Origin of the sequence: Gilliamella sp. Fer1-1 (assembly GCF_001690825.1) — a bacterium.
In the GTDB taxonomy this organism is placed as follows: domain Bacteria; phylum Pseudomonadota; class Gammaproteobacteria; order Enterobacterales; family Orbaceae; genus Gilliamella; species Gilliamella apicola_C.
In genome coordinates this window covers 1-42,302 of the sequence record NZ_LZGX01000045.1, presented here as the reverse complement: position 1 = coordinate 42,302, position 42,302 = coordinate 1, and the positions used below count along the sequence as shown (strand labels likewise).

Here is a 42,302-nt window from a genome sequence, read left to right as displayed (position 1 = left end):
AACTTTTTACTGAAATGCATAGATTATCTGAAACTGTTTGACAAACTATTTCTCGCCAAATTTTATCATCACCGTTATTTTTAATAATATATGTTATAATGACGCTTTATTTTTTAATAAGAGAGATTATTTTGCAACAGTCGTTACAAGATTTTATTATTGATAAAATTGATGATTTAAAAGGTAAAGATATTGTTACCCTTGATGTCCGTGGTAAATCAAGCATTACTGATTATATGATTATTTGTACGGGGACGTCTAACCGTCATGTTTCGTCTATCGCCAACCATTTGCTTGATGAAGCAAAAAAACAAGGCCATTTGGTATTAGGCAGTGAAGGAAAAAGTGATGCAGATTGGGTTGTAGTTGATATGGATTCAGTGATTGTACATATCATGCAAGAAGAAAGCCGCCAGCTTTACGAACTTGAGAAACTTTGGAGTTAATTACGTGAAAATACAGCTTATTGCTGTTGGCAATAAAATGCCAAACTGGGTTACCACTGCTTTTGGTGATTATCAGTCACGATTCCCTAAAGATATGCCTTTAGAACTTATTGAAATCCCCGCTGGCAAACGCACCAAAAATGCAGATATTGTCCGAATTTTAGATAAAGAAGGCGAGGCAATGCTAGGTGCTTGCGGTAAAAGCAATCGTATTGTAACGCTTGATATTCCAGGTAAGCCTTATACCACGCACCATTTAGCCGATCAGTTAGAACGCTGGAAAGTCGATGGGCGTGATGTGAGTTTATTAATTGGTGGGCCAGAAGGCTTGTCCCCAGCTTGCAAAGCAGTGGCAGAACAGAGTTGGTCACTGTCGCCCTTGACACTTCCCCACCCTTTAGTGCGTGTTATTGTGGCTGAAAGCCTCTACCGCGCTTGGAGCTTAACCGCTAATCATCCTTATCACCGTGAATAATAACGTAAGGTCAACAAAATAAGATGAGCGCCATTATTTTAGATTTACAAATTGCTACAAAAGAGCAACAGAATTTACCCAGCGAAGCACAAATTTTGCAATGGTTAGACGTTATTTTACCTCAGTTTATGGATAATGCCGAGCTGACTATCCGTATTGTTGATGAACAAGAAAGCCAGCAGTTAAATTATACTTATCGCCATAAAGATAAACCAACTAATGTTTTATCTTTTCCGTTTGAATCTCCTGTTGAGATTGAGGTTCCTTTATTGGGCGACCTCATTATTTGTAAGCAAGTTGTGGAAACTGAAGCTGTACAACAACATAAATCACTAACCTCACACTGGGCGCATATGATTGTGCATGGTTGTTTACATTTGCTGGGTTATGATCATATTCTTGACGAAGAAGCCGAAGAAATGGAAAATATCGAAATTGATATCATGCAGCAGCTAGGATTTAAAGATCCTTATCAGCCTATTGACGAATAAAAGCACACAATTAACCGTTTAACTCAATAGCAATTGAATGAGTTAAACACAAATATAAAATAAGCAACATTAATAACAAAGCAAGAAAGGAAAAGAGCAAATGAGTGATGATAATCACCGGAGACCTAAAAAAGGGTTTACATTATGGTTAAGTCAGTTGTTTAATTCGGAGCCCAAAGATAAAGAAGAACTGATTGAAGTGATTCGTGAAGCGGAAGAAAACGAACTTATCGATCCCGATACGCTCGATATGATTGAAGGTGTTATGGATATAGCCGAACAGCGCATTCGTGATATTATGATACCCCGTTCACAAATTATCACAATTAAAGACAATTATACCCTCGATGAATGTTTAGATATTATTTCTGAACATGGGCACTCCCGTTATCCTGTTATTAGTGAAGATAGAGATCACATAGAAGGCATTTTATTAGCTAAAGATCTTTTGATTTTTATTCGCCAAGGTGTTGATAATTTTGATCTCAAAAAAATCCTTAGACCAACCGTTGTTGTACCAGAAAGCAAACGCGTTGATCATATGTTAAAAGAATTTCGGATGCAACGCTATCATATGGCGATGGCAATAGATGAGTTTGGTGGTGTTTCTGGCCTTGTGACAATTGAAGATATTTTAGAGCTTATCGTAGGCGATATTGAAGATGAATATGATGAGGTTGAAGATCGTGATATTCGCCGTTTAACAACCTCAGTCTACACAGTGCGAGCACTAACTCCCGTTGAAGATTTTAATGATATTTTTGCAACTCATTTTAGTGATGAAGAAATGGACACCATTGGAGGGCTGGTCATGCAACATTTTGGTCGATTACCTTTACGTGGTGAAAGCATTACCATTGATGGTTATCAATTTAAAGTCGCCATTGCAGACAGACGGCGAATCATTCAATTACATGTCACCATTCCTGATGGTGCAACCGTGCCCAATTTAGAGTTACCTGAAAATGCTTAAACAGATATTATTAAGTATATTTCTTGGTGCAATAGCCGTTTTTAGTTATGCACCTTTTCATATTTGGCCGTTAGCTTTTGTCTCGTTTGCGGGTTTTTTATGGCTTATTGCTGATAAATCTAAAAAACAAGCCATGCTATTGGGATTAACTTGGGGTATCGGCTATTTTACATCTGGCGTGCATTGGGTTTATATCAGCATAAAACAATATGGAGAATTACCTCTACCCGTTGCCATTATTATTTTAGGCTTTTTAATCCTGTATTTATCGCTTTATCCTATGCTTTTTGCTTTTCTATTAAGAATGGTAAATCGTTTTGCTGGACAATTTTCATTTAAGCAACTAGTACTTGCAGCACCAATGCTTTGGCAAATAACTGAGTTTTTACGTGGTTATATATTGACTGGATTTGCTTGGTTACAGCTCGGTTATAGTCAACTTGATAGCCCACTGCGAGCCTATTTCCCTATAGGGGGAATAGATTGTGTTACTTTATTGCTTACTATTTTGTGTGGGTTATTTATTTATAGTATTAAGTCAATAACCATCAGAACATCCCGAAAGCACGCAATTGGTTCGATTATTGCACTGTTTACGCTCTTTATTGCACCAATTTCATTCAGCAATATTAATTGGACTACTGTAGACAAAACGCGCTCGGCTCATTTTGCGTTAATTCAAGGAAATATTTCGCAGTCAATCCGCTGGACAAAAGAACAGCTCAATAACACGTTACAAACCTATACTAAACTTACCTTAGACAATCTAAATAAAAATGAAATTATCATCTGGTCAGAAGCCAGTATCACCGATTACGAAATCAATCAGCAAACTTTTTTGCAATATTTAGATAACCAAGCTAGAGCTCATGATGCTGAAATTGCCGTGGGCATTCTTGATTATCGTTTTGGTGAAGAAGGATATCAATCCAATGGAGATATCTATAATACCCTGTTAGTGCTTGGTGAAAAAGAACCTTATCAATACCCAACAACCAATCGTTATAGAAAACATCATTTAGTGCCTTTTGGTGAGTTTACACCGCTAGAGTCAATACTTGAACCGATTGCTGCCATTCTCGATATTCCAATGTCATCAATGAAGCCTGGCGAAACAATACAACCTCAATTACACATAAAAGGCTTTAAATTTACCCCCGCTATTTGTTATGAAGTGATTTTATCGAATTTAATCCATCAAAACTTTGCCTCTGATACCGATTTTTTACTTACTGTTTCAAATGATGCTTGGTTTGGCGATAGCATTGGTCCTAAACAACATTTACAGATGGCACAAGCTAGGGCGCTGGAATTTGGCAGACCTTTAATTCGCAGTACCAATACGGGAATTACTGCAATTATTGATGAGCATGGTAATATCGTTAAACAATTACCACAATTTGAAACAGGTGTTTTATCAGCATCTGTATCGCCCACAATAGGTTTAACACCTTATGCAAAATGGGGCACTCTACCCTATTTTGTAATTATGATATTAATGTTTATCTCACTTTTTATAAAACGACGTTCATAATTTACAATACTGGCATAATTATTGCTTATTATATAATTGGATTTAAATAAGTATTGGTGTAATTCGTAGCCATAATATTATGCGAATTATTGATTGCACCTAGTTTCAATGATAAACAAATAAACAGTAAAAAGTACTTTTATGATAAAAAATAAGTTATAATATACCCCCTTTGTAAAAATATTAAAATTATTTAATATGATACAAACTAAACAGTAGGAGATGAGTATGAACAGAAAGACAAAATTAACCAAACTAGTGTTATCATTTGCAATGTTAGGCCTAGTGAATAGTGCCGCATTTGCCGATGAATTAACTGGTACACTAGCTAAAGTAAAAGAAAATGGTGTGATTGTCGTAGGACATAGAGAATCATCAGTCCCGTTCTCATATTATGGTGATAACCAAACAGTTGTTGGTTATTCTCAAGATTACTCAGATCTTATTATTAATGCAGTAAAAAAAGAGTTAAACATGCCTAACTTGCAAGTTAAATACTTACCGCTGACTTCTCAAAACCGTATTCCACTGTTACAAAACGGTTCTTACGATTTTGAATGTGGTTCAACAACCAATAATCTTTCTCGTCAACAACAAGTTGATTTTTCAAATACGATCTTTATTGTTGGCACTCGCTTTTTAGTTAAAACTAGTAGCAAGATTAAAGATATTGACGATCTGAAAGGTAAAAATGTGGTCGTAACTTCAGGTACAACATCCGAAGTTATGCTCAACAAAATCAATACTGAAAAAGGGTTAAATATTCGTATTATTGCGACCAAAGATCATGGTGATGCATTTCGCACACTTGAAAGTGGACGAGCAGCAGCATTTCTTATTGATGATGCATTATTAGCTGGTGAGCGCTCAAAAGCAAAAAAACCTGAACAATGGGAAATTGTAGGTACACCATTATCTTATGAAGCCTATGGTTGTATGTTGCGTAAACAAGACCCACAATTTAAAGCTTTAGTCGATAAAACTATTTCAGAAGCGCAAACATCAGGTGTCGCCGAAAAGTCATACAACCGCTGGTTTAAACAACCTATTCCACCAAAAGGGTTAAATATGAACTTTGATATGTCTCCTGAGATGAAAGAGCTTTTCGCTCATCCTAATGATAAAGCATTAGATTAATACGCAGATATTTTCCCATAAGGACGTAGGCAACTGCGTCCATCATCTTATTTAGTACTATTTACAATTTTTTTACATGTTGGAGTATTTATGACAACAAGTTGGAATTGGGGAATTTTTCTTCAACCAGCACCATTTGGGGATACAACGTATCTAGGCTGGTTGTGGTTAGGTTTCCAAATGACCATATTGCTAGTTATTACATCAGGAACGGTTGCCTTTTTGGTTGGTTCGCTATTTGGTGTGCTGAGAACATTACCTAACCGCTTTTTATCTGGCTTAGGTACATGTTATGTTGAGGTTTTTAGGAATATCCCGTTAATCATTCACTTATTCTTTTGGATTGAAGTTGTACCAGCACTGGTACCAGAATCTATCCGTGACTGGTTATATAGTCTTGACCCTATGATATTTACTTTATTAATGTCAACCATAGGATTAGGATTATTCACAGGTGCACGTATTTGTGAACAAGTGAGAGCTGCTATTCAATCAATCCCTGCTGGTCAGAAAAGCGCAGGAATTGCATTAGGATTAACTCTGAAACAAACCTATTTATATATTTTATTGCCAAACGCTTATCGACGTGTGTTACCACCGTTAACATCTGAAATATTAAATATGGTTAAAAACTCGGCTGTTGCCTCAACTGTTGGTTATGTCGAATTAACCAAACAAGCAAACCAATTGCTTGAACATGCAGGCCAACCTTATGAATCATTCATTGCTATTACATTTGGATATGTAATTATCAATGTCGCTATCATGTTTGCCATGCAATATATTGAGAAAAAAGTGCGACTTCCTGGCGTATTAGGAGGTAAATCATGATCGATTTAGAATGGGGTCAAATCCTGCCTAATTTACCTTATATCATGCGTGGTATGCTATTAACCTTAGAGATAACCATTACCGCTGTAATTTTTGGTATCGTTTGGGGAACGCTACTTGCCATTATGCGACTTTCATCAATTAAAGTACTACATTGGTTTGCTTCATGCTATGTAAATATATTCCGTTCAATTCCATTAATGATGGTTTTGCTCTGGTTTTATTTGCTAGTGCCTCAACTATTAGAAAAGATTTTAAATCTTCCACCCACAACAGATATACGTTTTGTGTCGGCATTAATCGCTTTTGCTTTGTTTGAAGCGGCTTACTATTCGGAAATTATTCGAGCTGGTATTCAAAGTGTATCTAAAGGTCAAATCAGTGCATCACTAGCACTCGGTATGACTAAAGGTCAGGCATTACGAATGGTGGTTTTACCACAAGCATTTCGTATTATGACACCATTATTATTAACACAAGGTATTATCTTATTCCAAGATACGACGCTTATTTACACCTTAAATTTAGCTGATTTCTTCTATCGTGCGGTTAATATTGTGGGTAATAGAGATGGTTTAATCGTTGAGATGGTATTATTTACAGGAGCAATTTATTTTGTTATTTGCTTCACCGTTTCACGTCTAGTTAATTATTTTAAGAAAAGGATTACTCGATGATCTCCTTAGAAAATATATCAAAATGGTATGGACAATTTCAGGTATTAAAAAACTGCACAACAAGAGTCGGTAAAGGCGAGGTTGTGGTTGTTTGTGGTCCTTCGGGTTCAGGAAAATCAACCCTAATAAAAACCGTAAACGCTTTAGAGCCTATTCAACAGGGTAAAATTATTATTAATGGGACAGAAATAACTAGCAAATCAACCAATTTAGCCAAATTACGTTCTAAAGTAGGCATGGTGTTTCAACATTTTGAGTTATTCCCACACTTAACTATTTTAAAAAATCTAACACTTGCACAAATTAAAGTGTTAGGTCGAACAGACGAAGAAGCTCAAGAAAAAGCACTTAACCTTCTAGAACGTGTTGGGTTACTGGCTCATGCCAATAAATACCCTGCTCAGCTTTCTGGTGGTCAACAGCAACGCGTGGCTATTGCTCGCGCGTTATGTATGGATCCGATTGTGATGCTGTTTGACGAACCAACCTCAGCACTAGATCCCGAAATGGTAAACGAAGTATTAGATGTTATGGTTGAGCTCGCTTATGAAGGTATGACCATGATGGTCGTTACTCATGAAATGGGCTTTGCCCGTAAAGTGGCGCACCGAGTTATCTTTATGGATGCTGGCGAAATTATTGAAGATACCTCAAAAGAACAGTTCTTTACTAATCCACAATCAGATCGTGCTAAAGACTTTTTAGCTAAAATTATCCATTAATTCAATTATTACAGGGCTTATTGCCCTGTTTTATTACTCCACCCGAAACTTTTACCAACAAACCCGATAAATAACAATTCATTTAACAGTGCTTAAAATACTCAAACTTATGAGTTATTTTGTAATAAATCCACTAAACCACTATGCCTTTGTGTCTGTGATTTAATCGCTTGTATTAAAATTGATTCAACTGCATAAATTGCAACGGTTTTTTTAGCACGGGTAATTGCGGTATAAAGCAAAGAACGATTGAGCAACGGCGAATAATCAATTGGCAGAATCACATTAACATAATCAAACTCTGATCCTTGCGATTTATGGATGGTCATGGCATAAGCAGTCTCATGTTCAGGTAATCGAAATGGTGAAAACCCTTTAATTGAACCATCTGCGAAGGGAAAATACACTCGTAACTTTGAGCTATCATTTTCTGCCATTAATGTAATGCCAATATCGCCATTATACAGCCCTAATGAAGCACTATTACGTAAAATCATAATTGGTCTGCCAACATACCATGTTTCTTTATTTTTTAAATGAATCAATTTATTTTTAGCTAATAATAACTCAATTTGTTTGTTTAAACCTTCTACACCAAAATGACCTTCTCTTACGGCACAAAGTAAACGATATTCGGCGAATTTAGCTAAAACTGCCGCAATATCATGCGTTCCGCTTTGCTTAATCATATTTAAATAATGTTGATAATGATTAATACTATCTTGTAAAACATCATGATAAGCTTGCTGAGATGAAAGTGCGTGATATTGGATATCACTTAACGACTCATCAAATAGTAATTTCTTAACAACCGTTGAACGTCCCTCTTTTACTGCATTAGCCAATAACCCAATACCAGATGATTCATTGAAGCGATAACTCTTTTGTAATAAGCAGATACTGTCAGTGATTGCAACTGTTTGCTTGCAAGCCGGTACAATATAGCCAGTTAATTGGCTAAGTTCTTTGGCTCGTGGCTCACTATAACCATTTGTAATAAAAGTACAAAGGTCACCAAATACGGCACCTGCTTCAACTGATGATAATTGATCTTTATCGCCTAATAAAATTAAACGAGCAGCATTTGGTAGTGCCTCAATCACCCTTGCCATCATATTTAAGTCCACCATTGACGCTTCATCAATCACTAATACATCGACATGCAATCGGTTGTTCTTATCATGCTTGAATGAACGATTATCTGCTTTTGCACCTAATAAGCGGTGTAAAGTGATCGCTTCAGCTTTTATATTTAGTGCTGTCACAGAGAGTTGTTCTATTGCTCGGCTCAATGATTCGGTTAGCCTTGATGCGGCTTTACCCGTTGGCGCTGCGGTAATCAAGCGAGCTTTTGGGTTGGTTTGCATAATTGCGGCTAAAATTTTGGCAACAGTGGTTGTTTTGCCAGTACCAGGCCCCCCCGAAATAATAGCAACTTTACGTGTTAATGCCAAAGCGACGGCTACTTTTTGCCAATCAATTTCAGATTCATTGTAGACAAAAAGCTGATTAAGTATCGCGCTTAAATCAGCATCACCGCTTAACTCTTTATCCAGCGTTGTGTGATTAAAATATTGAGCGACATTTTTTTCATCCAACCACATACGTTGAAAATAGAGTTTATTTTCAATAAAGATAAGCGGAGATAAACTTGCTCCATCGCTCACAACCTGATGATTACCTGCTTGTTCTAGTGTGAGTTTCCAATCATGCTCGCTCGGTGATCCTAAATCTAACCAAAGTTGCGGCTCAATAGTAGATTGAGTTAAGTAAGTAAGATCCAGACAAACATGACCAGATCTTACCTCTTTACTTAACGATAGCACCAAAAAACTAAAACGTTTAGCCGTAATATCATCATTTAACTTCGCTTTATTGGTTAGAAAATATGCCAAATGAATATCCAGCAAACTAATTTGGCTGTCTTGTTTAAATTGGCTGAGCCACTGATTTAACATATTTTACGTCTATTATTAACTTATCTACAATCCAATTATATCGTTAACTTTATCTTTTGGATAAGTAAGTTTAAAGCTTAAATTAAGATTTTTATTTTCGTTTGGATTTAATTTAAATTGCCACATTAATGTGCCAGTCTTTTTATCATAATTTGCATCATCATATTTAGCATCATCAAGCACTACTGTCTTGTTTATAATATTCGGTAGCTGATCATAAACAATAATATCAATTGGTAGCGATTTGGCATTTTTTACATCAATGGTATAAGCATATTTTTGTGAAATATCATTACCAAATAACGAAGGTTTTGATGTTTCATTAATATTACGATTACGCGATATAAAAATGTTTTTATCTTTTCCTAAAGAGATATCCAATGTTTCTTTTAAATCTTTAGTAGTAATAAAACTCTCACCAATATAATTGCCATCAAAAAATACTGTCGATTTTCCAGGCAAAAGGTCTAATTTATCCCAATCAGTAATTTGTGCTTGTAAGTACACGCTACTATCTAATTTAGGAATGGCAATGTAATGATATTTTGCTTCAACTTCTTTGTTCTGTAACGTAAGGATATTACTTTGGGTATTCGATTTAATGGTATAGGGCAATTTAACCTCAAAGCGCGTGTTAATGCCTAAAGTATTGGTTAATGCATTATCATCAGGGCCAACGGATCTTGATACTTTTGCACTTATATCATCATGTTTAGAAAAAAAGAAGCCACCTTTTTCAGAATAGATATCAATATGCCAAGGCAATAAATCAGGCGCCGTTATTCCGTCACTTGGATTAGAAGTCGATAAACTAAAATCGATATTCTGCCAATTCAAGCCACTATTTTGATAAATATCTGCTTTATAAGTTAATTGTAACGGGGAGTTGATATCAGCAACACGCACATCATAAACTGGAACCCAACCAGCTTTATTGGTGACATAAGATAAAGTAACTGGTAATGTCATATCTTTGTCAGAATAAACCTTGACGATAATTGCACTGTTAGGACTGTTTGTTAATGCTTTGCGTTTATCAATTTTATCTTGACATTGCCTTATTTGGGCATCTATCTGATCGACCTCTTTTTGTCGTTTATTTTGTTCATTTAGTGTTGCGATTAAATTGGTTTTAATGAAATCTAAGGTATTTTTCATTCCACTTAAACTATCATTGTCACTTTTTACTAATAAATCTAAACGATTTCCTTGTAAAAGAGTAACTTGTTCAGATATGGCTTTTAATTGAATATCAGCCGTATCACGTTTTTCATGTAATTGCTGTAACTCTTCAAGTAAAGGCTTAATTTCGTCATTTTGTTTATCATTGTTAGAATAATCTTCATTTAATGACGTTGAGAGTACTTTCACATTAGCATTTTTACCAAATCCCACATTAATTGAATTAGCTCTAACACCATCAGCAATTCCAGTTAATGCAATTTCGCTTTCACCTTTAGTTAACGACACCGTTGACTGCCCTTGCAATTCAGCTCCTTGCAAAAACAGGGTTACTTTATTGAGTGTTACATTATTGCTGGCAAAAACGCTACCAGAAGCGAATGCGATTAAAAAAGCAATTTGTTGAATTTTCATTTTCATTTTTCTCTTTTATAAAAAATTAATTTCACCTATTTTAATATCTCATGTTATCAGTTAATTAAGTTATAGCACAATTATTAATACTCAAAAGAGTATTTATTCTTTTTAATTTAATTGTTATAAATTGCCAATAACCTATATCAAAATAAATTATTTTTGTTTAATATATTGAACAAAGTGCAGAATTGATTTATATTATGTTTAAGATAAAAAACAAAATATAAGGAGATCTTATGTGTGACTTCAGTTATTTAAAAACAGTAATAAAGAGAAAAAACATATCATTACAAACAGTTGCCGATGCCTGCCACATGACTAAAGGCTACCTAAGCCAGCTAATTAATAATAAAATTAAAAATCCAAGTGCACAAAAATTACAATCACTTCATCAATATTTACAAATTGAAGAATCAACCCAAAACAAAAAAGTGGGGGTTATTTTTGGTAAGTTTTATCCTTTACATACAGGACATATCTATCTCATTCAGCGCGCAATCAGCCAAGTGGATGAACTCTATGTCGTACTTTGTTCTGATACAACTCGTGATATGACACTATTTGAACAAAGTGCTATGTCCCGCCAACCAACAATTAACGATCGTATTCGCTGGTTACTGCAAACTTTTAAATATCAAAAAAATATCCACATTGAATTACTCGAAGAAGACGGTATTCCAGCTTATCCTAATGGTTGGCATGAATGGAGTGAGCGGGTAAAAAAATTATTTAAAACCAAAGGAATTAACCCTGATCTTGTGTATTCAAGCGAACCACAAGATGTTGCTATGTATAAAGATTTGTTTGATCTAGAAACCGTCTTAATTGATCCAAAACGACAATTTATGCAAATAAGTGGTACTCAAATCCGTCAAGCACCGCTAAAAAACTGGCAATACATACCAACCGAAGTTAGACCATTTTTTGTTAGAACCGTTGCCATTTTAGGAGGTGAATCTAGTGGTAAATCGACTTTAGTGAATAAACTAGCAAACGTATTTAACACAACCAGTGCATGGGAATATGGTCGGGATTATGTATTTTCTCAACTTGGCGGGGACGAACGCGCATTACAGTATGCTGACTACGATAAAATCGCATTAGGGCATGCACAATATATCGATTTTGCCATAAAACATGCCAATAAAATTTCGTTTATTGATACCGATTTTGTGACAACTCAAGCTTTTTGTAAAAAATATGAAGGTAAAGAACATCCATTTTTACAAGCTATGATCAATAACTATCGTTTTGATTTAGTGATTTTACTTGGCAATAACACGCCATGGGTGGCTGACGGTTTACGTCATTTAGGCAGTCCAAAACAACGTAAAGATTTTCAAAAACTATTAATAACGTTATTAGAAAAAAATAATATCAAATATATAGAAATAGAATCGCCCGATTACGAAGAACGTTATTTACGTTGCATTGAACTAGTTAATCAACTTATTAATGATGAAGAGTAATGAATTATGAATAAATTAAGCAATCTTGCCATTTTAATTGGACGCAGTAAATTCTATCCATTTTTTTGTATATTATGTGTAACGCTAGCATTCTTATACACTGACCCATTTACTGAATTTGATTTACGCTATGCTACTTCTTACATAGGCGCTTTTTGCGGTCTGCTATGTGTTATCTTATTAGCAAAACGTAAAAACATGGGGAATGTATTAGGTATGTTTGCCGTAGTTGCAGAATGTTGTGCTAATGTTCTTGGCGGCAATATTGGTGCAGGACTACCGCCAGTCTACTATTTTTGTTCACACATCTATGGTTTATTCACTTGGAAAAAGAACCTTGATAATAATAAAAACGTTAAAGTTCGCTCACTCAATGAAACCACATTTTTATATACAATCATATTTCTTATTATTGCCGCTTTTATTAATATTTATTTAACGGATAAAATTGGTGCAACTAATACAACCTACCAACTAATAACTAACTGTTTTATATTTGGTCTAGGTATTGTTGCTCAATTATTATTGATGATGCGCTATGCGTTTAACTGGTATTTATGGGTTATATTAAATGTACTGGTAATTGGTTTAAATATCTATACCGACAATATCGTTATTGCAACACAATACTTAATTTACTTGTTTAATGCTATTTATGGAATCTGTGAATGGGAACGTTCTAAACTGAAACAATAAATATATTAGATATTGTCAAAAGATTTTAGGACCAAATGTGTTTCAAATAGAAAATAAATATTTTATTTCCTATTTGAAATGCAGACCTATTATTCTATATCACCTTTAATTAAAGGAACAAATATTACCTCACCCATATCTTTCACGATAAAATTATGTCCATCACGCTCAATTAATTGGAGAGTCTGTTTATTTTCACCAACAGGAATAACTAGCCGGCCTTTATCTGCTAATTGTTCTAATAAACATTGTGGTACTTCGGATGCGGCGGCAGTAACGATAATACCGTCAAATGGCCCTCGCTCTGGCCAACCTAACCAACCATCACCATGGCGTGTCGAAATATTATGAATATCAAGTTGTTTTAAACGGCGTTTAGTATTCCATTGCAAACTCTTGATACGTTCCAGCGAACAAACATGTTCAACTAATTTTGCCAAAACCGCAGTTTGATATCCCGATCCTGTACCAATTTCGAGCACTTTTGAGTGAGGCTCTAACCTTAATAATTCGGTCATCTTTGCTACAATATAGGGCTGAGAAATAGTTTGCCCATTACCTATTGGTAAGGGACAATTATCATAAGCTTGATGGGACAACGCCTCATCAACAAAATGTTCTCGAGGAATTGAAGCGATAGCATCTAAAACTCGCTCATCTTTTATTGCTTGTTGACGCAAAAATTTAATTAGGGACTGCATTTTTGGGCTTTGCATTTTGGCTACTCATTTTCTATTATTAATTCACGTATCACACTTGTTGCATAACAACCTGATGGCAAATAAAAATCAAGTTCAAGACTATGACAATCTAACCATTGCCAATTGAGTTGATCTGCTCGTAACAATAGTGAGCGCCTTGCTGTCTCAACGCGCTCTTTTTTAAATAGATCATAAAATTCAGACCAATTTTCTAAACATTCTTGTTCAAACTCCAACGCTTTAAATTGTGTACCAAGTGGTGAATCCCCCATCATTGGTGCTGTAACATTAATCTCACCGTTTTCTAAACGTGCTTGTAACAATGCTAACTCATCTGTTTGTGCAACAAACCAACTACTGCGTTGTGCTAGTTGTAATATATCGCCATCAATAACAGTTTTATGAAGCTGTTGTTCAATTCGTTTACTCACAATGTCGTTAAAAATAGCACTTCTCGCTGCAGAGAGATAAAAACTTCTTTTTTTTCTATCTTTAACCGTAATAGCCCCTTTTGCCCAGTTTATAGCTTGGGTAATATTATTTTCACCACGGCCAAAGCGTTGCTCACCAAAATAATTAGGCACACCATGTTGTTTGATCAATGCTAATTTAGATTCGATTTCAGATTGAGCGGTTAAATCTCTTAAAATAATTTTAAAATAGTTACCTTTTAACGCCCCTATTTTTAATTTTTTATTATGCCGGGTAACTTTTAATATCTGACAATTTGCTAAATCAAATCCTGAGAAGTCTGGCGTTTGTTGACCTGGCATATGTAAGCTAAACCATTGCGTTGTTATCGCTTGACGATCTTTTAATCCTGCATAACTCACTAACTTAGTTGAAATACCAACATATTTAGCTAACTGTTCAGCCACAAAAATAGTGTTACAATCACGTTTTTGCAAATAAACTAAAACATGCTCACCCTCACCAGTCAACTCAAAACCAAGATGTTCTGTAACGACAAAATCTTCGTATTGTTGCTTATATTGCCCTGTGGCTGTCGGTTTTCCATATAAATAATTAAGTTGTGTTAACACTTGTATTGCCTACTTTTAAATTTAATCTGTTTTAGTTTTTCGAGCTAATAATACTACTGCTTGGCAAGCAATGCCCTCTTTACGTCCCGTAAAGCCTAACTGCTCGGTTGTTGTTGCTTTTACACTAATTTGCTCAAAATGAACTTTTAAATCTTCAGCTATATTAACTCTCATTTGATCAACATGCGGTCTCATCTTGGGTTCTTGCGCAATGATAGTGGCATCTAAATTCACTAATTCATAACCTTTAACTTGAACAATACTGTACACATCTTTCAATAAGATCCGACTATCTATGCCTTTATATTTTGGATCTGTATCGGGAAATAGCTTACCAATATCGCCTAATGCTAATGCACCAATCAGCGCATCTGTTATTGCATGTAATAAAACATCGCCATCAGAATGAGCAATAAGTCCATATTGATAAGGAATTTTTACACCAGCAAGCGTAATTGGACCTTCACCACCAAACTTATGGACATCAAATCCATGACCTATTCTCATATTTTTACCTATTTAAAATTTGCTTAGTTAAATAAAAATTAGCCAACGCTAAATCTTCAGGGCGCGTTATTTTTATATTGTCTCGACGACATTCAATTAATAAAGGATGCCCCCCACAATACTCAATAGCTGAAGCTTCATCAGTAATTGCGATATGGTTATTTAAAGCATGTTGTAAGCAAGATTTTAACTCACCAGCATTGAATAATTGAGGTGTTGCTGCGCCCCATAAATAAGTTCGATCTTCAGAGTAATCAATAATAGTGTCATTATCTTGGCATGCTCGTTTTATCGTATCGCTAATACGCATAGCCAAAATACCACCTTGCTTTTTATTAATCACCGTTTCTATCAAGCGAGATATGTCATCATGATCCACACAAGGTCTTGCGGCATCATGAACTAATGCCCATTGCTTATCATTTAATAATTGTAATCCAGCTAACACAGAATCAGCACGAGTTTTACCGCCTAAAGTGATACTAATGTTATCGTGCGAAGCTATTGAGAGCGAGCTAAAGATGTTATCCTCAGGGCTAATAACAACAATAACTTTCGCTATTTGAGGGTGTGTTAATAATTTATTTAGTGTGTGCTCTAAGATTGTTTTTGAATCGATTTTTAAATACTGTTTAGGGATTTGGCTATTCATGCGACAACCAATTCCTGCAGCTGGCACAATAGCGATAATATTATTAAGATTATTCATGTTATGCATTATCGTTTTTTTGAATCTGAATCAATAATAATTCGATAAAAATATTCATTAGCTTTTACCATACCTAAATGACTGCGAGCCCTCTCCTCTATCGCTTCAGAACCACGTTGTAGATCGTTAATTTCAGCAAACATTTGCTCATTACGAGCCTTCAATTTCTCATTATCAGCCCGCAAACTGGCTAACATCTCTACATTATCTCGATAATCGTACACATTATTTTTGCCATACCATAAAGAATATTGGAGATAACCAAACACAACTAATAGTAATAAAGGGAGCTTCCATCTTATCATGAATGTAACGTTATCCTTTATCTATATACATTTAACGGGCTTTGGTAAGCCTGCAAGTTTAGTCGCTTGTTTAGCTGGGCCATCAGGAAATAACTTATACAAATAGCGACTATTACCCTTTTGTGCACCGAACTTCTTTTCCATCGCTTTAACTAACGCACGTATAGCTGGTGATGTTTTATATTCTAAGTAAAAATCACGGACAAATAAGATAACCTCCCAATGCGCATCAGTTAACTCAATACACTCATTAGCAGCCAGTTCAGGAACCAAATCAATAGTCCAATCCTGCCAGTTTTTTAAATAGCCTTTATCATCGGTTTCTATTTGCTCTAACATTTTTAACATACGCTAATTCATTTGCGTTTTATTATACTCAATTAATCAAAATCCAACACTAATTTTGAAAAAGAAAGCGCTATTATTGTATATTTTCTATATAATTTGATTGAATTTAAAGCAAACGATAAAAAATATTAAAATAGCTATTTACAAATAAGCAAGTCTACTTTAATATTCACAGCCATTGCGGAAGTGTGGCTGAGCGGTTGAAAGCACCGGTCTTGAAAACCGGCGAGGGGCGACCCTCCCAGAGTTCGAATCTCTGCGCTTCCGCCATCTTCTCTCAAGGCATAGAAGAAATCAATATCTAAAAAATCATATCAAATAAAACACCATGTTTTAATATTTTGTTAGGGACTGTCAAGTTAACTTTTAATGGTAAATTGTAATTTGATAGCTATCTTCTAATTCAAACCCATGTTAGAAAATTAATTTGACAATATCCATACAAGGGATGGGTTAAATTGATAGCACCAAATCGTGTTAAAAAACTTCACTAAACTCTAAATAGAATTATTATCTAAGCACATTTGTACTATAATTGAGCTAATTTGTGCAGAATTTTTATTATTTTCTATCTAAAATAATTTCACTCTAATTTATGATAAGAGAAATAAAGTGAAAAAGATAATAATTTTTATTTTGTATTTAGTCAGTTTTAATACTTTCGCACAAAGCTTTAGCATACAAAGTAGTGATCTGTCCAAGAATGGTTTTACTAGTCAATATATTGCTAATGAATTTGGCTGTAAAGGTGAGAACATTTCACCTAGTCTTAGTTGGAACGATCCACCTCAAGGTACAAAAAGCTTCGTCATTACTATGTATGACCAAGATGCGCCAACTGGCTCTGGTTGGTGGCACTGGGTAGTCGCCAATATACCTGCGAATGTAAATTATATTGTAAAAAATGCAGGTAATAATACCTTGCTATTACCAAAAGGAAGCAAAGCTGTGCGCAATGATTTTGGTAATGTTTATTATGGGGGGCCATGCCCACCCAAAGGCACAAGTCATCGCTATATTTTTACTATTTATGCTTTGAGTATTGAACATATTAATGTTAGTGATTCAACATCACCCGCATTAATAGGATTTATTGCAAATACGAATCTATTAGGTAAAGCGACAATAATGTACAATTATCAGCAATAAAATATTGCTAATAGGATATTTTTTGAATCAGGTAATAAAAAAATCACAGCAACTTACTACATTAGGTCAGTACTCACGAGTTTCACAAAGTTGTAATTATAAATTATCGCAGGTGAGAATAGTTGATCCAATGTTAATTCGTATAGTTCAAGGATCAAAGGTTATCAGCTATAAAGGTGAAATTTATGAGATATTAGCAGGAGAATTATTAGTTGTTCCTGCTAACAGTCTTTTAGATATTACTAATCAAAATATTCAAAATAAAATTTATTTGGCCGACTGTTTTACTTGGCCACAAGAAATACTAAAACAGTATGAGTCTTTAAAAACCACACAGTCAACAGACTTTACCCATCAGATAAAAATCGTGCGATCTGTTCCCAATATTTTTAATGCATCAATAAATTATACAATCAGTATTATTCAAGATCCTCTCTCAAATTATGATTTGCTTTTACATCAATTTATACAATTATTACGATGCTTAGAAATAGTAAATATTAATTTTCCTATCTCAGTAAATGAAGGTCTTAAGCAGAAGCTGGAACGATTAATTTTAGGTGCTCCTACAAAAAAATGGCAATCAAAAGCAATTGCAAAACATTTTGCCATGAGTGAGTCAACATTAAGGCGACGCCTATCTGATGAAGGAACAAGTTTGTCTAATATACTGTTTGAGGCAAGAATGAGTTATGGATTAAAGCTACTACAAACCACTCATTTAAATATTACACAAATCGCACAAGAAGTTGGATATGATTCAGGATCTAGATTTGCAATTTATTTCCGTAAGCGGTTCGGTTTTTCACCAAAGCACATGAGAGATAGATAATTTTGAACCAGAGTGTTTTGTAATTCTTTGGTTGGCACCGTCAAATTAACTTTTTTCATAAAGCTAAATTTGATGATCATCACTCAGAACTTCGGTTTGACTTTGATTGAACACCATATTATTTTAGTCCATAGCAATCCAATATAGTCCACTTTTAAAAGGCAGAACAGAGTTATATAGATGAGATGAGGCGATTAATAAATAAATTATATTAAATCAATTAGTTGAAATTAACTGGGATATTTTTATTTTCTCCTGTGCTTCTGTCATCTTCTTTAAGTTTACATTAGAAATAAATATATTAAAATCCAGTATACTATTTCACATTAGTTCTTATTATCTTGAATTGTCAATTACTTCTTTATTTGCCACTTTCTTACATACTAAATCTACCAATATAACCACAAGTAGCAGCCAATAATCAAAAATGTGTTATCAATAGATTATCTGTATTAAGATTATTATACAAAAATAGTTAACTTGACAACATCAAACCGCCAGTTAGAATGAAAATACGTTAGACTAAGGGACATATAGATGCGTATTTTTTCTTGTATTATTCTTTTTATTCAATGGGTTATTATTTCTCATTGACTAGAAAAGGGTAATAACTTCATACTTAGTAAGGATTAAAATCTAGCAACTATAAAGATAGAGCTTGTTCAAAAACAGGTCAGGCAAAAGTAGAATATGAACCTGCTTTTGACTCATCAGAGCTAAGAAAAATGATTGCTGAACAGTATGAAAATGATAATCAATGGCCTTATGATCAGTGCGTGTTTTTTTATTATGAAAGTTTATTAAAAACCAATTTTGGCAATTATTTAAGAGTATCCATTGCCCATGTAAAAAATGAGGCTCTAGTCGCATAATGTGTTGTGGAAGTGACAGATCAAAAGTTTACTGCAATAAAAAAGCAAACTAGGCTGAAAACAGATGGAGCCCTCGTAATACATTGAAAAATTAACTTGATAACATAATAAAAAACCCTAGATAAACTAGGGTTTGATTAATAATTAGATGAATAAATCTAAATAATTAGTTATTTTTTCTTTGCTTTACCTTGATATTCATCATAATATTCTTCCGCCAATTTACGCATTGATAAGCCAATCGCTGCATATTGATATTCATTTAAGTTAGCTAACGATGCTCGAGCAGAAGGATGTTGTACAGCAAATCCTTTACCTGGTAATAGAACGACCCCCGCTTCGTCTGCTATTCTAAATAACATTTCAGACGGATTTTTATTTTTTAATATCCATTGAGCAAATTTATCGTCATATAATTCTCGGCAAATATGCTCAAGATCAACAAGTGTATAATAATCAACACTGTTTTCATCGGTGGTATGTTTAAGCCCCAAATGTTGGTAAAGTGATGCTGCACGGCGTCGGATTAGTGATTTTAAAGCGGTTTTATAACTTTGATCGCTATCTATCATTTCGCATAATGCAAATAAAACCATTTGTACTTGTTGTGGTGTTGAAAGACCCGCAGTATGGTTTAGTGCAACCGCACGGCTATCAGCCACTAATCGATCAATAAATTTTAGATTTTCTGGATCAGTAACAATTGAGCTATAGCGTTTATTTAAGATCTGTTTGGTTTTACTTGGTAACGCTTTAATCGTTTTGTCAATGACATTATCGCGTGCTGTGGCAATAACACCTAAACGCCAACCAGTCGCACCAAAATATTTCGAAAATGAATAAACTAAAATGGTATTTTTTGGACATATCGCAAATAAAGATTGGAAGTCATCGGCAAATGTACCATAAACATCATCGGTCAAAATAATCAATTCAGGACGTTTTTGAACGATATCAGCAATAATTTTTAGACTTTTATCATCAATTTTAACTGATGGCGGGTTAGATGGGTTAACAACGAAAAAGGCTTTAATTGCTGGATCTTCTAATTTACGCAATTCTGACTCAGGGTACTGCCAATTTGCATTAGGATCAGCATTGATTAACACTTCAACTAGTTGATAGTCGTTCAATTCGGGAATTTCTAGATAAGGTGTGAATATCGGCGCACCAATGGCAATTTTGTCGCCTTTTTGGATTAAACCGTTTTCTTTCATTGAATTAAAAATATAAGCCATGGCGGCTGTGCCACCTTCAACGGCAAATAAATCAATATTATCACGATCCAGATATTGAGCGCCCATTTGTTGTAAAATATAGGCTTTAACCACATCTTCACTAAAATGTAACATTCTGTCAGGTACGGGGTAATTGCATCCCAAAATACCTTCTACCATCTCTTGTAAAAAGGCATTTTCGTCCAATCCTAGTTGGTCACGAATATAAGAAAAAGCCTTACCTAAAAAAGCGACTCCCGGAGTGTTATAGTTTTGACAAATAAAATGTTCAAAGCGGCCTGTTAATCCGGCTTTGATTGGCATGCCGCCAACACCTTCATTTAAATATGAAAATGACATTTCGGATTCTTGGGTTGCAAACACACCTAGTTGAAAAAAAGCTTGTCGAGGCCAAGTGGCAAGAAAGTTGGGATTACCTCTTCCTGCATTTAACATTACGCGATCAGTATGACTTTGTGCCAGTTTAATTAAGTTATCTTTTAACTCAAAAGGACTTAAATTAGCATATTGGCTATATTGTGTGTTATTTTTCATACATTTGTATCCTTAATTTGATATATCAATTAAACAAAAGCAACAACCAATGGTCCTAATAAAGTTAGGAACACATTAGCTAAAGCATAAGTAATAGCAAAAGAGTTAGTTGGTGTTGAATTACCAGCTTTATTGAGCACTTCACCAAAGGCGGGATTAGCACTACGCGATCCAGCTAACGCACCGGCAAACACTGCTGCATTTTTATAGCCAAGCACATATTTACCAAAATAGATGGCAAGCAACATGGGTAATAAGGTCACAACAACCCCAATTAAAAATAGGGATAAACCTTGTTCTTTAATAGTATTAATTGCTTGAAGACCAGAACTGAGCCCCACAACCGCTACAAAACCTGCCAAGCCAAAGTCTTTTAACAGTTGCACAGCGCCAATTGGAATATTACCGATAGTTTGATGAAGAGAACGATACCAACCAAATAATAAGCCAGATAAAAGTGCACCACCACCTGCGCCTAATGTAATAGGAATATTGCTAACACGAATCACAATTAAACCAATAATAAGCCCAATAACAAGTCCTAACCCATGAAATATCCAGTCAGTTTTTTCACTTTTAGTAATTGGGGCACCGATTTTATCAACAACTCGACGAAGATCACTGTCAGCACCATAAATGGTAATTACATCGCCCAGTTTTAAATAAATATCATTATTAAGAGACAAAGGTTGACCATCACGATGAATAGCCACAAGATAGATACCATGTTTTAATTTCATGACTTCATCAGAAGCGAGCACTTGTGTAAAATTGTGTCCCACATACTTGTTGTTTCGCATTTCAACATCTAACTTGTTCATCACAACATCCATACCTGATGCTGAATTAACTTCGGTACCAAGTAGATCATGCGCCTCAATCATTGCATCACGGTGACCAACAACCAGAATGATATCTTTCGATTTTAATACTGTTTCAGGCGTTGCTTCAATGATTTTATTGCCACGTTTGATACGCTCAATACTAATGCCATTAATAGTTTGTTCAACTTGCGCCACTGTTTGATTAATTTTATTGGTAATACGATACAACCGGCCACTAATATCAGATAAAGCTAGATTTTGATCAGAGCTTAATGAAAGCGAACCATGAAGTTGCTCAGCCTGTGCTTTTATTGCGTCATCACCAATATCTTTACCCATGATTTTTGGCAGAATATTGACGCAGACAATAATGGCACCTAGTGAACCAAATATATAGGTCACAGCATAACCAATAGTTACATTTGCTTGCATTTTTCTTAATTCATCGGCACTTAAACCTAATTGGCTTAATGCATCAGAGGCTGTGCCCATAATTGCCGATTGTGTCAAACCACCTGCGGCTAATCCAGCAGCAAGACCTTTGTCTAAATGGAATAATTTGGCTAGTACGATAACAGTCACAAAACTTGCAACTGCAATAAATAATGCTAAGAAGATTTCACGTAAGGTTTTTATACCAAGTGAACGGAAAAATTGCGGACCACTTTCATAACCCACTGCATAAATAAATAACGCAAAAAGAATCGCTTTAACACCAGCGTCAATAGTCACACCAAAAACGCTTAAAGCGACAGCAACAAGCAACGAACCAGCAACACCACCGAGTTGGAATTTGCCTATCCTAATGCCACCAATCAAATACCCTAAACTCAACGATAGAAATAATAAAATTTCGGGGGAATGTTTTAGTCCATCTAAAATCCAGTTTGAAAGCCATTGAAACATAATAATTGTCCTCAAGCGTAATGATTTATGAATTAAAAAAAGAAATGTAATAAGGTGGAGCTATATCCATCAAACTATATGAATATAGACTTATATTAAATTGCAATTAGATTAATAGATAGTCAGTTTTAACAATTAATATTATCGTTAGAAGATAATAGATAATGATTGTGGGAATTAAATAAAAAAGATAATGATTTGATTTATAAATAAAAAATAAATAATATGCCAATCAGCATATTATTAATACGAAATTATGAATAATTCAATGCATTATAAAACGGGCTATCACAGCCCGTTTCCTTGCCTTAAAAATAGTCTTTCCACACCTTTTATTACATTTTTAGCTAACTTTTCAGATAGTTTTTGCCGACGTAAATAACTAACAGAGATAATTTTATGTGTATCTAAGTGAGATAAGATAAAGTCATCACTCGTACTGATTTCGTCAACTAAGCCTTTATCTTTAGCTTGAGTTGCAAACCAGTGCTCGCCTGTTGCAACTTGTTCGATATCAACATTTGGGCGGTATTCTTTAACGAAGTCTTTAAATAAAAGATGGGTTTCTTCAAGCTCTTGTTTGAATTTTTGTCGACCTTCATCGGTGTTTTCACCAAACATGGTTAAAGTACGCTTATACGCACCTGCTGTTTGCAATTCAATATCCACATCATGTTTTTTAAGCAAGCGATTAAAGTTAGGAATTTGAGCAACTACCCCAATAGAGCCCACAATAGCAAATGGTGCAGCAATGATTTTTGACGCAGTACATGCCATCATATATCCACCACTGGCTGCAACTTTATCGACGACAGCCGTAAAAGGAATATTACGCTGTCTAAACCGTAACAACTGCGATGCCGCAAGCCCATAACCATGGACTACACCACCTGGGCTTTCAAGTTTTACTACAACTTCATCTTCTGGTTTAATAACAGCTAATACAGCGGTAATTTCTTGGCGTAATTCTTCAACTTCGTGCGCATCCATACTACCATTGAAAGACAATACAAATAATTTAGGTTTGGCTTGTTGATCTATATTGTTTTCTGCCAACTTTGTTGCATTATCTAGCGCCGATTTTTCGTCAGATTTTTCTTGGTTTTTGACTTGTTTCTTTTTTTGCTTAGCCGCTAATTTTGCCTGCTTCTTTTCGCATTTTTTCTGTTTTTTAATATCTTTCATAAACAGTTTAGCTTCTAGCTCGCCCATGCTTGACATTAGCATATCATCTTTGACTTGCTCGTATTCTTGACTAATATCTTTGACAGATAAACGTCCACCAACCGTTGCTGATTTACGACGTTGGCTTAATATAAAAATCAGTATTGCTAAAATGGCAATAACGACTGTCGCCGTCTCTGCTAAGAAAAGCGAATATTCGGAAAACCAATTCATTTAACTATTATCCTTTTATTGAATGTTTTTAATTATTATAACAAGATAATTACCAATTGTGCCGAAAATAAGTAAAGATAAAATTGTCTCTTTATTCGGCAATTCAAATTCTTTATACTGACATTCCAATTTATTGTTAGATGAGAACTTATATGCCATTACGCCCAATTACCGAAATAGCAAAACAATGCAATATCCCTGAAGAATTTGTCCTACCTTATGGCAAACATGTGGCAAAAATCGATTTGTCTATTCTAAAAGCGAATCAAAACAAGCCTAGTGGCAAATTGGTATTAGTTACCGCTATCACACCAACCCCACTCGGTGAAGGGAAAACGGTTAACACAATTGGATTAAGTGAAGGACTAAATTATATTGGTAAAACAGCAATTGCTTGTATTCGTCAACCCAGCTTAGGACCTGTATTTGGTGTCAAAGGCGGAGCTGCTGGTGGCGGTCAAGCTGAAGTATTACCGATGGAAACGTTAAATTTGCATTTAACGGGTGATATTCATGCAATTACTGCGGCTCACGACTTGGCGTCGGCAGCATTGGATTCGCGCCTTTATCATGAAGCGCGTTTAGGCGATGAATTTACTGCGCAGACTGGTTTACCTCGTCTAAATATTGATGAAAACCGCATTGTTTGGAAACGAGTAATTGATCATAATGATCGCTCGCTTCGCAAGATTACTGTTGGTGTTGGCGGTGGTGTTAATGGAATCACGCGGCAAGATGGATTTGAAATTACCGCAGCATCAGAGCTTATGGCAATTTTAGCATTAGCCTCAGATTTACACGATATGCGTAAGCGCATTGGCCGCATAATTCTCGCTTATAATACTCAAGGCGAAGCGATTACCGCAGAGCAACTTGAAGTTGCTGGTGCAATGACAGTCTTACTTAAGAACGCAATTAACCCAAATTTGATGCAAACCGTTGAACATACTCCTGTGCTTATTCATGCAGGACCTTTTGCGAATATTGCCCATGGTAACTCATCGGTCATTGCTGATCGCATTGCTTTACAACTTGCTGATTATGTTGTAACCGAAGCTGGATTTGGCTCAGATATGGGCATGGAAAAATTCTTCAATATTAAATATCGCCAAGCGGGTATTAAAGCTTCGTGTGTGGTGTTAGTTGCTACCGTACGTAGCTTAAAATCAAACAGTGGTAAATATAATATCAAACCAGGACAAGCAATCCCGAAAGAAATTTCAGAATCAAATATTGAATTACTTGAAATTGGTGCAGCTAATTTAGCGTGGCACATCAACAATGCTAAAAGTTATGGGCTACAAGTGATTGTTGCCATTAACCGTTTTCCACATGATAGCGAAGAAGAGTTGGCATTTTTACAAAAATATGCAATTGAGCATGGTGCATTTGCCTGTGAAGTAAGTGAAGTTTTCACTCAAGGTGGTAAAGGCGCAGAAAAACTAGCTAAGCACGTGATTAAAGCATGTGATACACCAAACGAAATCAAACTACCTTATCCTGACAACATGCCTCTAGTAGATAAAATTCAAACTATGGTGAAAAAGTATGGTGCCAACAAAGCTAATTTATCGGCTACTGCACTTGAAAATATCAAAGAGATCGAAGCACTAAAACTGGACCAGTTGCCTCTTTGTATTGCTAAAACACCAATGTCAATTAGTGCGGATGCAAATCTAAAAAATGTACCTACCGATTTTGATGTCGATATTAGTCACTTAGCGATTTCAGCTGGAGCTGGTTTTATTCGTGTTTATGCTGGAAACGTGATGACCATGCCGGGATTAGGCATTAACCCTGCTTATCGGCAAATCGATATTGACAAAGATGGTAATATAGTAGGTTTAAGTTAATGCAAGAAATGATTATGCAAACTAAACAAGAATATAAAGCGTTTATTGATGAAGAAAACTGTATTGGTTGTGGCAAATGCATTCGTGTTTGCCCAACCGATGCCATTGTCGGCAGCAAGCAAGTATTGCACACCATTTTGCCACAATTATGTACCTCGTGCAGTAATTGTATTAATACCTGTCCAACAGACTGTATTACATTAAGCACACTAGGTACTGCATTGACTGAATCAGAAGAGTTAGTACTAACTCAGAAAAAACAACAACGTTTAAGCCATAACCAACTCGTACCGCCCACAATATTATTTCCTCGCACAATGCCAGTTAATAATATCAATACAATTGCGCCAAAGGATCGCAAACAATCCATTGCTGATGCTATTGCCAGAGTTAAAGCAAAAAAAAACCTCGCTAAATAGCGAGGTTTTCATATTACGGTAAAACTACAACAATTAGTCTTTATTACCACTTCTAAACGCACGTTTGCGATCATTTTCAGTTAAATGACGTTTACGTAGACGAATAGATAATGGCGTTACTTCGACTAATTCATCATCATCAATAAACTCTAATGCTTGTTCTAATGACATTTTAATTGGTGGTGACAATGTAGTTGCTTCATCTGTACCTGATGCTCGCATGTTGGTTAATTTTTTACCGGTTAGACAGTTAACAGTTAAATCGTTTGAGCGAGTATGAATACCAATAATTTGACCTTCATAAACTTCAGCACCATGACCTAGGAATAACTTACCACGGTCTTGCAAACCATAAAGCGCATAAGCCAAAGCTTTACCTGTACCGTTTGAAATCATTACACCGTTATTACGTTGACCTATTTCACCTGGGCGCACATCATCATAATGACTAAAGGTAGAATAAAGCAAGCCAGTACCTGATGTCATGGTCATAAATTCCGTTCTAAATCCAATAAGCCCACGGCTTGGAATAACGTAATCTAAACGTACACGACCTTTACCATCTGGTAACATGTTTGTTAGGTCACCTTTACGTAAGCCAAGCGCTTCCATCACGGATCCTTGATGTTGTTCTTCAATATCAAGTGTAACTTGTTCAAATGGCTCTTGTTTTTTACCATCAATTTCTCTAAAGATAACTTTAGGACGAGAAACCCCTAATTCATAACCTTCGCGACGCATATTTTCAATTAACACTGACAAATGTAATTCACCACGACCAGACACTCTAAATGCATCAGGATCAGGGGTTTCTTCAACTCGCAACGCAACATTATGTACCAGTTCTTTATTTAAACGCTCAAGAATTTGGCGAGAAGTCACATACTTACCTTCTTTACCAGCAAATGGTGAGCTATTAACATTAAAGAACATAGTCACTGTTGGCTCATCAACAGTTAACGCTGGCAGAGCTTCAACGCAACTATTGTCACAAATTGTATCAGAGATACCGAGCTCACCAAGACCTGTTAATGCTATAATATCACCAGCCTCGGCAACTTCAGCTTCATAGCGTTGCAGACCTAAATGACCAAGCACTTGCCCCACTTTACCAGTGCGTTTATTGCCTTCACTATCGACGATAGTCACTTGTTGATTTGGTTTAACACGACCACGTTTAATACGACCAATACCAATAACACCAACATAGTTGTTATAATCAAGTTGAGAAATTTGCATTTGGAATGGACCGTCTAAATCAACTTTTGGCGGTTCAACATGTTTAACGATCGCTTCAAATAACGGTGTCATATCTTCCGCCATATTTTCATGATCTAAACCGGCTATACCCATTAAAGCTGAAGCATAAACAATAGGGAAATCTAACTGTTCATCAGTCGCCCCCAAGTTAACAAACAGATCAAACACTTGGTCAACAACCCAATCAGGGCGTGCACCAGGACGATCGACTTTATTGATAACCACAATCGGTTTTAAACCATAAGCAAATGCTTTTTGCGTTACAAAGCGTGTTTGTGGCATCGGGCCATCCATTGCGTCAACAAGCAACAATACAGAGTCAACCATTGACATAACACGTTCAACTTCACCACCAAAATCAGCATGCCCAGGGGTGTCAACGATATTAATTCGGTAACCATTCCAATCAATAGCGGTGTTTTTCGCTAAAATGGTAATACCACGCTCTTTTTCAAGAGCATTAGAATCCATAATACGTTCGTTATCGTCACCGCGCAGATTATCTAGCGTACCCGACTGTTTTAATAATTTGTCAACCAAAGTTGTTTTACCATGGTCAACGTGAGCAATAATGGCAATATTTCTTAAATTTTCAATCACAATTAAAATTCCAATTAGGAGACATATTCTATAGGCGCGATATTGTACACCTTTTTAACCGAAATGTTGATCTATATCACAAAGTTTATTGAAAAGAGCTTGATAATTTGGTAAACCCAACAAAATATCAATTTCCATGTAAAAAATTTTAGCAAATGGCTACGTTTGAATGTAAAAATTGCTCAGCAAATTTATCTACCTTTTTCCAATCAGTATATTCAATAACTGGTTTTGTTACATCTGTATCACCTTTTCCTAACCACATAATAAAGCGGATCATATTACGATCAAACCAATTATATTGAGGATAATAAAGTGCACCAGCAAAAACTGCGGTAATAGTTGGCTTCCATGCTATTTTTGCCAGAAATTTTTTGGTATATAAATTGGTTTCTGGGGTATTTTTATTAGGTTTTCTAGCCACCATATTTACTCCAAAAAAACCAGATTTCATGGCATTCAATTGCTGATAATGTTCATCTATAAACGCTTTCATTACCTTACTATAAAACCCGTAACGAATTGAACTACCTAATAATACCGCTTGGTATTGTGTCAAATCGATTTTTGTATCGGGCAATAGTTCAATTACCTCACAATCACACTTACTATTAAGTTGCATGTTTATGCGCTGCATAATTTTAAAAGTTTGCTTTTCGTGTGTGGTATAAAGTAATAAAACTTTCATAATGGAACTCATGCATTACTTCCTTTTTTGTTAAACCCTTTGGTAAATATCAATATTACTTTTTTTATGATAAAAATTAAAAGATTGGGGGTGATTTCATTAAAAACTTTGATTATAGTATTAGGCTAATTTAACCTGAACGGAACTGATTATGGCAATTGCACCTCCAAAACTGAATGCGATTATTTTGGCGGCAGGAAAAGGCACACGGATGTATTCCAACCTACCTAAAGTTTTACATAAAATTGGCAATAAACCGATGTTACAACATGTTATTGACACAGTTCAACAACTTAATACCAATTGCATCAATATTGTTTATGGCCATGGCAAAGCACAGCTTGAAGAGGCTCTTAAAGATCAGCATGTACAACTGATTTACCAAGCAGAACAACTTGGTACAGGCCATGCTGTTCAACAAGCTATCCCTCACATTCAAGATGACGAAGATATCTTAATTTTATATGGCGATATCCCCCTTATATCGACTCAAACACTGGAAACTTTAATTGCTAGCAAACCAAAGCAAGGTATAGCATTATTGACAGTAATCCTTGATGACCCAACTGGGTACGGGCGCATTGAGCGCAGCAACGGTAAAGTTGTTGCCATTGTCGAACAAAAAGATGCCACGCTTGAGCAACAAAAAATTAATGAAATTAATACAGGTATCATGTTTGTTAACGGCAAATTATTGAAAAATTGGCTATCACGGTTAACCAACAATAATGCGCAAAAAGAATTCTACTTAACAGATATTATTGCTTTTGCACACCAAGATGGTTATGAAATATTAACCTCACACCCAGTACAACAATTTGAAGTTGAAGGTGTTAATAATCGCCAACAATTAGCCACATTAGAACGACAATATCAACACCTACAAGCGCAAAACTTGTTACTAGCTGGTGTGACGCTACTTGATCCAAACCGTTTTGACTTACGAGGAACCCTCTTGCACGGCAAAGATGTTACGATTGATTGTAATGTGATCATTGAAGGTAACGTCAAACTTGGCAATAACGTATTTATTGGTGCAGGTTGTATCTTAAAAAATTGCACAATTGATGATCATTCAAACATTAGCCCATATAGCATTATTGAAGATTCAATTATTGCTAAACAGTGTACCATTGGCCCTTTTGCCCGTTTAAGGCCTGGCTCAAAGCTTGACGAGCAAGCTCATGTTGGCAACTTTGTTGAACTAAAAAAAGCGCACCTTGGCAAATTAACTAAAGCGGGACACTTAAGTTACCTTGGCGACAGCGAAATTGGCAATAATGTCAATATTGGCGCAGGCACTATCACCTGTAATTATGATGGTGCAAATAAATTTAAAACCGTTATTGAAGATGATGTGTTTGTCGGTTCGGACACACAATTAATTGCACCAGTAAAAGTCGGTAAAGGCGCAACCATTGCAGCTGGTACAACGGTTACCAACAATGTCAATGACAATGAATTGGTAGTAAGCCGAGTTAAACAAAAACAGCTTGCAAATTGGAAACGTCCAACGAAATTAATTAATGGGGAATAAAATATGTGTGGAATTGTGGGAGCTATTGCCAAATGTGATGTTGCAGAAATATTACTAGAAGGTCTAAAACGATTAGAATATCGTGGTTATGATTCTGCAGGTCTGGCAATCATTTCACCACAAAGTGTTTTACAACGTGTTCGCCGTGTTGGTAAAGTGCAAGCATTAAAAAATGCAATAGCACAATATCCAATAAAAGGCTCTATTGGCATTGCACATACTCGGTGGGCAACCCATGGTGAACCAGTTGAACATAACGCCCATCCACATGTATCTAGCTTTATTGCTGTCGTGCATAATGGAATTATTGAAAATTTTGAACCATTGCGTGAAAAGCTGATCGCCAAAGGCTACCAATTCCGTTCAGAAACCGATACCGAGGTTATTGCCCACTTAATTCATGACATTATATCAACCGAAGATTGTTCCTTATTTGACGCCGTGCAAAAAGCTATCCCGCAACTACGAGGGGCTTATGGCACAGTCATTATGGACACGCGCAATCCAGATATATTAGTTGCAACGCGCTCTGGCAGTCCTTTAGTTATTGGTTGTGGCGTAGGCGAGAACTTTATCGCATCAGATCAATTAGCGCTATTACCCGCCACCCGCCAATTTATCTATTTAGAAGAAGGTGATATTGCTCTTATCACTCACAATTCAATAACAATCTTAGACAAAAGCCATCATGAAGTAATCCGCCCATATATAGAATCTGATGCAAAATATGATGCGGGTAATAAAGCTGGCTATAGTCATTACATGCAAAAAGAGATCTACGAACAACCCAATGCAATTAAAAATACCCTTGAGGGTCGCATGACACATGGTAAAATCGATTTATCAGAACTGGGAGCTGAAGCAAAAAGTATCTTAAGACAAGTTGAACATGTACAAATTGTTGCCTGTGGCACCGCTTATAATGCGGGTATGGTAGCACGTTACTGGTTTGAAGCCTTAGCCGGTATACCATGTGATGTCGAAATTGCCTCTGAGTTTCGTTATCGTAAACCAGCTCGTCGAAAAAATAGCCTATTTATTACTCTTTCACAATCAGGTGAAACCGCTGACACATTAGCCGCATTGCGGCTAGCAAAAAAAAATAGTTACTTAAGTACTCTTGCTATTTGTAATGTTGCGGCATCCACTCTTGTGCGTGAAGCGGATTTAGTATTATTAACCAAAGCTGGCGTTGAAATTGGCGTTGCATCAACCAAAGCCTTTACAACACAACTCACCGTATTATTATTACTTGTTGCTAAATTAGGACGTTTAAATAATATGGTAGAAAGTACTGAGCAGGCTATTGTGCATGCACTAAAAATCTTACCCAATCGCATTGAACAAGTGCTCACGTTTGAATCAAAAATAAAAAAATTAGCTGAGCAATTTATTGATAAACATCATGCATTATTTTTAGGACGTGGTGATGAATACCCAATAGCCATGGAAGCCGCATTAAAACTGAAAGAAATATCTTACATTCACGCCGAAGCTTACGCCGCTGGCGAACTCAAACACGGTCCATTAGCATTGATTGACTCTGACATGCCTGTGATAGTTATAGCGCCAACTAACAAAATGCTAGAAAAACTCAAATCCAATATCGAAGAAGTCAAAGCTCGCGGTGGTAAACTGTATGTCTTTGCTGAACAAGGCGCAGGGTTTGTTAGTGATGGCACCATGCAGATTACCAACCTACCCCATATCGAAGAATTCACCGCACCAATCTATTACACTGTGCCCACACAACTGCTAGCGTATCATGTTGCTTTGATCAAAGGTACCGATGTTGATCAGCCTCGAAATTTGGCAAAATCGGTAACAGTGGAATAATCATCATCTCCTTCTAAAATAGACAAATGTCACCTCTATGATATAAATAAAAATCATAACAGAACAAATTATGACCAGAAAATTCCATACAGCGACTCAAAAGGCTCTTGATTATACTCATCTACTGTACGTTTTTCATTAGCTGAAATCACTCACCATTTAATTATAGATAAATCAACGCTTGATAAAAGGGTTAAGTTAAGCAAATCAATTCCAACAACACAAAAACGAGAACTAACTAGTGAGTAGCAAAAAATTATCACTCTAGAAAAAGAAATAAAAAAAAGGGAAATGACAGATGAAATCTAAAAAAACACAGGAATACGCCATCAACAATCCTAATTACGCTATCGTTAACTTTATTGATGATGTATACTTAATAATAAAGCTTCTTAATTAGTTAGCTTTGAGGCAATTGAAAATAAGCGATAATTTTCGCTTATTTTCATCTTTAAATACCTTTATAGCATTCTATCGATCTTTCTATCAAACCTTTATCTGCGCTTTATTCAAAAACAGATAAGCAAGTGTGGCAACAACAAAATTACCGAATGCTGCGAATATCGTTACACCGTTAATACCAAAATGGATAAATAAAATAAATCCTGTTAAAAATGCTCCAGCGGCTGCACCAAAAGTATTAATAGCATAAAGATGTCCTGTTGTTTGACCAATATTTTTCCAAAACTGTGCAATATAAGTGATTAAAATTGGCAATGTTGCTCCCATCAAGAGCGCTGGAACAAGCACCAATAAAAAATTAACAATGGCAACAACAATTAAATTGTAACTAATAAAAATATCACCCACGAATAAAATAAGTGGATAACTAATTATTCCAAATAAACCAATTCCAAATTCACTAAAACAAAAAAGCTGTAGTGCTTTATTTGGGTATTTATCAACAATTTTGCCACCGCCAAGAGCTCCTAGACCAAGTCCTAACATAAATGCCGATACAATGATTGTAACAGAATCAACATCGGAGCCAAAAGCGGAATAAAGCACTCGTTGCCAAGCGACTTGATAAATTAAACCACTCATTCCAGAAATAAAAAATAGCGTACTTAATAGTAATAATTGTCTTTTGCTTAACATAAACAGTTCCTTATTTCTCTCTCGTTATAAAATACCCATATTTATATTCTGTTATCATGTTGTTATCAGTAATAACTTCTGTCTCTCGCCCTAAATTATAAAGTTTTTCAACTTCGTCTAAGCTTAATAGTTTTGTCTCTAATGTTTTTTTGTAAGCACCGTTTTCAAATTGTTTAGATTCTTCATTAAACAGCAGTCTACTATCTAAAACTAACTTATCAAGCCGAGCTTTAGCTACATTTTCATCAATTTTCATCATTGAGTCAGAGGCATAAATAAAGCCCATTGTGCCCCAATAAGCATGTTTAAATACCGATTGCGCTGTTTTTAATGTATCAAGTGAACGGGTACTGTTAAATGCCAAAATACCATTAGGATTTAATGAATGTTGCAGTATTTTCATCATTTCTTGCGATAATAAATTAGTTATACCTGAACGCCAATGGTAAGTTGTATTCATAATGATTAAATCATATTTTTTATCGCTATTGCGTTTAAGCCAACGTCGCCCATCATCAATATAAATATTTATCTTTGGATCATCTAATAATGGTGAAACAACAGGGTATTGTTTAATAATATCTAAATAACCTTTATTGATTTCAATAGCATCAATGGTTTCTAATGTAGGAAAACTAGACAATGCCCGAGTCCATGCACCAGCGCTCATACCAATAACCAAAGCTGTTTTAGGGTTTGGATGAGCAGCCGCTAATAAGTAAAGGCGATTTAAGTCATTGATATCATAATTTGGGTCTATATTTAACATGCCATCATACATGTTATTACCTAATACAACATTATTCAATCCCACGTTATTATCATTGATTATATGAATTACGCCGTAGCGATTTTCAATATAGGAATTGATAGACACGCCTTTTTCAAACGTATTTTTGAAAAGATAATCAGTGTGTTTATCTACTAAACAAAAGCAACCGATACCAAGTATAGCAACAGCGATAACAGAAGCGACCGATTTTTTAATTATCATCAAAATGCCTAATAAAATACAAATAATACCAATGAGAATAAACATTGATGAAATAGACACATAATCAAGAAGAACGCCGCCAATTAATAAACTACCAAGTGTTGAGCCAATAATATTAAAAAAATAAACTTTAGAAACTGATGCCCCTACTTTGCCATTAGCAATATTCGTACCTAAATGATGCACAATTGGAAATAATATTGCATTTAAAGCTGCAATGACCAATATCAGAATACAAAATATAATCAAACGAAATATAAAATCATTTGGTTGGTTTATATTTTGAATCATAAATGGAATTAATATATCAATGAAACCAGCAAAAATTAAAACTCCCCCCCCGGCTAATAATAAATTAGAACAGCTCGTACAAATAATCTTACCTCGACCGGCTCCCACAGCAATACCTGATAGAAAAAAGAATAGTACGATTGCAAAAGCATAAGGTGCACCACTTAAATTAAAGCTAACTATCCTAAACCATAGCATTTCTTGTCCTAGGCTCATAAGCCCAACTAGAAAAGAAATACACCAAGCAAAATATTTCATGTCAATTTTCTCCTCAAAATTCCTTGATATTAAAATAAAATTTAGCTAATTATTTTTTATTTAACTGTATTATTCAGAAGTTTTTATATAATTACTTCCATTCTTATCTCCAATGCCATCGAGTTTCCATGACTGAATTGCCATATTGATTACTTCTGAAGCTACAGATACTAAAATAGGCGGTTGATTATACACTATCTAATGTGAATTTTTATTAGCTAAAAATGGCTAACCATTTAGTTATACTTAAATAAACGTTTGATAAAAGGATTAAGCAAATCAATCCCAACAACACCAGTAAACTTAGTGCATGATATCAGGGATAAAGGCTATGATATATCAGAAAAAACGGTTGGTTAGGTATTACAAAAAACTAGTATTAAGGAGTAAAGTAGCACGTAAATTTAAATTTTAGACATAGCTCAATCTAGCTCATAATACACTGCCAAATAATTAAATAGGCAATTATTTTGAATAAACATAATCGGAGGTTGAGTAATGAAAATCGTTCATATGAAAACCCACAAAGGTGGATTATAATTATTTGTAATTATTTATATTGATAGGTATTTAGTCTGTAACACACTCAAAAATTCCTTACTACATAATAGCCACTTTCTCAAAAAAGAAGTCATTGCATAATGATTGAGCAAACTAATATTACAGTGCTAATTTTAAGTGATTAGTATTCCAACAGCATAGACTTAACTAAAGCATGAACAGTGCTGAAAATTGTTAGGCTGATACAGCCACTAAAAGTTTTTCCATAAATTCAAAACGCATATTATTAATGTATTGTCATCACAAAACAACGGATAGCACAAATAAAACACTATTTGAATAGATAAAAATCTATTATAATCAATATTTTCAATATTCAACTAATGATTGAATATCGTTAAACAATACGAAAAGTAGTATGACCTAAAAGCACTATCTAATATTTGGGTGAGGATTAAATACAAGAATTTATTTGCTAAATTAATTAATAATAAAAAGGAATAAGAAATAAATTATGAAAACATGTAAAATTATAAAAAACAATCAAACGCTAATTTTATTGTTAGTTTATACTATTCTTAGCGCCATTTGGGCTTATATCGTTATAACAAAATCTGGTGTCATATTTACTGAACCTGTTTTTAAAAATTATCTATATTATGTAGGCTGGATAACAACATTAGGTTTTATTTTAGTCGTACACATCGGTATTTACAGTCGCCATTATTTTATTGTTGCGCTTAGTACACTATTTCTCTTTCTATTTTTATCCGAAATAAGTTATTTCATTTGTTACGGGCACGTAATATCGGTCGGTGTACTTGATTCCATTGTCGAAAGCAATGTTAATGAAGCATTATCAATGTCTAAACAAGTTTTAATCATAATAGGTCCTGCATTGATTGCAACTATTCTTATTTTATTTATTTCCAGAAAAATAGTTACTATTAAATTGAAATCCACTATCCTGGTACTCTGTTATATAATTACATTGTCTATTATTGCAATTAAAACAATAGATACATCTTTAACTCATGATTTTCAGAGAGGTTACTATAAAAATAGTGTAATAAAATTTCGTTTTACATATCCCGCTGTTATGGGTAATTTATCTTATCTTCTAGCTAGTTTCGCCTCAACAGACATCTATTCTAGTAAAAATGAGATTGAAAAATTCAATGAAGCTATTCTTTTACCGCCCAATAAACCTGATAATGACTTAGTGGTATTTATTATGGGCGAATCTTCATTAGCTACCCGATACAGCGCTTACGGTTACCATAAACAAACAACACCTTTTATGACCAAAATTTTTAGTCAAAATGGTGCTTGTATTATTCAAAATAGCCACTCAGCAGCTGCTTTTACAAAGGATTCGTTACCGTTAACTCTTTCATTTAATGTTCCAGAAAGTGATGATAATTTATTTAATAATAAGTCAATTATTGAAATGGCTAAATTCAATCATTACAAAACCTATTGGCTAGCATCACGTTATCAGGAAATTAAAGGGTCATTTAATACTAAATTTGGTTTTATTGCACGTAAGAGTGACGTTGTCTCTTTTAGTGAAGATACGCTTGATGTTTATTTAAGTCAGCTATTAGAGAAAACACTTCAGCAAGACAATTCACCGAAAAAATTCATTTTCGTACATTTACAAGGCAGCCATCAACCTTATGAAAATTATGATGAAGTTGATAAGCAAGCTTTACCTGATGCTGAAAAATATGATCTGACCATCCATCACACGGATCGTACAGTGAAAGCATTGTACGATGTTATTAACAAATACAGCCATAATTATACCTTAATTTATACCTCGGATCATGGCGAGATTGTTAATGTAGGGCATGGAATTGGTAATCACATTGACCAATTTTTAATTCCGTTTATGTTTATATCAACAAATGATCGCTATAACTGTCAATTTATAGAGTCATTTCGAAGTCCAACTGGTTATTTAAGTGGATTGATGAATAAATATATTTTATCTAATCTTTTGGGATATGATGTTGATCAAACTATTTTGAATAAAGAAAAAAATAACGATCGTGTTTTTATGCCTAATGGCAACGTTATGCCTTTTTTAAAAATTTCTAATGATGATTGATTGTTGCTATAACTTTTTTTGAAAAATAAATAGCAATATCTACTATAAATTTTGTAGTATTGCGACTTTTTTCTCTTATTAGTTATTAGCAACCAATGCGATAATAAAGCAAAGTTCTAATCTTTACTAAGCTCTGACTTTAATGTTGGTTTGAATTGAACAAGTTCAGCCAACATTTTTTATATATAATTAATAGGGTAAGAAACGTTTGTCATATGCCATTCTTGCCTCCTCTATGCAATAAATAATCACACATCCAACCACATAATAATTATAATTTGAATAGCGCAATCTAATATCACACTGTAATAAGCCTAAAGTGGCAAGAGACCGTTTTATTAGTTAATTTCAACGAACTTTTTGTGGTATTAATGCCAATCATAAAATGATCTTAATACACAAACACTTCTTATCTTCTATCCTATTTGATGATAAAAACTAATTTATAACAACTCGAATGTTCTGAACACGCGCTATTCGCAATTAGCCATTTCATTTAATAACCGATTTTACTAATAACAGAAAAAGTGTGATTTAAATCACAAAAAATAAAAAATACCTAGGTTTAACTACGTGATATACATCACATTTATCGATTATTTTTGATGAATTAAATAACTAAATCCCTCTACAATAATCACATAATAGTTATATCAATCAAGAAGGAAAGATTTATATTATGACAACCTCAAATATCAAATTGAAAGTTCAAAACTTTGGGCGTTTCTTAAGTAATATGGTAATGCCAAATATCGGTGCGTTTATTGCTTGGGGATTTATTACTGCTATATTTATTCCAACAGGCTGGTATCCAAGCGAAACTATTGCCAAGCTAGTTAGTCCTATGATTACTTATTTATTACCACTTTTGATTGGTTATACTGGCGGTAAATTAATTCACGGAGAACGTGGCGCAGTTGTTGGTGCAATCACAACAATGGGGGTCATTGTTGGTTCAGATATTCCTATGTTTTTAGGGGCAATGATAGTTGGTCCTTTAGGTGGTTGGGTAATTAAACAATTTGATAAAGCTGTCGATGGCAAAATCAAAAGCGGCTTTGAAATGTTAGTGAATAACTTTTCTGCTGGTATTATTGGTATGCTTTTAGCATTACTTTCATTTTTTGCAATTGGCCCTTCTGTCGTTGTAGCATCAAGTAAATTAACTATTGCTGTTAATTTTTTGGTTGAACACAATTTATTACCTTTAACCTCTATCATTATTGAACCCGCTAAGATTCTTTTCTTAAATAACGCAATTAATCACGGCATATTCTCACCGTTAGGTATTCAACAAGCGGCTGAATATTCTCAATCGATTTTCTTTTTAATTGAAGCAAACCCTGGTCCTGGATTAGGGTTATTATTAGCCTATATGTTTTTTGGTAAAGGCTCAGCCAAAAGTTCGGCCAGTGGTGCAGCAATTATTCACTTTTTTGGTGGGATCCACGAGATTTACTTTCCATATGTATTAATGAATCCTCGCCTTATTATTGCAGTGATTTTAGGTGGAATGACAGGCGTATTTACTTTAACACTATTTGGTGCAGGGTTAAGCTCACCAGCATCACCAGGTTCAATCATTGCCGTTCTTGCCGTAACGCCGAAATCATCAATGCTTGGTGTCATTTTTTCTGTCATTGCGGCAACAATGGTTACGTTTATCACTTCAGCTATTTTATTAAAGACAACCAAAGAAGCAGACAAAAGCTTTGAAGATGCAAAATCCAATATCTCTGCAATGAAAAGCGAAGCAAAAGGCATGGTAAACGGCACACTTGACCTTGCGAAAGTGAAAAAAATCATTGTGGCTTGTGATGCAGGAATGGGCTCAAGTGCTATGGGTGCAGGAGTATTACGCAAAAAAGTTCAAGATGCCAATTTGGATATTTTTGTCACTAATTTAGCGATTAATAATCTTCCAAACGATGTTGATATCGTTATTACGCATAAAGACTTAACTGATCGAGCCAAACAACATGCGCCAAACGCACATCATATTTCATTAACTAACTTTTTAGATAGCCAACTATATAGCCAGCTCGTAGTTGATCTTTTAAGCTCGCAAAATTCTAGCATAGCAGAAGAAAAAGCAATACTTGTAAACAATACATCCACAGATAATACCCCGCTCTTTAAATTATCAGAAAAAAATATCTTTTTAGGGTTGACCGCTAAAAATAAAGAAGAAGCGATTCGTTTTGCAGGTCAACAGTTAGTCGATAATGGTTATGTGAAACCGGACTACATAGAAGCCATGATTGAACGTGAACAACTTACATCAACTTACCTTGGTGAATCAATTGCTGTTCCTCATGGTACGATTGAAGCAAAAGATGATGTCATTACAACAGGAATTGTATTTTGCCAATACCCTTCAGGTGTGCAATTTGGTCACGAAGAAGACGATAAAGCAAAAATCGTGATCGGTATTGCTGCTCGCAATAATGAACACCTTGATGTAATAGCAAAACTGACTAATGCATTAGATGATGAAACAATTATTGCCAAACTAGCGACAACAAATAACGTTGAAGAAGTTTTAGCAATATTAAGCTAAACAATATTGATTAAATTCCGAAAATATGGGATTTAATTTTCTCTTTTTAAATTTAAACTCAAATAAAGGTTAATTATTATGCAAGCATTACATTTTGGCGCAGGTAACATTGGACGCGGTTTTATTGGTAAATTATTGTCAGATGCTGGTGTGCATGTTACGTTTGCCGATGTCAATCAACAAATTATTGATGATATCGCTAAACGTCATGAGTATCCAGTTAATGTTGTTGGTGAGCAATCGACAACCGAAATAGTTAAAAATGTTGACGCAATTAATAGCACATCAAGTGAAGTTATCGACCATATAGCAAAAGTTGACTTACTAACAACAGCCGTAGGACCGCAAATTCTAGCACGCATTGCCGCCATCGTTGCACAAGGCATTATTGCTCGCCATAAGCAAGGTAATGCTAAACCGCTAAACATTATTGCTTGCGAAAATATGGTGAAAGGTACCCATCATTTTAAACAAGAAATTTTTAAAACATTACCCGTAGAGTTGCATGAATGGGTAAATACCCATATAGGTTTTGTGGATTCAGCGGTAGATCGCATTGTCCCACCAGCCACATCAAAAACAGGCGACATTTTAGAAGTAACGGTTGAAACATTTTCGGAATGGATCGTCGATGAAACACAGTTTATTGGCAAAATTCCACACATAAAAGGCATGGAGCCAGTAGATAATTTAATGGCATTTATTGAGCGCAAGTTATTTACTTTAAATACAGGCCATGCCATTACGGCTTATTTAGGGTTTTATCATAATATTGCAACGATTCGAGATGCTATTTTAGATGAACGCATTCGTTTAATCGTACGGGGTGCAATGGAAGAAAGCGGTCTAGTTCTTATCAAACGTTATAATTTCGATGATCAAAAACATATAGCCTATATCGAAAAAATCTTATCTCGTTTTGAAAATCCTTATTTACAAGATGATACAGCTCGTGTCGGCCGTCAACCAATAAGAAAACTGGGCGCTAATGATCGTTTAATTAAACCATTACTTGGCACTTTTGAGTATCAAGTACAAAATACTAATTTATTGATTGGTATTGCCGCTGCGCTGAACTATCGTAATGATGGCGATGAACAAGCCGTTGAACTTGCAGATCTTATTGCTAATAAAGGGGTAAAAGCCGCATTTACTGAAATTTCAGGTATTGAAAACAACAATATTATTGTTCAAAAGGTAGAAGAACTTTATACTGCAATGCAAAATCGTCAATTTGTATAAAAAAATGCCAGGAACGATATTACAAGAAGATACTATTTTAGAAAAACTCAACCAACAGGCTGATATTCACAGCTTGTTGGCTGTTGCAATTAATCTGATTAGTGATAGCGTTAACCATTTAATCCAAAAAGCCTTTCGTAAAGAACCGCACGCAATAAAATTTGTTATCCCCTCGTTAATGGGTAAAAATGGACCGTTGAATGATACCTCTGTTTGTTTAAAACTGTTATATGTGCTAGGTATTATTACACGCGAAGAGTTTGAAGATATTGAGCTACTCATGGCCATTTTAGATGAATTAGATAACGATGAAAAAAAATATACTTATCTTGATGATGAAATTTTAGGACCGATTAGCTTATTGCATGACATGGTTTTACCGCCTAATTGGGATCACAAGCAAGAGCATGAAAAAGCGGCAGGAATTGTAGATGGTTTAAAGTCATCTATGTATCAAAATCGTTATCAACAAATGATCCGCTCTGCATTAATCATCGCAATTACCGATCTCACTTTACGCATCAGTAATAAACAAAAATTAGATTACTTTCCATAACAATCGTTAATTGATATTAAGATTTTTATTTAATTTATAACATTTTTATATAAAAATTATTATGACAATGAAAACGAATTTGTATTTAATTCTACAAAAAAATCATAATCAAAATATATAAC

The 42,302-nt window shown here is 34.9% G+C and carries 36 protein-coding genes and 1 tRNA gene; 22 read left to right on the top strand and 15 right to left on the bottom strand.

Translation table 11 applies throughout. The annotated features are described in order from the left end of the window. Positions 1–98: 98 nt before the first annotated feature. The 9 genes from rsfS to A9G28_RS06410 all read left to right on the top strand — a co-directional run bounded on the left by rsfS (position 99) and on the right by A9G28_RS06410 (position 7,286). Complete coding sequence (gene rsfS / locus A9G28_RS06450) at positions 99–446, top strand: ribosome silencing factor (protein WP_065567927.1); 348 nt, start codon at positions 99–101, stop codon at positions 444–446. Positions 447–450: 4 nt separating this feature from the next. Next, the gene (rlmH, locus tag A9G28_RS06445) at positions 451–921 is read left to right on the top strand and encodes a 23S rRNA (pseudouridine(1915)-N(3))-methyltransferase RlmH (RefSeq protein ID WP_065580126.1); all 471 of its coding nucleotides are present in this window, start codon (positions 451–453) and stop codon (positions 919–921) included. A 23-nt stretch (positions 922–944) separates the two neighbouring features. Then, complete coding sequence (ybeY, locus tag A9G28_RS06440) at positions 945–1,412, top strand: rRNA maturation RNase YbeY (protein ID WP_065567925.1); 468 nt, start codon at positions 945–947, stop codon at positions 1,410–1,412. Positions 1,413–1,512: 100 nt separating this feature from the next. Beyond that, positions 1,513–2,385 (top strand): CNNM family magnesium/cobalt transport protein CorC, encoded by an 873-nt coding sequence (gene corC, locus A9G28_RS06435; protein WP_065567924.1) that lies wholly within the window; start codon positions 1,513–1,515, stop codon positions 2,383–2,385. After that, positions 2,378–3,919 carry an apolipoprotein N-acyltransferase gene (gene lnt, locus A9G28_RS06430; protein WP_065580125.1) on the top strand — a complete coding sequence of 514 codons (1,542 nt, stop codon included), beginning with the start codon at positions 2,378–2,380 and terminating at the stop codon, positions 3,917–3,919. Before corC ends, lnt begins: the two co-directional genes overlap by 8 nt. A 228-nt stretch (positions 3,920–4,147) precedes the next feature. Next, entirely contained in the window at positions 4,148–5,056 is a 909-nt protein-coding gene (locus A9G28_RS06425; RefSeq protein ID WP_065580124.1) for a glutamate/aspartate ABC transporter substrate-binding protein, read from the top strand. 90 nt (positions 5,057–5,146) lie between these two features. After that, complete coding sequence (locus A9G28_RS06420) at positions 5,147–5,887, top strand: amino acid ABC transporter permease (protein WP_065567921.1); 741 nt, start codon at positions 5,147–5,149, stop codon at positions 5,885–5,887. After that, positions 5,884–6,564: a glutamate/aspartate ABC transporter permease GltK gene (gltK, locus tag A9G28_RS06415; RefSeq protein WP_065567920.1), complete on the top strand. Its 681-nt coding sequence runs from the start codon at positions 5,884–5,886 to the stop codon at positions 6,562–6,564. The genes A9G28_RS06420 and gltK overlap by 4 nt, the downstream gene beginning before the upstream one ends. Continuing rightward, positions 6,561–7,286 carry an amino acid ABC transporter ATP-binding protein gene (locus A9G28_RS06410; protein WP_065567919.1) on the top strand — a complete coding sequence of 242 codons (726 nt, stop codon included), beginning with the start codon at positions 6,561–6,563 and terminating at the stop codon, positions 7,284–7,286. Before gltK ends, A9G28_RS06410 begins: the two co-directional genes overlap by 4 nt. A 107-nt stretch (positions 7,287–7,393) precedes the next feature. On the opposite strand, the gene recD is transcribed toward A9G28_RS06410, so the two are convergent. Continuing rightward, the gene (recD, locus tag A9G28_RS06405; protein ID WP_065580123.1) at positions 7,394–9,244 is read right to left on the bottom strand and encodes an exodeoxyribonuclease V subunit alpha; all 1,851 of its coding nucleotides are present in this window, start codon (positions 9,242–9,244) and stop codon (positions 7,394–7,396) included. Positions 9,245–9,268: 24 nt separating this feature from the next. Beyond that, positions 9,269–10,846, bottom strand: coding sequence for a DUF4139 domain-containing protein (locus tag A9G28_RS06400; protein WP_065580122.1), 1,578 nt, complete (start codon positions 10,844–10,846; stop codon positions 9,269–9,271). A gap of 233 nt (positions 10,847–11,079) precedes the next feature. Here A9G28_RS06400 and nadR point away from each other — a divergent pair, with 233 nt between their 5' ends. Together nadR and pnuC are read left to right on the top strand one after the other, a co-directional pair. Then, a complete protein-coding gene (gene nadR / locus A9G28_RS06395; RefSeq protein ID WP_065567916.1) occupies positions 11,080–12,312 on the top strand; it encodes a multifunctional transcriptional regulator/nicotinamide-nucleotide adenylyltransferase/ribosylnicotinamide kinase NadR in 1,233 nt (410 codons plus the stop codon). A 6-nt stretch (positions 12,313–12,318) separates the two neighbouring features. Next, on the top strand, positions 12,319–13,008 hold the full coding sequence (gene pnuC / locus A9G28_RS06390; RefSeq protein ID WP_065567915.1) for a nicotinamide riboside transporter PnuC: 690 nt from the start codon (positions 12,319–12,321) through the stop codon (positions 13,006–13,008). Between the two features lie 89 nt (positions 13,009–13,097). Here pnuC and A9G28_RS06385 read toward each other — a convergent pair whose 3' ends face one another. The 6 genes from A9G28_RS06385 to A9G28_RS06360 are packed head-to-tail and all read right to left on the bottom strand — an operon-like array spanning position 13,098 to position 16,621. After that, on the bottom strand, positions 13,098–13,724 hold the full coding sequence (locus tag A9G28_RS06385) for a protein-L-isoaspartate(D-aspartate) O-methyltransferase (RefSeq protein ID WP_065580121.1): 627 nt from the start codon (positions 13,722–13,724) through the stop codon (positions 13,098–13,100). Positions 13,725–13,729: 5 nt separating this feature from the next. After that, complete coding sequence (gene truD / locus A9G28_RS06380) at positions 13,730–14,758, bottom strand: tRNA pseudouridine(13) synthase TruD (protein WP_065567913.1); 1,029 nt, start codon at positions 14,756–14,758, stop codon at positions 13,730–13,732. 15 nt (positions 14,759–14,773) lie between these two features. Continuing rightward, complete coding sequence (gene ispF / locus A9G28_RS06375; protein ID WP_065567912.1) at positions 14,774–15,259, bottom strand: 2-C-methyl-D-erythritol 2,4-cyclodiphosphate synthase; 486 nt, start codon at positions 15,257–15,259, stop codon at positions 14,774–14,776. Positions 15,260–15,263: 4 nt separating this feature from the next. Further along, positions 15,264–15,977 carry a 2-C-methyl-D-erythritol 4-phosphate cytidylyltransferase gene (gene ispD, locus A9G28_RS06370; RefSeq protein ID WP_065567911.1) on the bottom strand — a complete coding sequence of 238 codons (714 nt, stop codon included), beginning with the start codon at positions 15,975–15,977 and terminating at the stop codon, positions 15,264–15,266. After that, positions 15,977–16,273, bottom strand: a complete 297-nt coding sequence (gene ftsB / locus A9G28_RS06365) for a cell division protein FtsB (protein WP_065567910.1) — start codon at positions 16,271–16,273, stop codon at positions 15,977–15,979. The genes ispD and ftsB overlap by 1 nt, the downstream gene beginning before the upstream one ends. A 21-nt stretch (positions 16,274–16,294) precedes the next feature. After that, positions 16,295–16,621: a TusE/DsrC/DsvC family sulfur relay protein gene (locus tag A9G28_RS06360; protein ID WP_442903037.1), complete on the bottom strand. Its 327-nt coding sequence runs from the start codon at positions 16,619–16,621 to the stop codon at positions 16,295–16,297. A 182-nt stretch (positions 16,622–16,803) separates the two neighbouring features. On the opposite strand from A9G28_RS06360, the gene A9G28_RS06355 reads away from it, so the two are divergent. From A9G28_RS06355 to A9G28_RS06345, 3 genes are all read left to right on the top strand, one after another. Then, positions 16,804–16,891 (top strand) — tRNA-Ser (locus A9G28_RS06355). 342 nt (positions 16,892–17,233) lie between these two features. Continuing rightward, positions 17,234–17,770 carry a YbhB/YbcL family Raf kinase inhibitor-like protein gene (locus tag A9G28_RS06350; RefSeq protein ID WP_065567909.1) on the top strand — a complete coding sequence of 179 codons (537 nt, stop codon included), beginning with the start codon at positions 17,234–17,236 and terminating at the stop codon, positions 17,768–17,770. A gap of 22 nt (positions 17,771–17,792) precedes the next feature. Then, positions 17,793–18,602, top strand: coding sequence for a helix-turn-helix domain-containing protein (locus A9G28_RS06345; protein WP_065567908.1), 810 nt, complete (start codon positions 17,793–17,795; stop codon positions 18,600–18,602). Between the two features lie 1,042 nt (positions 18,603–19,644). On the opposite strand, the gene A9G28_RS06340 is transcribed toward A9G28_RS06345, so the two are convergent. The 3 genes from A9G28_RS06340 to sohB all read right to left on the bottom strand — a co-directional run bounded on the left by A9G28_RS06340 (position 19,645) and on the right by sohB (position 24,374). Next, positions 19,645–21,246: a bifunctional aspartate transaminase/aspartate 4-decarboxylase gene (locus A9G28_RS06340; protein ID WP_065580120.1), complete on the bottom strand. Its 1,602-nt coding sequence runs from the start codon at positions 21,244–21,246 to the stop codon at positions 19,645–19,647. A 29-nt stretch (positions 21,247–21,275) separates the two neighbouring features. Then, positions 21,276–22,976 carry an aspartate-alanine antiporter gene (gene aspT, locus A9G28_RS06335; protein ID WP_065580119.1) on the bottom strand — a complete coding sequence of 567 codons (1,701 nt, stop codon included), beginning with the start codon at positions 22,974–22,976 and terminating at the stop codon, positions 21,276–21,278. Positions 22,977–23,264: 288 nt separating this feature from the next. After that, positions 23,265–24,374 (bottom strand): protease SohB, encoded by a 1,110-nt coding sequence (sohB, locus tag A9G28_RS06330; RefSeq protein WP_065580118.1) that lies wholly within the window; start codon positions 24,372–24,374, stop codon positions 23,265–23,267. A 152-nt stretch (positions 24,375–24,526) separates the two neighbouring features. Between sohB and A9G28_RS06325 the strand changes: the two genes are divergently transcribed. Both A9G28_RS06325 and A9G28_RS06320 read left to right on the top strand, forming a co-directional pair. Continuing rightward, positions 24,527–26,227, top strand: a complete 1,701-nt coding sequence (locus tag A9G28_RS06325; protein ID WP_218057339.1) for a formate--tetrahydrofolate ligase — start codon at positions 24,527–24,529, stop codon at positions 26,225–26,227. Further along, the gene (locus A9G28_RS06320) at positions 26,227–26,646 is read left to right on the top strand and encodes an RnfABCDGE type electron transport complex subunit B (RefSeq protein WP_065580116.1); all 420 of its coding nucleotides are present in this window, start codon (positions 26,227–26,229) and stop codon (positions 26,644–26,646) included. The genes A9G28_RS06325 and A9G28_RS06320 overlap by 1 nt, the downstream gene beginning before the upstream one ends. Positions 26,647–26,679: 33 nt before the next feature. On the opposite strand, the gene typA is transcribed toward A9G28_RS06320, so the two are convergent. Together typA and hemG are read right to left on the bottom strand one after the other, a co-directional pair. After that, complete coding sequence (typA, locus tag A9G28_RS06315) at positions 26,680–28,506, bottom strand: ribosome-dependent GTPase TypA (protein WP_065567901.1); 1,827 nt, start codon at positions 28,504–28,506, stop codon at positions 26,680–26,682. Positions 28,507–28,654: 148 nt separating this feature from the next. After that, positions 28,655–29,194, bottom strand: a complete 540-nt coding sequence (hemG, locus tag A9G28_RS06310) for a menaquinone-dependent protoporphyrinogen IX dehydrogenase (RefSeq protein ID WP_065567972.1) — start codon at positions 29,192–29,194, stop codon at positions 28,655–28,657. 151 nt (positions 29,195–29,345) lie between these two features. Here hemG and glmU point away from each other — a divergent pair, with 151 nt between their 5' ends. Both glmU and glmS read left to right on the top strand, forming a co-directional pair. After that, complete coding sequence (gene glmU, locus A9G28_RS06305; protein ID WP_065580115.1) at positions 29,346–30,731, top strand: bifunctional UDP-N-acetylglucosamine diphosphorylase/glucosamine-1-phosphate N-acetyltransferase GlmU; 1,386 nt, start codon at positions 29,346–29,348, stop codon at positions 30,729–30,731. A 3-nt stretch (positions 30,732–30,734) separates the two neighbouring features. Next, positions 30,735–32,567: a glutamine--fructose-6-phosphate transaminase (isomerizing) gene (glmS, locus tag A9G28_RS06300; RefSeq protein ID WP_065580114.1), complete on the top strand. Its 1,833-nt coding sequence runs from the start codon at positions 30,735–30,737 to the stop codon at positions 32,565–32,567. A 486-nt stretch (positions 32,568–33,053) separates the two neighbouring features. Here glmS and A9G28_RS06295 read toward each other — a convergent pair whose 3' ends face one another. Both A9G28_RS06295 and A9G28_RS06290 read right to left on the bottom strand, forming a co-directional pair. Further along, entirely contained in the window at positions 33,054–33,665 is a 612-nt protein-coding gene (locus A9G28_RS06295) for a fused MFS/spermidine synthase (RefSeq protein WP_065580113.1), read from the bottom strand. 10 nt (positions 33,666–33,675) lie between these two features. Continuing rightward, on the bottom strand, positions 33,676–35,208 hold the full coding sequence (locus tag A9G28_RS06290; protein WP_065567897.1) for a hypothetical protein: 1,533 nt from the start codon (positions 35,206–35,208) through the stop codon (positions 33,676–33,678). 1,015 nt (positions 35,209–36,223) lie between these two features. Between A9G28_RS06290 and A9G28_RS06285 the strand changes: the two genes are divergently transcribed. From A9G28_RS06285 to A9G28_RS06270, 4 genes are all read left to right on the top strand, one after another. Then, on the top strand, positions 36,224–37,822 hold the full coding sequence (locus A9G28_RS06285; protein ID WP_065567896.1) for a phosphoethanolamine transferase: 1,599 nt from the start codon (positions 36,224–36,226) through the stop codon (positions 37,820–37,822). A 679-nt stretch (positions 37,823–38,501) separates the two neighbouring features. After that, positions 38,502–40,382, top strand: a complete 1,881-nt coding sequence (locus tag A9G28_RS06280) for a PTS mannitol transporter subunit IICBA (protein ID WP_065572396.1) — start codon at positions 38,502–38,504, stop codon at positions 40,380–40,382. Positions 40,383–40,460: 78 nt separating this feature from the next. Beyond that, entirely contained in the window at positions 40,461–41,624 is a 1,164-nt protein-coding gene (locus A9G28_RS06275; RefSeq protein WP_065580112.1) for a mannitol-1-phosphate 5-dehydrogenase, read from the top strand. A 4-nt stretch (positions 41,625–41,628) separates the two neighbouring features. Continuing rightward, a complete protein-coding gene (locus A9G28_RS06270) occupies positions 41,629–42,180 on the top strand; it encodes an MltR family transcriptional regulator (RefSeq protein WP_065580127.1) in 552 nt (183 codons plus the stop codon). The last annotated feature ends 122 nt before the right edge of the window (positions 42,181–42,302 follow it).

Excerpts from the sequence above, each read along its gene's own strand:
- rsfS (WP_065567927.1), top strand. The coding sequence starts at position 99 with ATGACGCTTTATTTTTTAATAAGAGAGATTATTTTGCAACAGTCGTTA.
- ybeY (WP_065567925.1), top strand. The coding sequence starts at position 945 with ATGAGCGCCATTATTTTAGATTTACAAATTGCTACAAAAGAGCAACAG.
- corC (WP_065567924.1), top strand. The coding sequence starts at position 1,513 with ATGAGTGATGATAATCACCGGAGACCTAAAAAAGGGTTTACATTATGG.
- lnt (WP_065580125.1), top strand. The coding sequence starts at position 2,378 with ATGCTTAAACAGATATTATTAAGTATATTTCTTGGTGCAATAGCCGTT.
- A9G28_RS06425 (WP_065580124.1), top strand. The coding sequence starts at position 4,148 with ATGAACAGAAAGACAAAATTAACCAAACTAGTGTTATCATTTGCAATG.
- A9G28_RS06420 (WP_065567921.1), top strand. The coding sequence starts at position 5,147 with ATGACAACAAGTTGGAATTGGGGAATTTTTCTTCAACCAGCACCATTT.
- gltK (WP_065567920.1), top strand. The coding sequence starts at position 5,884 with ATGATCGATTTAGAATGGGGTCAAATCCTGCCTAATTTACCTTATATC.
- A9G28_RS06410 (WP_065567919.1), top strand. The coding sequence starts at position 6,561 with ATGATCTCCTTAGAAAATATATCAAAATGGTATGGACAATTTCAGGTA.
- recD (WP_065580123.1), bottom strand. The coding sequence starts at position 9,244 with ATGTTAAATCAGTGGCTCAGCCAATTTAAACAAGACAGCCAAATTAGT.
- A9G28_RS06400 (WP_065580122.1), bottom strand. The coding sequence starts at position 10,846 with ATGAAAATGAAAATTCAACAAATTGCTTTTTTAATCGCATTCGCTTCT.
- nadR (WP_065567916.1), top strand. The coding sequence starts at position 11,080 with ATGTGTGACTTCAGTTATTTAAAAACAGTAATAAAGAGAAAAAACATA.
- pnuC (WP_065567915.1), top strand. The coding sequence starts at position 12,319 with ATGAATAAATTAAGCAATCTTGCCATTTTAATTGGACGCAGTAAATTC.
- A9G28_RS06385 (WP_065580121.1), bottom strand. The coding sequence starts at position 13,724 with ATGCAAAGCCCAAAAATGCAGTCCCTAATTAAATTTTTGCGTCAACAA.
- ispF (WP_065567912.1), bottom strand. The coding sequence starts at position 15,259 with ATGAGAATAGGTCATGGATTTGATGTCCATAAGTTTGGTGGTGAAGGT.
- ispD (WP_065567911.1), bottom strand. The coding sequence starts at position 15,977 with ATGCATAACATGAATAATCTTAATAATATTATCGCTATTGTGCCAGCT.
- ftsB (WP_065567910.1), bottom strand. The coding sequence starts at position 16,273 with ATGATAAGATGGAAGCTCCCTTTATTACTATTAGTTGTGTTTGGTTAT.
- A9G28_RS06360 (WP_442903037.1), bottom strand. The coding sequence starts at position 16,621 with ATGTTAAAAATGTTAGAGCAAATAGAAACCGATGATAAAGGCTATTTA.
- A9G28_RS06340 (WP_065580120.1), bottom strand. The coding sequence starts at position 21,246 with ATGAAAAATAACACACAATATAGCCAATATGCTAATTTAAGTCCTTTT.
- aspT (WP_065580119.1), bottom strand. The coding sequence starts at position 22,976 with ATGTTTCAATGGCTTTCAAACTGGATTTTAGATGGACTAAAACATTCC.
- sohB (WP_065580118.1), bottom strand. The coding sequence starts at position 24,374 with ATGAATTGGTTTTCCGAATATTCGCTTTTCTTAGCAGAGACGGCGACA.
- A9G28_RS06325 (WP_218057339.1), top strand. The coding sequence starts at position 24,527 with ATGCCATTACGCCCAATTACCGAAATAGCAAAACAATGCAATATCCCT.
- A9G28_RS06320 (WP_065580116.1), top strand. The coding sequence starts at position 26,227 with ATGCAAGAAATGATTATGCAAACTAAACAAGAATATAAAGCGTTTATT.
- hemG (WP_065567972.1), bottom strand. The coding sequence starts at position 29,194 with ATGAAAGTTTTATTACTTTATACCACACACGAAAAGCAAACTTTTAAA.
- glmU (WP_065580115.1), top strand. The coding sequence starts at position 29,346 with ATGGCAATTGCACCTCCAAAACTGAATGCGATTATTTTGGCGGCAGGA.
- glmS (WP_065580114.1), top strand. The coding sequence starts at position 30,735 with ATGTGTGGAATTGTGGGAGCTATTGCCAAATGTGATGTTGCAGAAATA.
- A9G28_RS06295 (WP_065580113.1), bottom strand. The coding sequence starts at position 33,665 with ATGTTAAGCAAAAGACAATTATTACTATTAAGTACGCTATTTTTTATT.
- A9G28_RS06290 (WP_065567897.1), bottom strand. The coding sequence starts at position 35,208 with ATGAAATATTTTGCTTGGTGTATTTCTTTTCTAGTTGGGCTTATGAGC.
- A9G28_RS06285 (WP_065567896.1), top strand. The coding sequence starts at position 36,224 with ATGAAAACATGTAAAATTATAAAAAACAATCAAACGCTAATTTTATTG.
- A9G28_RS06280 (WP_065572396.1), top strand. The coding sequence starts at position 38,502 with ATGACAACCTCAAATATCAAATTGAAAGTTCAAAACTTTGGGCGTTTC.
- A9G28_RS06275 (WP_065580112.1), top strand. The coding sequence starts at position 40,461 with ATGCAAGCATTACATTTTGGCGCAGGTAACATTGGACGCGGTTTTATT.
- A9G28_RS06270 (WP_065580127.1), top strand. The coding sequence starts at position 41,629 with ATGCCAGGAACGATATTACAAGAAGATACTATTTTAGAAAAACTCAAC.